This window comes from Flavobacterium calami, from assembly GCF_038290035.1.
Lineage (GTDB): Bacteria > Bacteroidota > Bacteroidia > Flavobacteriales > Flavobacteriaceae > Flavobacterium > Flavobacterium calami.
In genome coordinates, this window is the sequence record NZ_JBBYHS010000026.1 from 1 (window position 1) to 50,565 (window position 50,565).

Here is a 50,565-nt window from a genome sequence, read left to right on the forward strand (position 1 = left end):
TACCTTAATCATTTTGATGAATTTTCAACTCTAACACTCCTTTTATTTCCTTTATTCACGTTCCGAATACAGATCACAATACAACAATACAAACCAAAATCCTTTTCAAAACATAATTTAACCCCCTAAAGATTCTACAGAACACCTAAAAGCTTTCCTTTTTAACTAAACTCAAATACTCTTCAATACAATATTGGCGTCTCCAAAAAAACAAAGCCCAACAGTTTAAAAAAAACTGTCGGGCTTTACCTTTATTATTTACACCTAATAAAGCAGTAATATTTTACCAAATACCAAGATTACTCAATAATAAGTTTCTCCGTAGCTTTTTTACCATCTTGTTCTACATTTAATATATAAACTCCAGATGGCAAACTTGATAAATTTAATTCTTTATCATGTGTATTTACAGAAAATACTTTTTTACCTGACATATCTGACATCTTAATCTTCTTAATAACACCAGATGCTGATTCTACATACACTTTACCATTTGTTACTGGATTTGGATAAATAGCAAAGCCTGAAATTGCATTAGTTGGAGCTCCTAAACTACAAGCTGTAGTAGAAACATTAACCGTACGCGTTACCGATGCTTCATTACCCATAGCATCTTTTACTGTATAGGTCAAAATATAAACACCAGAAGTATTAACATCTACAAGACCTGTTACTACTACATCATTCGTTATATTAGCATTTAAGTTGTCTTTAGCCTCAACTCCAGCTTCTGTATACGCACAACCTTTATCTAATAAAACGATTGCATCACCTAATAATGTTATGACTGGTTTGGCATATTCTATTGTTACTGTCCAATTTTCTATTGTTCCGTCTTGTGCTATTACATTGTAAATTACCGGTACAGTATAATTTAATACAGACACACCACTATTCTGAAGATAAGTACCAATTCGTAAAGCAGCGAAATCTGACAATTGAAAAGTTGGCGTAAACTCACCAAAATTGGCATTGTTACTAACATAAACAGTCACTGTTTTAGTTAACGGATTAATTATACTCGGAGCAACCTGACCTTGTACCGTGTAACCAATAATATTAGCTTCGGAATTTTTTGCATTGATAGTTACGTTATAATTAGTCGTAGAAAGTTTATTCTCTGAAATTACAGTTACTAAAAAGCTATTTGTATAATCTGCAGCGATAGTTTTTGAATTTACCTGCAATACACCGTCAATATAAAGCTCTGCTCCGGGTGAAACCACAAAATCTGCAATTAGGCTTCTAACATCAACACCAAACGACACTGTCTTTGTTACATTATTTCCTATAATGTCTGTATTAATTTCCTGAGTCAAAGCCGAATTTGAAGCGACCTTGAAATCATAAGAAAGCAATTTACTTTCACTACTTAAACCTGTAATAATTTTGATTGTATAGGTCTCTACAAGTCCTGCATTAAAACCTGTTCCCAGCACTGTAAATATAACCGGATTAGTATAATCATTTCCCGAAACACCACTTATTTGCTGACTACCATTGATGGTAGCAATGCTGTTCATTCCTAAAGAGAAATTTGCAACTGCATTAGTAACATCTGCCCCATCATTTAACACTACTGTATATGTCCTGGTTGCCGCATCATAAGATGACGACAATTGATTTACAAAATTGATACTTTGCATCAAAACCGGAACATTCCAGAATTTACCTTCTCCTAAGCCATCTGTTTCTGCATTTGCTACTACAGCAGTGTTATCACTAATTGTACGATCGAAAACAAATTGCTTGTTTCCCTCTGAAAAAGGATAATACGCTAATAATCCTGGTTCGTTTCCAACATATTTTGTTGTAGCATTTGCAATAAGTGCTGCCTGACTACGAACACCCGCCCAGATACGAACTTCATCTATGTTTCCGTTCAGACCACGTGCTAAACCGGCATTATTACCAATATAGATTGCTGATGCGCTATTACTACTCGCTGCACCTGCCGTACCTGTACTTGTAAAAGGAACTTCTACACCGTCTATATAAACTTTATAAACATTGGCCGCACTTACAGAATATGCAATATGATGCCAGGTTTTTTGTTTGATAGAATTTGCAGCTGTATTAATTACATAAGAACCGGCCGCAGTAGTTATTGAAACTACTAAACTGTTTTCTTTGTAGATAGATAAGTTACTGTTGTTATGAATAAACACTAACGCTGTACTTTTATCTAAAAGTCTTCCATATATAGTTGGAGCTTTTTGGTTTACCCAAGCTTCAAAAGTATAATTATTAGTAAGATTTAAAGCTGGCGAGGTATCTGTTTTAATAAAATCATTAATACCATCAAAAGTTCCTGCCAAATTTGTCGCATAATCAGCAACATGAGAAATATTGAGAGTTTTAGCATCATTAGTCGGATCTGTATCTCCTGCCAATTTCGTATACACTTCTAAGGTATAATCTGCTGGAACACTTAAATTCGCTTTTGCTGCAAATGTATAATTAGCTAAAGCTCCTGCAGCAATTGTTGCAGTAACAGTTTCTACAATTTCGACACCTCCATTTACTTTGTATGCAACAGGAAAGTTAGAAATTGCCGTATTTGATAAATTACGAATAGCTGCCGTAACATTAACCGGAGCTTTTCCTGGTTTAATCGGCTGTGCAATTCTTTCTACACTTGCATTTGCTGGTGTATATGGCAATATATTGATTGTATATTCTTCTACCTCAAAATCTTCTCTTGAACTAGTCAAACCATCAAATGTTGGACCTAAAACCACATTGTAATATTCCTGAGGAGAGCGAAACATGTGTATTACTCGCATTTGTTTTTCTCCCGATGTTGTACCTGCCGGAATTGTTAAACCTCCTGTAAGTGTAAAATTATTTCTAAAATAATGTGTACTTGTTGTTGAAGGAAGTGCTGGCGATGCAGATGTTTGTAATGTATTTACCCAAAAAGTACCTGCATAAAACTCATCTGTTAAATTTCCGTCGCCATTTAAATCAATAACAATCATAGTAAATACTCCAACATTAGCCACCTGATCTCTACTGATTGGCGCTTCAGGTTTCGTTATTGTCACTTCTGGCTGATATGTAAATCCTGCATAAACCGGAATTTTTATTGATTTAAAATCAGAATACGCTGTTGTACCAGAAGAATTTACAACATCATTCCATTTAAATTTAGAAATAGCATATCCATTTGTATTAGTATGAGTTGGTAAATCGTTTTTATTGTAAACGATTTTTTCACGGATATCATTAGTTACATTATCATCTGCAATATCAACTCCACTTTTGATTGTGTAAGTAGCATCAGTAATTGATAAATCTGCTTTAGCTGTAAACGTGTAATTTACTGTAGCATAAGCCCCAATTGTCGGAACAAGTTCTGTTACTTTTACCCCATCATTTACCTGATAAAAAACAGGATAATTGTTTAAAACATTAGGCCCTAAATTTGTAACCCTTATTGTAACATCATGAGCATTAGATTTTTTCCCTAAAACTTCTGGAGCTGTTATAGAAGCAATACTTACATCATTGATAGTTAATTTTGGAGCACAAGTAATTGTAGCAATCCATCCTGGAGTATTTTCGATTTGATCTGAAACAAATCTAAAAGTTAATTCTCCATTTACCGCTGAAGACGTTAATGAAGCGGGTAACGTATTTCCCGTAAATGTACCTAATAAAGGAGAAGAAGTATTCGGCCCGTTATAAACATATAAGAAGTCATAATCTACTTCTAAATCAAACGCACTGAATTCAACTTTTATACTACTGCCGGGAGTTGCCGGCAAAAAAGTAATTGTCTGAGTAAGCTGATCAGCATAATTACCGTAACGGGAACCGCTATCTGTAAATTCTGCCGAACATGTTACCAAACTTGCTCTTGAACCCATTAACACATCTGAACCAATATTAAAAACTTGCTTGCTTAATGAATTATTACCGCTTACTGCATCTGTAGCATAATTCACATTTGCCGTTACAGCATAAACACCTCCCATTGAAAAATCTGCTTTTTGAACAAAATCATAAGACACTTCACTTAAAGGAGCAATAGGTCCAGCTATCGTTTCTATCACTTCAGCACCATTATTAATTTTATACGAAACCGGTACGTTGCTTACAGCAATCGGAGAATGATTGTAAACTTTAATCTTTACTGTTTCAGCCGCAGTAAATGCAACATTTGTTGTTAATGCTGATAATTCAATATCGTTTACCGTAGCTTCAAATATGTTTACATTATCAATATAAACTGCACTATAAACATTTTCATTACTAACTACCACAAAATCATTATCTATAACAGATTCAAAAGCTATACTAAATATAGTTCCTGCATAAGCTGACAAGTCATACAATAATTCTGTATTACCAGACAAAGCTGCGCCTCCATAAACACTAACGTTTTGAGTACTTGCTACAGGAGTTCCGTTAATTACAAGTCTAAAGAAATTTTTATTTGCAGGTCCTACACTGTTCCAAACCAAATTAAACTTCAAGCGAAGTGCTTTCCCGGCAAGCGTTGTGGCATCTATATCACAAAAAGATACTTTTTTAATATAATCCGGATTGTTTCCAAAAGCATTTGTTGTCGTACTTGCTACCCAAGGAGAAGCTGATGGGGTTCCTGATCCGGCCATTTTTGCTCCATCTAATAAATCAGCACTAATATATTCATATTTTACAAGTCCTGTAGATCCTTTAGAAAACACATAATTAGTTGCTTTTCTTGAATTAAAATCTTCTACAAATGGTAAATTTATTGAACTTAAAACAGGCTGAGAAACAGGTTCTACATTTACCGCTCTTACTCTTTCAGAAACGATTCCAGTAGCTATATCAACAGCACGGACAGAAAACCAATTGTCGTCTCCAACCGTAATATTTGCAAAAGTGTAAGTTGGACTTGTAACTGTTGCTACAACATCAAACTTATATCCGTTCATTTTTAATACTTCATACTTCGAACCCGGAATTGCATCCCAATTCAACTCATAAGATGATGTCCCACATGCCGAAGGAGCTATAACTAAATTTTCCGGTTCTTTGATGATATTAAAAACCTCCTTCGAAACGTCAACTTTTGAACCTGCAATAACTCTGATTTTTGCATTTGCAATTATATCTGCCGGAACTTTCCATGCAAAATTTCTTGCTGATGACGGAATATCGTTTGCTATTAATTGATATGTTATCCCACCATCAAGCGAATATTCAAGAGTAAAAGGTTTTGCATCTCCTTCATAATCCCAACGAATATATTCTGTTGTTTCGGTGTTAAATTTTTCACCTCCTACAGGATATGTTAAAATTAATTCCGGAGCTACATAATCGTATACTACAGAGAATTGCTGCGTATTAAGAGGGACTCTTGTTCCTGCAACAATAATTTTATATGTCCCAGGAGCCGGATTATCTAATGTTACTTGTTCTATATTATTTACATTATCAATTCCTCGCACAGCATTCGCATTCGCAGCTGTTGGATTTAAGACCCATGGCAAAGTTGTTACGCCATCTTTTACAATTTTGATGTCTAAATCATTTACCTGAACAGAAGTTGCGCCCGGTGTACCACCAATATCTGTGTATGCAAGAAGCACTTTTAATGTCACTAATCCTGCCGGAACAACAATATCTTTTTCATAAGTAGCTCCATTAGCTACTGATGCTGTATAAAACATTTTTTTATCTAAAACTTTAACCGCACGCAATCCGTTTAAATTTCCAAAACCATATTTATAGTCCGGACCCGGATTCCCTGCGTCTTTAGCTGTGTTGGCTACCAAAGCTTTCATCAAAGAAGCCAAAGGTTTTTCTCCATAGCTATTTTTATATCTTTCATACAATAATGCCAGCGTCCCTGTCACTCCTGGGGTTGCCATTGAGGTTCCACTCATTACCTGATAAGAATTACTATAATCTAACGAATAAACATCTGTCCCTACGGCTGCAATCTGAGGTACTAAACGCCCATCAATTGTTGGTCCGAAACTACTATAACTACTAATTAAATCATTAGGATTATTAGCAGCGACATGTAATGAGTTTTTTGAGTTTTTAGTTGAAGTATTAAAACCTCCAGGGTATGCCGTCTGAGCATTTCCATTTGAATACACATTTAATAAATAAGGATAATTCAATGTAACGTTATCATCACCACGATCACCTGTATTGTATCTGCCTGTATTAAATCCGGAAGTAAGATTTACTCCATAAGAATTTGAAGTTAACTCAATTCCATCATTTACTGCAGCAATTACTCTTTCTTGCTGAACAGACAAACCATTTGACTGTGTGTTAAAATTCCATCCAAACATCTGTACTTCAGGCGCCATTCCTTTAGCTTTTGGATCTAATAATCCGGCACCACCTATGGTTCCAGAAACGTGATCACCATGAGAAGAATTTGATTCATACTCTCTATTAACAACCCTTCCTGTATGGTCTTTATGCGGTTCAAGATTTCCATCCCAAACACCTACTTTAACCCCTTTTCCAGTTAAACCATAACCTAATCCCGGAATTGTTGAACCAAGAATATTTACTTTATGTGATGTAATACCAGGCTTATTATCGCTTTCCATAGGAGGCGGTATTAATTCGATATTTTGTACCCAGTTAAATTTTGCTATCTCTTCAAGTTTTTCTTTACTTGCCTCCAGATAAATTTCGCAAAAATTAGCGTCATTTTTAACGCTTTTTACAAATAATCCCGCTAAATCATCCCCAATAATCTTGCTATCAACTCCTTTAAAGTAGCTAACAACAACTCTTACCCCATTTCCTTCTTTAGCATAATCCGGAATAATATTATCTACAATAAGTGGATCTAATTTATATTTAGGATCAACAGTAATCGTAGTTCTGATATTAGTAAATGCAGTATTATTATTGTAAAATTCTGAAGAAATTTTAGCATAATAAGCATTATTAGACAAATAACTCAGTAAAGTTATTCCTGCTGATTTCATTTTTTGCTGCTCATCAACCGAAGGTATTTTGGTAAACTGCAATAAAGTATACTCCTCTTTAGGAATTTGCCTGCCTGTTTTTTTCTCTTTAAACTGTTGTTTAAAATTTGATGTTGTTATTATTTTATTTCCGTTTACTGAAATTACAAAATCTGCATCAGAAATATTTTGTGACCATAGAGGAATAGTCATCAATAACATAAATAAACTAAGTAATTTTATTCTCATAATAATCCTATTTAATAAAATGTTACAAAGTGTAAACTTACAAAATCATCTTTAATAAATGTTATATTTGTAAATAATTTATTAAATAAACGTTATTTTCAAACAAAAAATCAATGTTTATCTGATTTTACAACAAAAACCAAACTTAAAACTTACAATTTCATAAATAGATAAAATCCTTAAAATAACAACAAAAATCAAAATAATTTAATTACAGCTAACAAGTTGTATGTATTTTAGTAATAAGTTATATTTGCATTCACAAAATTACAAACAATGATCAAGATTACTTTACCCGATGGGTCAATTAGAGAGTTCGCTCAAGGCGTAACTCCAATGGAGGTCGCTAAAAACATTAGCGAAGGTTTTGCTAGAAACGTCATTTCTGCATCTTTTAATGGTACAACTATTGAAACCGAAACTCCATTAACGACCGACGGTAATCTTATTTTATATACCTGGAATGACACTGAAGGTAAAAAAGCTTTCTGGCATTCGACTTCACACGTAATGGCTCAGGCTCTTGAGGAATTGTATCCTGGAATTAAGTTAACTCTTGGACCTGCAATTGCTAATGGTTTCTATTATGATGTAGATTTTGAAGATCAGAAAATTTCTGAAGCAGATTTCAAAAAGATTGAAGATCGTATTCTTGAAATTGCAAGAGGAAAATTCGATTTCAAAATGCGTCCGGTAACTAAAGCTGAAGCTTTAGAAATGTACAAAGACAATGTTTACAAAACAGAACTGATTTCAAATCTGGAAGACGGAACTATTACATTCTGCGACCACTCTACTTTTACTGATTTATGCCGTGGTGGACATATTCCGAATACTGGAATCATCAAGGCTGTAAAAATTATGAGCGTTGCTGGTGCATACTGGAGAGGTGATGAAAAAAACAAACAGTTAACTCGTGTTTACGGAACATCTTTTCCTAAACAAAAAGATTTAACTGAATATCTTGAACTTCTTGAAGAAGCAAAACGTCGTGATCACCGTAAATTAGGAAAAGAATTAGAGTTATTCGCTTTCTCTCAAAAAGTGGGACAAGGTTTGCCTTTATGGTTACCTAAAGGTGCTGCTTTAAGAGAACGTTTAGAGCAATTTTTAAAAAGAGCACAAAAGAAAGCTGGATACGAACAAGTTGTGAGTCCGCACATTGGTCAAAAAGAACTTTATGTAACTTCTGGTCACTATGCTAAATATGGAGCTGACAGTTTCCAACCAATACATACACCAGCTGAAGGTGAAGAGTTTTTATTAAAACCTATGAACTGTCCCCATCACTGTGAGATTTACAATGTAAGACCTTGGTCATATAAGGATTTACCAAAGCGTTATGCCGAATTTGGTACTGTTTACAGATATGAGCAATCTGGTGAATTACATGGTTTAACTCGTGTAAGAGGGTTTACTCAGGATGATGCACATATTTTCTGTACTCCTGAGCAATTAGATGAGGAGTTTAAAAAAGTAATTGACCTTGTGTTATATGTATTTGGTTCTTTAGGTTTTGAAAACTTTACAGCACAGATTTCGTTAAGAGATCAGGAAAACAGAGAGAAATATATTGGTACTGATGAAAACTGGGAAAAAGCTGAAAACGCAATTATCAATGCAGCAAAAGATAAAGGTCTAAATACTGTTGTAGAATATGGCGAAGCTGCTTTTTACGGTCCAAAGCTTGATTTTATGGTTAAGGATGCTTTGGGAAGACAATGGCAGTTAGGAACAATTCAGGTAGATTACAACTTACCTGAACGCTTTGATTTAACTTATAAAGGCGCTGACAATGAATTACATCGCCCTGTAATGATTCACAGAGCTCCTTTTGGATCCATGGAGCGTTTTATAGCAATTTTACTAGAGCACACAGCAGGAAACTTCCCTCTTTGGCTTATGCCTGAGCAAGCTATTATCTTGTCTTTGAGCGAGAAATACGAAAATTATGCTAAAAAAGTTTTAGATTTGATAGAAAATCACGAAATTCGCGCCCTAATTGATAACCGAAACGAAACGATTGGTAAGAAAATTAGAGATGCAGAAATGCAAAAAATTCCGTTTATGCTTATCGTTGGTGAAGAGGAAGAGAAAAACAATACCATTTCTATTCGTCGTCACGGCCAGGAAGGAAAAGGAAATATCACAGTTTCAATTGATGAATTTGTTTCGATTGTAGACGAAGAAATAAAAAAGACATTAAAAGTATTTACAGTTTAACTTAAATTAGAAAGTCATAGCAATAAAAAGTAACAGAGGTTCCCAGCAACCTCGAGTAGAAAAAAAAGATGCACACAGAATAAATAATTTTATTCGTGTTCCTGAAGTACGTCTTGTCGGTGAAAATATTGAACCTGGGGTTTTTAAAATCGCTGATGCATTACGTTTAGCTGACCAGCTGGAGTTGGATTTGGTTGAAATATCGCCAAATGCAGAACCTCCGGTTTGTAAAATTATGGACTACAAGAAGTTTGTTTACGAACAAAAGAAAAGAGATAAGGCTTTAAAAGCTAAATCTTCTCAAGTTGTTGTAAAGGAAATTCGATTTGGTCCTCAAACTGACGAGCATGATTATGAATTTAAAAGAAAGAACGCTGAAAAATTCTTAAAAGAAGGATCCAAATTAAAAGCATTCGTTTTTTTTAAAGGGCGTTCTATCATCTATAAAGATCAGGGACAAATTTTATTGTTACGTCTTGCTCAGGATTTAGAAGAACACGGTAAAGTTGAGGCTATGCCTGTTTTGGAAGGAAAGAGAATGATTATGTTCATTGCTCCGAAGAAGAAAAAGTAAAAAAGTTTGCAGTCGCAGTTTTCAGTTTTCGCACTGTAAACTGAAAACCGAGACTGACAACTAAAAAAATAAGTAAGTAAGAAATAAATTAAAACACTAGGAAAAATGCCTAAAATGAAAACAAAATCTAGCGCTAAGAAACGTTTTAAAGTTACTGGCTCTGGAAAAATTAAAAGAAAGCATGCTTTTAAAAGTCACATCTTGACTAAAAAATCTAAAAAACGTAAATTAGCTTTGACTCACTCAGCGCTAGTTCACTCAACAGACATGAAAAGCATCAAACAACAATTAAGAATTATCTAATAAGTCTAAAAGTTGTAAGTCATAAAGTTTAAAAGTCAGTTGCTGACTTTAGACATTTGACTTAAGACATTAGACTAGAGATTTCTTTAGGTTAAAAAATTATTTATATAACCTTGGAGCATGGCTTTAAGTTCCTTTGATTCAATTCAGGACGCCTGCTACAAAAACACATTAAAATTATGCCAAGATCGGTAAATTCAGTTGCTAAAAGAGCAAGAAGAAAAAAAATAATGAAGCAAGCCAAAGGTTTCTTTGGAAGACGTAAAAACGTTTGGACAGTTGCTAAGAATGCAGTAGAGAAAGCGATGAGCTATGCTTACCGCGATAGAAAACAAAACAAAAGAAATTTCCGTTCATTATGGATTCAACGTATCAACGCTGGAGCTAGATTAGAAGGAATGTCTTATTCTCAATTCATGGGAAAAGTTAAAGCTAACGGAATCGAATTGAACCGTAAAGTTCTTGCAGATTTAGCTATGAACCACCCAGAAGCTTTCAAAGCTATTCTTAATAAAGTAAAATAAAACGTTTTATAAACTCAATTTAAGATTACTTACTTATCATAGAAAACCCAATCATTCGATTGGGTTTTTGCTTTTATAATAAATCTGATTTATCTTTAGACTAAATACTCAGAAATCATTTATATGTTTACATCTCTTTTAGATCACATACAAAAATTTATAACATTAGATTTTGAAGAAATTGATATTTTAGAATCAAAACTTAGTCTTTCAAAAATCAAAAAGAAAGAACATTTATTGAAAGAAGGTCAAGTCTGTAACACTATGTATTTTATAACAAATGGCTGTGCAAGACAATACATAATTAACCCAAGAGGAACCGAACAAACACTGCAATTTGCAATTGAAAACTGGTGGATAACTGATTATTTGAGTTATCATAATAATACTCCTTCCCATTTTTATATACAAACTGTCGAAAACTGCGAAATTATAGCATTAGAAAAAAATACTTTAGAATCTATTTTAATACAAATTCCTAAACTGGAAAGATACTTTAGAATTGTTTCCCAAAAATCATTTGGAGCTACTCAAATGCGTATTAAATTTTTATTTACGATGTCGGCCGAAGAAAGATACAACCATTTCAAAAACCAACAACCAGATTTCGTACAGCGTGTTCCTCAATACATGCTTGCCTCCTATTTAGATTTTTCTGCTGAATTTATGAGTAAAATAAGAGCTGGCAAAGTCTGATCTGAATTTCTTGAAGCAGTTCAAGTTTTTTAAAGTACGCATCACTGACCTTTGTAATGAACTTTAAAAACATACAAAATGAATTCAAGAATAGTTATCCCACAAGTTGCCCCAGAAGCCTACCAAGCTTTAATGAATTTAGAAAAATATATTTCTACAACTTCATTAACTTCAACTCATAAAGAATTAATTAAAATTCGTGCTTCACAAGTAAACGGATGTGCTTTTTGCATCAATATGCATACAGCTGATGCGAGAAAATCAGGAGAAACAGAACAGCGCATTTATTTAACCAGTGCGTGGCGGGAAGCGGATGTTTTTACAGAAGAAGAAAAAGCAATTTTAGCTTTAACAGAACAAGTAACATTAATCAGTAATCATGTTTCTGATGAAGTTTATCAAAATGCAGCCCGTCTATTTGATGAAAAATATCTGGCTGAAATCATTCTTACGATCATCACGATAAACTCATGGAACAGATTAGCAATCACAACAGGATTAAGAGCAGTCTAATTGTCAATTAAAACCAACAAAAAGGCTTCTTCAAATTATGAAAAAGCCTTTTTTGTTTCTACATTTAATTTAAAGAGGCAAAATAATTACGTTTTTAATTTTTTCTTTTTTGCAGCAGGAAATAAAACATTATTTAAAATCAGTCTGTATCCCGGAGAATTTGGATGTAAATCTAAAACTGTAGGCGGATCACCAACCTGATGCTGAAAATCCTCAGGGTCATGTCCTCCAAAAAAAGTAAACATACCTTTGCCTTTTTCTCCATGAATATAACGGGCTTCTCCATTTACTTCACAAGTACCCATAATTAACACATTCGATTTAATTAATGCAGCATCAAAAGATGTAGTTTGCCCCATAAAACCTTTTACCAACTGTGTATGATTTTGGCATAGCATACTCGGAATCGGATCCCATTTGGCTGAATATTCCATTAACGTAAAATAATCTTTTTCAGGCGTAATTCTGCGTTTGATAGTCATATCAATATCTGAAAATTCATATTGTTCCGGCCTTCTTTCCAGCGTAAAATCTTTAAAAGCAAACGAATTGCTATAATTTAGTTTTGATTGATAATTTGATTCACTTGGATCACCATCGAACATAGCTTCGCAAATATCTACACCATCAGCCGTCAAGGAAATATCAAAACTATCTGTAGCAGAACACATAGCAAACATAAACCCACCTCCAATGACGAAATCCCGGATTTTTTTTGCAACACTCCCCTTTTCCTGCGAAACTTTTGCATAACCTAATTTTGCAGCTAAAGCCTCGGCATCTTTTTTTTGTTCAATATACCATGGTGTATTTTTGTAAGCCGCATAAAATTTACCATATTGACCTGTAAAATCTTCATGATGTAAATGCAGCCAATCATAAAGCAACAGTTGATCTGTTAAAACTTCTTCATCATAAATAGGTGTAAAAGGAATTTCTGCATACGTAAGTACTAATGTAACAGCATCATCCCAAGGCTGTTTCCCTTTTGGAGTATAAACCGCAATTTTAGGAGCCTTTTCAAGAACTACAGATTCCATATTCTGAGAAGGACTTGAGATTTCCTCTAAAATTGAAGCTCCTTCGCTATCAGACAAAATTTCGAAGCTTACTCCACGAATCTTGCATTCTTTACGAATTTCATCTGCATCAGGCAATAAAAATGATCCTCCGCGATAATTCAGCAGCCAGCTTGCTTTGTAATCCCTGCTTAAACACCAATACGTTATTCCATAAGCTTTAAGATGATTTTGCTGTGTTGTTTCATCCATCGGAAGAAGAATAAAAGAAGCTTTTACCGATAATGTGAATAAAAAAAATATTGTATATACTAAAGTTTGTTTCATTTCAGAAGCTATTTACCGTAAAGATATAAAAGGAAACATTGAAAACCTCGCCTCAAAAGTTTGATTTCATTATACTGCGAAAATTAATTGTATTTTTTACTTATCGAATTAAAAACAGGTATAAATACTTACAAACAATAAAATACTTGTCATTAAATTTGAATTACAGTAAAGCACAGAAAAAAATAATGATTTGAAAATTAAAAAAATGAAAGTTAGCGACAATAATAAAGAAATAAAACGACTAAATATTTTAAAAAAAATCGCTCTTTGCCTATTGGTAATTACGATTATATCTTATTATGTATTATCTATACAATTTTTAACCAGTTAAGAAAGTTAAAGGGTTAAAACCGCAATTTCGTTTTGAATAGCATACACAACCAATCCTGCAATATTTCTGGATTCTGTTTTAAGCAATAAATTATTCCTGTGTCCTTCTACAGTTCTTGGACTTAAAAACAATTCTTCGGCAATTTCTGCAGTTGTTTTTTGATTACAAATCAGTTGAAGCACTTCAATTTCTCGTGGTGATAAAAATCCAGATTCTAAGTTAACTTTAGCGTTTTTGGATGACGGAATGGAGTCTTGTATTGTCTTTAAGATATTTTCATTATAGAAAAAGCCTTTTTTGGCAACTTCATTAATTGTATTAATCAAATCTTTAGGAGTAGTATTTTTAATTAAATAAGCTACTGCGCCAACCTGAATCATATTTGTTATGAATGATTTTGTTTCATAACTTGTTAAAGCAATGATTTTAATTTCAGGGAAAATTTTTCGAATAATTTTGGTTGCTTCAACACCGTTTAAAATAGGCATTTTCAAATCCATTATAATAATATCTGGCTTAGTTTGATTTGAATTTAAATTTGAAATCAATTCATCTCCATTTGATGCCTCAAAAAGAATTTCAATATTTTCCTCCCTTTGAAGTAAAAATGTAAGCCCTTTACGAAATAAAACTTCGTCATCAACCAAAGCTATTTTTATTACCGAATCATCCATCTTTATTTAGACTTTAAATCTTTACTATAAACAACAAAAATATATCAAGTAGAATAAAATTAACATATACTTTCAAAAATAATATATCTTAAAACAAGTATTTTTGTTAAAAAGCAAATAAAACCTCAATTCCTTTACCAGGGCATGAACTTATATTGATAGTCCCGTTTAAAAAAGATATTCTACTATCAATGTTTTTCATTCCAAGTCCCTTCTGATTTTCAGAATTTTCACAATCAAAACCAATTCCGTTATCCTTATAAAAACAAGTATTCATTCCATCCACAACTTCAAAACGAATAGAAATTTCAGATGCTTTTCCGTGCCTAAGAGAATTATTCATTAACTCCTGCAAGATCCTGAATACATGCAAATGTCTATCATTATCTTTTTCATCAAAAATAATTTCATTTAGATAAGAAACCTTAACTGATTTGCTGCTTTCAAATTCTTCACATAATTCTTCAACACCAGCATGAAGTCCGAATTTATCAAAAACCGGCGGTAATAAATTATGAGCTATTTTTCTCGAATTATCTAATGCTTTGGCGGTAATATTAATAATATTAGAAGTGATCTCCTTTGTTTCGCTTGTTGTTAAATTAGCAGACGTGAGCAAATAGCTGTTTAAAGACACTACATTTAATTTAGAACTAATATCATCATGCAGATCCTGTGCAATACGTTTACGTTCCTCTTCCTGTGCCAGAATAACAGCGCATAACTGATCTCTTTGATGCGCTAAGATTAAATCTTTTTTTTCTATTTCTTTTTGAATAATTTTTTTTCTGGAAAAATAAAAAAACACAATCAAAGCAACCGCCACAATCATAAAAAAAAGGGATATATACAAGATAATGGCAACTATCTCTTTTTCAGGAACTGAATTTAAATTCATATAAACTTGTGGTATTTTTGTTACAATCGAATAAAATCTGGCTTCAAAGATATTGTATTTCCTATTACATGAGTCAAATAATTAAAAAATCCCGTCAAAAAACAAAGGTTCATAAAGATTTATTTAATCCATCTTTATTCCAATTCTGAAAAAGTATTAACTTGAGTTTTTATGATCTTCTTCTTTTTTAAGCTCATTTTCCATTCTAACAGGATAATAAGATAATATACTACTACCAAAAAAGCATTTAATGTCCAACTTAGATATTTGATTTCATTACTTAAATTTTGCGACAAATTCCCTATCAGAAACAAAACAGTTGCCCCCAGCATATAAATAATTATACCTATCGTTACAAAATAATATTCTTTTTGTTCTGTAAGCATATTATAAAAATGCATAAGCGCAAATCCAACAATTAATAAAGAAGTAATCGTTATTTCAAACAAATTGAATTTAGTCAATTGAGAAGGATCAAAATAAAACTGTAAAACAAAAATCATCAAAGTGATTAAAATACTAATCGTCACAATTTTTTTTTGAGTATTATTTTTAAATAAAGATCTATAAAACAATCCCAACAAAATCATTTGCCCAATAAAAAAAAAGTTAACTAATAATAAATTATTCTTTTTTAAATGATACAGCACTTCCATACCAAACTGAACAAAGAATGCAAAAACCAGATAACCAACAAAAAAAACATTAGCTTTTTCTGAACGGAAAAAGCTAATGGTATATAGTACAAGGTTAACAAAAAGTATAAAGTAACCCGAATAAATTAAGAAATCGATCATTGCTCTAAAGGACTGGCTGGATCACCAAAAGGAGGAACCGGTCTGCTCGTATCATAAACAACAGACTCACCATCAGTACTTCTAGCTTCATTATTTACGCCACTACTAAAAACATCTCTGTAAATTCCCGTTTCAGGATCAAATTTTGTTCCAACAAATAGTAATGTTTCTTCCCCAGCATTATTAATTCCTTTATAGGCACGAACAGCATCAATATCCTGATTTAAAACTAATTTCAAGGCATCAAGCGGAATCAGATATCCAGTAATCTTCTTTGCTTCTTCAGATACTTCTTTTGACTCGCGGTATTTTTTTGTCCATTCTACACCTTCTGACAGAGGGATCTCAACATTTCCAAAGTTTAATTTTTCTGACATAATTTTAAATGTGATTTTAGTTAAAGTTAATATTGATTTTTTAAAACATTTATATGCTAAACTAATAAAATAATTTAAAAATTTAAGATTTAAAACAAAAAAATAATATTGTTAAATCAATAAAAAAAGAAACAAAACCATTGAAAAACAACATGTTATATAAAAAACAGGTATAAATACGTGTAAATGTTTTTTTACAATCATTTAATTTTAGTTTATAAATCTTTGATATAAAAAGCAATTATACCAACTATACTATCACATTCAATATGCAAAATTGATTTAGCTTTTAATTTTTACAAAGGCAGAACCGAAATTATCATTGCTAAATTTCAGAGACTATGATTAATTAATTCTTATAGACGAATGAATTATGATAACAAATATTGTACACAAATTTTCCACTCTCATACCGTAAAAAAAGCTCTTGATGACATTTATTATCAAAAAAAATATTCATGCTTTTTAGTTTTGATATTGTGAAGGAAACAAACTTATACAATCAATACATTTTCAAATCTATACAAATAAAAAAGAATAATTATGGATGAAATAATGGGAACTGTGAAAATCTTTGCCTTTAATTTTGCTCCAAGACAATGGGCTACTTGTGATGGTCAGCTTATGTCTATAGCGCAAAATCAGGCATTATTTGCACTTTTAGGAACCTTCTATGGAGGTAATGGTACAACTACTTTTGGCCTGCCTGATTTAAGAGGACGCTCAATGATAGGTGCCGGAGAGGGCAGTATGCCTATTGTTATGGGGCAAAAGGCAGGTGTTGAGTCAAATACTTTGACTATTAATACTATGCCAGCACACGCACATCCTATTGTGAATGGTGTGGCAACTGTTACAACTGTTATGCATACTATAGAAGGAGGTAACCTAACTAATGAGACAGATGGCGGAAACAATTCTTTTGCAAGCGGCGGAAGTGTTCCTACTATTTATTCTGAGCCGGTTACAACACCTGGAAGTGGTACTGCTGGTGTCGCCACTACAATTAGCGGATCAAGTGCCGGTACAGGTAATGGCTTTCCTTTCTCTTTAAGAAATCCTTATCTGGCAATGTATCATTGTATATTATTGTACGGCATTTTCCCTTCAAGAAATTAATAAAAAAACATTTTGCCTGCCCTTAGCAATATAATACTTGCTTTTAAAGGGTACTAATTAACAACACTAAAACAAAAATATCATGGATGAATTTATAGGAACAGTAAAAGCTTTCGCATTTAGTTTCCCGCCAAGAGGCTGGATGTTTTGCGATGGAACAATATTATCAATAGCACAAAATACAGCTCTTTTTTCATTAATAGGTACAACTTATGGAGGAAACGGACAAAACACATTTGCATTGCCTGATTTAAGAGGACGCACTGTAGTACATCCTGGTACAGGACCGGGTTTATCTACTATAAACTATGGTGAAATAGGTGGTGTTGAGAACATGACGCTTACACAAAATAATTTACCTATGCATACACACTCTCTTGTGGCTGGGCAGGTAAATGTTGCTACTGTTGTAAATGCATTATCTGGTGGTAACTTAACCAATGAGTCTGATAATGGAAATAACTCTTTTGCAACCGGAGGAAGTGTTCCGGCTATATACAGTGAGCCGGGAGGTACAGCTAATGCTGTAGGCGGTGTAACTTCTACTATTAGCGGCACAACATCTATAACAGGAGGAAGCCAGCCTTTTTCTTTAAGAAATCCTTATTTAGGTATCTATATGAGCATTTGTCTTGAAGGTGTTTTTCCTTCAAGAAATTAATAAAATAGCCACAGGCAGTCCATTGCCTGTGGCTTTTATACATTTATTTACATCTCAATTTCATGAATGGCGATATTAAAATAGGAATATTAATTCCGCAGTCACGGCAATATGCCACGCTGGACAAAGATTTTATGAGAGGCGTTAAGCTTAACGGCCTTAATGTAAAGTTTTTTGTTGAAAGTATAGGTATTGGTGCAGATGAGCAGATGATAATAGATAAGATGCAGAAACTGAATTTTCAGGAAGAAATCTCTCTAATTATTGGCTTTTTTGGACATCACAATATGACCCAGATTTATGAATATGCTTCAAAAAATGATATTGTATTAATCGCTTCAGATCTGGGAGCAACAATACCTTATAATACTTCGGGTTATAAAGGGGTATATTTCAATTCTTTTGGATTAATAGAATCCTGCTACAGTCTGGGAGATTACCTGTTGACTAATAATTATCAGAAGATTGTTAGCGCAACTTCTTATTATGATTCAGGATATGGCATGCTATCGGCTTTAGAAGGATCTTTTAAGGAAGGTATAAGTTTTTCGGGTCATTATATAACGCCCTTTATGCCTCGAGAGGATGAAGCAGTACTTATGGATCAGCTTATTACAGCTCAGGAGCCTGATGCTGTTTTTGCATTTTATAGTGGCTTATATGCCGAAGAAAATGCTGCGTTTTTAAAACAAAACAAGCTTACACAAAAATACCCGTTTTATGTAACTCCATTTTTTATCAATGACAATATAATGGAGCAGTATAAAAACGCTCCCCATGATTTGTATGTCGTAGGATCATGGATGCAAAATAACGAAGATGCCCACAGCTTTAATGAAGAGTACAGGAATACATATTCAGAGAGCCCGTCTGTTTTCTCCTTATTAGGATATGAAAGCGGACTCATAATCAAAAACATCCTTAATAATTCAGATAATGATTTAAGGGCAAATGTTTTAATAGAAAAGCTAAATAAGTTAAATATTGCCGGTCCCCGTGGTACAATCCAGTTTGAAAAGGACATAAACAGGACAATATTTAATCATCATATATATAAATTAAATACGGACCCACTCAGTAACGCACGTTTTGATAAAATGGAAACATTAGTAAATGACGGACAGTTTATCAAGGCAGTTACTTTATATAAACAGCCTGCCAAGTTTGGCGGCTGGCAAAATGCTTATTTATGTCATTAAAATTAAACACCTTTTTTATGAAACAAAAATTACTCTTATTTATGGTGTTTTGTTGTACCATGTTTGTACAGCAAAGCACGAACGCGCAAACGACACTCGCGCCGGGAGACATAGCTTTTATAGGCTATCAGACTAATGTGGGAACTGCTCCAAATAACCAGGATGGTTTCTCTTTTATTACCCTGAAAGATATTACCGCAACCACACTCGTGTATTTTACCGAGAAAGGATGGGATGGTGATGAGTGGGTAACCGGAGCTCCTAATGAGACACACCTGTTATGGAATGTGCCGGCATTTACCCCGGCAGGAACAATAGTTTCTATAGTTGAAACAGGCTCTGCTACAGATGCATTTACTGTTTCAGGAACAACTACAGCTTCAGTCACAATCGCATTGGGATCTGGTTTTAACCTTTCCGGAGGTGACCAAATGCTGGCTTATCAATCTACAACAGGTACTGAACCTGCTTCACCTACATTTATAACAGGTATACATGGAGATTATAATTCAACTGATTATGATGCTGTAACTACATGGAATATTGTATGGAACGGCACAAATGGTGCAAATGGCGGTAATGAAAGTGCATTGCCATCAGGTTTAACTAATGGAGTTAACTGTGTTTCATTATTCCCTGCTCCAGGCCCGGAAATTGCTAATAGTAAATATATTGGTACACTTACAGGTACTTCAGCTGCTTTATCAGCTGCTATCAATAACCCGGCAAACTGGAGCCACCATGCAACTAATGATTTAGGTATAACGCCATCAAGTTTCCCTACACCTTCAGTTACTTCTTTGGTTTTAGCCACAGTAACTACAACTGCAGCGATAAGCATTGGAGGAACTTCTGCTGTTTTAGCAGGTATCGTTACCAATAATGGTGGAGGTACAGTTACAGAACGTGGTATAGTATGGTCTACAACAGTTAACCCAACTACTGGCGATAATAAAGTAACTAATGGCTCCGGAACAGGAGTATTTAGCGGAACTGTAGGTAGTTTACCATCTTCTACGCTAATCCATTTTAGGGCTTATGCTATTAATGGCGCAGGAACAAGTTATGGAGCAGATCTTACTTTCACTACAGCTGCTGCTTTAAACACATCAATGACATCACAAACTAACATAGCATGTAATGGTGGAAACACTGGTGCTACTGCAGTAACAGCAACAGGAGGTGCCGGCGGATATACTTATTCATGGGCACCATCAGGAGGTACAGCAGCTACAGCTACTGGTCTTGTAGCAGGTTCTTATACAGTAACTATTACAGACGCTGTTGGTGCACAAATAACAAGAAACTTTACGCTTACACAACCAACTGCATTTACAGTTGGGACATCTCAAATGAATGTTTCTTGTAACGGAGGAACTAATGGTAGTGCTACTGTATCAGTATCAGGAGGAACAGGTCCTTATATTTATTCATGGTCTCCGTCAGGAGGAACAGCAGCTACAGCTTCAGGCTTAGCAGCAGGTAATTATACAGTAACTATTACAGATGCTAATGCCTGTACAATCACAAGAAACTTTACAATTACCCAGCCACCGGTGCTTAATGCTACTGCTGCAGCACAAACAAACATTGCGTGTAATGGTGGTGCTACAGGTAGCGCTACAGTTGCTGTAACAGGTGGTACACCAGGGTATACTTACTTATGGGCTCCAACTGGAGGTACTGCAGCAACAGCTTCAGGTTTAGTGGCAGGCACTTATACCGTAACTGTTACCGATGCTAATGGTTGTACCGATACTCAAAGCTTTACTATTACTCAACCTTCGGCTCTTACAGCTACATCATCTCAAACTAATACCTCTTGTAACGGAGGAGCTAATGGTGTTGCTTCAGTAACTGTATCTGGCGGTCAACCAAGTTATACCTACTCATGGTCTCCGTCTGGAGGTACAGCGGCTACGGCTACTGGTCTTGCAGCAGGTAATTATACAGTAACTATTACAGATGCTAATGCTTGTACAATCACAAGAAACTTTACAATTACCCAGCCACCGGTGCTTAATGCTACTGCTGCAGCACAAACAAACATTGCGTGTAATGGTGGTGCTACAGGTAGCGCTACAGTTGCAGTAACAGGCGGTACACCAGGATATACTTACTTATGGGCTCCAACTGGAGGTACTGCAGCAACAGCTTCGGGTTTAGTAGCAGGCACTTATACCGTAACTGTTACCGATGCTAATAGTTGTACCGATACTCAAAGCTTTACTATTACTCAACCTTCGGCTCTTACAGCTACATCATCTCAAACTAATACCTCTTGTAACGGAGGAGCTAATGGTGTTGCTTCAGTAACTGTATCTGGCGGTCAACCAGGTTATACCTACTCATGGTCTCCGTCAGGAGGTACAGCGGCTACGGCTACTGGTCTTGCAGCAGGTAATTATACAGTAACTATTACAGATGCTAATGCTTGTACAATCACAAGAAACTTTACAATTACCCAGCCACCGGTGCTTAATGCTACTGCTGCAGCACAAACAAACATTGCGTGTAATGGTGGTGCTACAGGTAGTGCTACAGTTGCTGTAACAGGCGGTACACCAGGGTATACTTACTTATGGGCTCCAACTGGAGGTACTGCAGCAACAGCTTCGGGTTTAGTAGCAGGCACTTATACCGTAACTGTTACCGATGCTAATGCTTGTACCGATACTCAAAGCTTTACTATTACACAACCTTCGGCTCTTACAGCTACATCATCACAAACTAATTTATCTTGTAACGGAGGAGCTAATGGTGTTGCTTCAGTAACTGTATCTGGTGGTCAACCAGGTTATACCTACTCATGGTCTCCATCTGGAGGTACAGCAGCTATGGCTACTGGTCTTACAGCAGGTAATTATACAGTAACTATTACAGATGCTAATGGTTGTACAATCACAAGAAACTTTACAATTACACAACCAGCTCCATTTACAATTGGCACTTCTCAAACTAACGTTTCTTGTAACGGAGGAGCTAATGGTAGTGCAGGAGTAACAGTTTCAGGAGCGACAGGTCCCTATACATATTCATGGGCTCCGTCTGGAGGTACAAATGCTACGGCTACAGGCCTGGTAGCAGGTAATTATACAGTAACTATTACTGATGCTAATGCTTGTACAATCACAAGAAACTTTACAATTACCCAGCCATCGGTGCTTAATGCAACTGCTTCGGCACAAACAAACATTGGGTGTAATGGTGGTGCTACAGGTAGTGCTACAGTTGCAGTAACAGGCGGTACACCAGGGTATACTTACTCTTGGGCTCCAACTGGAGGTACTGCAGCAACAGCTTCGGGTTTAGTGGCAGGCACTTATACCGTAACTATTACAGATGCTAATGGTTGTACCGATACTCAAAGCTTTACTATTACTCAACCAGCTATTATAAACACAAATGTATTATTAACTGGCAATACATTAACAGCTAATCAGACAGGAGCAAGCTACCAATGGATTAAATGTCCTGCCACTATCTTAATTGGTGAAAACGGACAATCATTCACTCCAACGGCTACTGGTTCTTATGCCGTTGTGGTAACAGTAGGAAGCTGCAGTATTATCTCACAATGTGTACTTGTAAGTAGTTTAGCGGATCCTGACATAGAAGAAAAATCTAAATTTGTAATATATCCTAATCCAAATAAGGGTATTGTAAACATTGAATCCGACCATGATGCTGATTTAAATATTACAAATCAATTGGGGCAAACTATCAAAACAACAAAAGTGACTTCTGATATAGTTAATACAATTAATCTTGAAAGTTATTCTGATGGAGTTTATTTTATTACAGAAAAGAAAGGCAGTAAGCTAATTACTCACAAAGTAATTCTGAAAAAATAATCAAAAAAGGTTTTATAATTCTTTTAAACTAAGAAAGGGGAAGATCAAATGATCCTCCCCTTTCTCTTTATTTCTAAATTTTAAAATTCATCAAATCTTAAAATGGAACATCACTGTCATCGTCGTCATCATTCAGATTACTTCCGAAAGCTTCATTCGCTGAAGGCAAATTTTTAGTTATAAACGGATTATCATCCAGATTCATTTTTGATGGTAAATCATCATAGCCTCCTGTAAATTCTTCCAAATTATCAAATTTACCTAAATGACCTAAGAATTTTAAACGAATATTCTCCAGACCACCGTTACGGTGCTTGGCTATAATAAACTCTGCCTGACCCGCTGTAGACGATTGTTCATCATCATCCCATTCTTCAATTTTATAATATTCAGGACGATAAATAAAAGATACAATATCGGCATCCTGCTCAATCGCTCCGGATTCACGAAGATCCGACAGTAAAGGACGTTTACTTGATCCACGGGTTTCAACGGCACGTGATAACTGAGAAAGTGCAATAACAGGCACATTTAACTCTTTTGCCAAGGCCTTTAGGTTTCGGGAAATAGTCGAGATTTCCTGCTCACGATTCCCACCTCCTTTACCACTTCCTCCTGCGGTCATTAACTGAAGGTAATCAATAATAATTAATTTAATTCCGTGCTGCGATGCCAAACGACGACATTTTGCACGTAAATCGAAGATTGAAAGTGAAGGTGTATCATCAATAAATAAAGGAGCTTTTTCTAAGTTTTTCACTTTAGTACTCAACTGCTCCCATTCGTGTTTTTCTAATTTACCTGTTCTCAATTTTTCAGAAGACAATCCTGTTTCAGAAGAAATAAGCCTTGTGATCAACTGAACCGAAGCCATCTCCAGAGAGAAAATCGCAACAGCATGACCAAACTGAATACTAACATTTCTAGCCATCGAAAGTACGAAAGCCGTTTTACCCATACCCGGACGGGCAGCGATAATAATTAAATCCGAAGGCTGCCATCCAGACGTTACCTCATCTAATTTTTCAAAACCTGTTGCAATACCGCTCAATCCTTCTTTACCAGCAATTTCTTCAATACGCTTTTTGGCCTGAAGCACCAAACTTTGTGCGGTTTCAGAACTACGTTTGATATTACCCTGTGTTACTTCATATAATTTAGATTCGGCTTTATCCAATAAATCAAATACGTCTGTGGTTTCATCATAAGATTCTTCGATAATTTCAGATGAAATTCGAATAAGACTTCTTTGAATGAATTTTTGAAGAATAATACGTGAGTGAAATTCAATGTGGGCAGAAGAAGCAATTTTTTGCGTAAGCTGAATCAGATAAAAATCACCTCCGGCTAATTCCAGCTTTCCGTTTTTCTTTAACTGTGTAGAAACTGTCAGCAAATCGATTGGCTGAGTTTCTGTAAAAAGCTGCAAAATCGCTTCAAAAATATGTTTGTGTGCGTCTTTATAAAAAGCGTCTGGCTGTAAAATATCAATTACATCATCTACCCCTTTTTTATCAATCATCATCGCACCAAGCACAGCTTCCTCCAAATCAATTACTTGTGGAGGGAGCTTGCCTTTTTCGAGATTGATTATTGTGGTTTTATCTACTTTAACAGGGTTTACATTTTTGAAATTTTCCATATAGCGAAAATAACAAAATTTAAAAAAATTTTGTTAGTGAGTTATAACTAATACGATGTTTATAAATAAGTTTTTTTGTTGATAACCAAAAAAAAATCCGAAACCACAGGGCTTCGGATTTTTAATCATACCTTATGAATTTACTCTTTAAACTCGCCCATATTACTGTATTTGTCCATTCTCTGGGCAATTAAGTCGGCTGTTGATAAGTCTTTCAATTCATTATATCCTTTGGTAATATATTCTGCAACTGTTTTAAAGGTAGTTTCTCTGTCATAATGTGCTCCACCTAGTGGTTCCGGAATTACATCATCAACTAATTTTTGTTTTTTCATGTCAGAAGAAGTCAGTTTCAAAGCTTCTGCTGCACGTTCTTTGTACTCCCAGCTTTTCCATAAAATAGAAGAGCATGATTCTGGAGAGATTACAGAATACCAGGTGTTTTCAAGCATATAAACTCTATCTCCAACACCAATTCCTAAAGCTCCTCCTGAAGCACCTTCACCGACAATAATTGTGATAATTGGCACCTGAAGACGAACCATTTCGAAAATGTTTCTGGCAATAGCTTCTCCCTGCCCTCTTTCTTCAGCCTCTAGTCCTGGATATGCACCTGGAGTATCTACCAAAGTCAAAACCGGAATCCCGAATTTCTCAGCCATCTTCATCAAACGCAAAGCTTTACGGTATCCTTCAGGGTTTGCCATACCAAAATTACGGTACTGACGTGTTTTTGTATTAAAACCTTTTTGCTGACCGATAATCATAAACGATTGCCCGTTTATTTTACCAAGTCCTCCAACCATTGCTTTGTCATCTTTAAATCCACGATCTCCATGAAGTTCTAAAAATGTTTCTCCACAAATGGCTCTGATATAATCTAAAGTATAAGGCCTGTTTGGATGTCTTGACAATTGTACACGCTGCCAGGCAGTAAGGTTTTTATATATTTCTTTTTTAGTCTCTACTAATTTTTTGTTGATTTCCTTGCACGTTGGCGTTACGTCAACGTCAGATTCTTTTCCAATAATAACACACTTTTCCAGCTGTTCTTCAAGTTCTTTAATTGGAAGCTCAAAATCTAAATATTCCATGGATTTTTGAATTTTGTTTTTAAATCGAACCGCAAATATAAAAATATTATATCATTGGCGAAGTTAATTGTTTATTTAAAGTATAAAATGCAACTTAAAAATAAGTAAAATATTACAGGTCTTGTTTCTTCTTCTGATAATGCTTGAAAACCCCGTTTAGAATCACTGTTATTATAATTATAACAGCGCCTATATAGAACTCAATACTCATTTTTTCTTTTCCTCCTAAGATAAAATAAGCCAGAACAATTCCGTAAACAGGCTCTAAATTAGTAGTCAACATTACTGTATAAGGTGTCAACCTCTGCATAACCTTTACGGAAGCTGTAAATGCATAAGCCGTACAAATCGAAGCTAAAATCAATAATAAAATCCAGTTATTCAAAGACAGTTTGAAGAAATCTACTGTAAATTTTCCCTGAAACAAAAAATAAATCGTAATAAAGAAAACTCCTGCACCAAACTCATAAAAAGTAATTACAGAAGGCTCATGATCCGAAATCAGTTTTCCGTTCATCAATGTAAATAAAACCCCAAGTATAATTGAAGCCAGAGCGAAATAAACTCCCGTAAGGTATTTGATTTCTACCTGAAGAATCAAGGCTAAACCTGCAATTATAACAAGACCGAAGAAAACTTCATACCATAATATCTTCCTTCCATAAAAAAGCGGCTCTAGTAATGAAGCAAAAAAAGCACCCAATGAAAATATTGAAAGCGTTATCGAAACATTTGAAATATGAATGGCTTTAAAAAAGAATATCCAATGCAGGGCAATCAGGAGCCCTACAAAAATGAGTTTAAAAAATTCTTTGACAGGAACCTGAAAAGATTGTTTTTTATAAATAATAAATCCTCCTAAAAAAATTAAGGCAAAAAGCATTCTGTACCAAACCAGATTTTCGGCATCAATAGTAATCAAAGCGCCCAGGATAGCTGTAAAACCCCATATAAAAACTATAAAATGAAGATTTAAATAGCTTTTTAGATTATCGTTTCGCATTGCGTAATAGGTAAATTGCCAAAGCTCCGAAAACAATGTTCGGGAACCAAACAGCTAAAAAAGGTGAGAAAGTAGATTTTTCGGCCAGAGTCCCGAAAATTTTATCAAAAAATACAAATGAAAAAGCAATTGCAATTCCTATAGCCAGATTGACCCCCATTCCGCCACGGCGCTTCATAGACGAAACCGCTACAGCAATAATCGTCAGAATAAAAGCAGAAACCGGAACACTGTATTTTTTATAAAGTACCACCAAATAAGTATTAATATTTCCGGAACCTCTTTTGCGCTCTTTATCAATAAAATCAATTAAATCGCCCAGAGAAAGTGTTTCTGCAATATAAACCACCGGAGTAAGATCGGCCAGTTCAAATTTAAACTTCATCTCTTTTTCAGGATTTTTCTCAATCACGTCATTCAGTTCTCCCAGTGTTCTTTTAGTAAAATCATACAAAATGTACTTTTTCTTTTTAGGATCCCATGTAATTCTGCTTGCTGTAATTTTGTATGTTAGTTTGTCTTTTTCGAAATGCTCCAGCGAAAAATTAAAGGCTGTTTTAGTTTCTTCATTAAAGCTATTTACAAAAATAAAATCATTATCATTAACCTGCCTGTAGACATTGGTGTTTTCACCACGCATAAGCTGTTTACCATTTCCTTTTAAATAGGTATATCTAAAATTATTAAATCCTTCGCTGGCAGCAGGAACAATAAAAAACCCCATTAAAAGCACAAAAACCGAAACGATAGAAGCTCCAATAATATAAGGTCTTAAAAAACGCGTAAACGAAATCCCGGAACTCAGAATTGCAATAATCTCCGTATTATTAGCCAGTTTGGAAGTAAACCAGATTACTGATAAAAACAAGAATATAGGAAAGAGTGAATTCGCAAAATAAACTGTAAAATTATAGTAATAAATAGCTATCTGCGTAAAAGGAATTTTGTTTTCCAGCATCTTATTCACCTTTTCAGAAACGTCAATTACAATTCCGATCGGAATAAATAAAAGAATCATCACTGAAAAAGTGACTAAATATCTTCTTAAGATGTATTTATCTATTATTGAAAGCATATAGTTTTATTGTTTCAAGTTTTTTTAGTTTCAGGTTTCAAGTTGTTGGATTTCGTCCTCTAAAGAACCTGAAACCTGAAACTTGAAACTTTAAATTCTTAAAGACGCTGACTCATATTTTTAACCATCATTTCTTTCCATGGTCTGAAATCTCCTGCTAAGATATGTTTTCTGGCTTCACGAACCAACCACATATAAAATCCAAGATTATGAATGGTAGCGATTTGCTTTCCTAAATATTCGTTGGCCGCAAACAAATGTCTCAAATATGCTTTGGTATATTCCGTATCCACAAAAGTATGTCCCATTTCGTCAATTGGAGAAAAATCAGCTTCCCATTTTTTATTCTTGATATTGATTGTACCGTTTGCTGTAAACAACATTCCGTTTCTGGCATTACGAGTTGGCATTACACAGTCAAACATATCAATTCCTAAAGCAATATTTTCCAATATATTTATAGGAGTTCCAACCCCCATTAAATAACGAGGTTTATCTTCCGGAAGAATTTCACAAACCACTTCTGTCATGGCATACATTTCCTCTGCAGGCTCTCCTACTGAAAGTCCGCCAATAGCATTTCCCTGCTGACCGGAATTCGCAATATATTCAGCCGACTGACGACGTAAATCTTTATAAGTGCTTCCCTGAACAATCGGAAAAAAGGTTTGTTCGTAACCATATTTATAAGGAACTTTCTCCAAATGATTAATACAGCGATCCAGCCATCTATGCGTCATGTGCATAGAACGCTGTGCGTATCTGTAATCGCAAGGATATGGCGTACATTCGTCAAAAGCCATAATAATATCGGCTCCAATAGTACGCTGAATTTCCATTACATTTTCAGGCGTAAAAAAATGGTAAGATCCATCGATGTGAGATTTGAATTTCACCCCTTCTTCCTTAATCTTTCTGTTAGAAGAAAGCGAATACACCTGATATCCGCCAGAGTCTGTCAAAATATTACGATCCCAATTCATGAATTTATGCAATCCTCCGGCCTTTTCAAGAATTTCTGTCTGCGGACGCAAATACAAATGATAGGTATTTCCGAGAATAATATCCGGATTAATATCGTCTTTCAATTCACGCTGATGCACCCCTTTTACAGAAGCCACCGTTCCAACAGGCATAAAAATAGGCGTTTCAATCACACCGTGATCTGTAGTAATACTTCCTGCTCTCGCTTTCGATTGCGGATCTTTTTGTAATAAATCAAACTTCATCTGTTTCTTTTTTCAGGGTGCAAAGATAGGTTAATTTGGAGAATTAGATAATTTGGCAATTAGAAAATTAGATAATGATTAACAACCTGAAGCCTCAGCCTAAAAAATTTGGAATTTGGAGTTTTGCATTTGGAGTTTTAAAATTGTTTTGGGCGTTCCCCAAGGGTCGGGCTATCCGCTATATTCCCGATTAACAAAAACTACGGCTAAAAAGCCTTGTTTTTCTAAATCGCGAGATGCCGCTTCTATCCCTAACGCAAGACCAGGATTTCCTATTATCAATAAAAATTAATGTAAAATTTACAACAATCACAATAGCAAAGTATAACGACACAAACAGTACCATTTTATAATTTTATAAGCCACATACAATTATTATCAACTAAACATTAGAAATCATGACAAATTCAGAAGATAAATTAGATCAAATAAAAGATGCTCAAATCGAAGAAAACATCGAAAGAAATCTGGACAACTTAGACTATCCTGCAGCCGAAGACATTTACAACCAGCAGGAAAACCTCGAAGAAATTGATCCCGAAGGCATCTCAGGAGAGAGAGTTATCATAAGTCAGCATGACCATGAGTGGAAACAAAACAGTGACAAACTAGGCAATGACTTAGACATTCCGGGCTCAGAACTTGATGACCAGCAGGAAGAAATCGGCTCTGAAGACGAAGAGAATAACTTTTACAGCGAAGGAGATACCGAATAAAACCTCCACACACATCAAAATTACAAAGTCCCTTTTGGGACTTTTTCGTTTTAATTTCGCTAAAAACAACAAAATAGAAATATCTTCTTTCGAAAATTTAAATCATTTCGGTTATTTTTTTAAGATTAATAAAAAAAGCACCAGAATTTCACAATTGCATCAAACTAAAGCAGAAAATCATTTGTCAGCCCGCAAAATAAAAATTACTTTTGCACCAGTTTAACTTTTACATATAAAATGAAGCCTAACACACAACAATTAAGCGATTTAACGATCCAGGTAAGAAGAGATATTCTTAGAATGGTACATGCTGTCAACTCAGGTCACCCAGGTGGTTCATTAGGTTGTACTGAATTTTTGGTAGCACTATACCAAAATATTATGGAACGTAAAGAAGGTTTTGATATGGACGGAATCGGAGAAGATCTTTTCTTCCTTTCAAATGGTCATATTTCACCTGTATTTTATAGCGTTTTGGCAAGAAGTGGTTATTTCCCTATTTCTGAGCTTGCTACTTTCAGATTATTAAATTCTCGTTTACAAGGACACCCAACAACTCACGAAGGATTACCAGGAGTTCGTATGGCTTCGGGATCATTAGGACAAGGTTTGTCTGTCGCTCTTGGTGCTGCACAGGCTAAAAAATTAAATGGTGACAATCATTTGGTTTATACTTTACACGGAGACGGCGAATTACAGGAAGGTCAAAACTGGGAAGCTATCATGTATGCTTCTGCAAAAAAAGTAGACAACCTTATTGCAACTGTTGACCTTAACGGAAAACAAATCGACGGAACTACTGACGAAGTTTTAGCAATGGGAAGCCTGCGTGCTAAATTTGAAGCATTCGACTGGGAAGTTATTGAAATTACCAAAGGAAACGACATCGAGTCTATCATTGGCGGAATGAACGAAGCAAAAGCAAGAACAGGAAAAGGAAAACCGGTTTGTGTATTACTTCATACCGAAATGGGTAACGGTGTAGATTATATGATGTACAGTCATGCATGGCATGGTAAAGCACCAAATGACGCACAGCTTGCAACTGCTTTGGAACAAAATTATAACACTGGAGGCAATTCAGATTATTAAATAAAGCTTTATGCCTTAAGCGGTGAGTCTAATTTATCGCCTAATGCCTATTGCGCACAGCAAAAAAATAAAAATGAAAAAATATACAAATACAGGAAGCAAAGATACCCGTTCAGGTTTTGGAGCGGGAATGACTGAATTAGGTCAGAAAAACGAAAAAGTTGTAGCATTATGTGCTGATTTGATTGGATCATTAAAATTTGATGAATTCAAAAAAAATCACCCGGAGCGTTTTTTCCAAATTGGAATTGCTGAAGCTAACATGATTGGAATAGCTGCAGGTTTAACAATTGGAGGAAAAATTCCGTTTACAGGAACTTTCGCCAACTTCTCTACAGGAAGAGTTTATGACCAGATTCGTCAATCTGTTGCTTACTCTGATAAAAATGTAAAAATATGTGCTTCTCACGCTGGTTTAACCTTAGGAGAAGACGGAGCTACTCACCAAATCCTTGAAGATATCGGATTAATGAAAATGTTGCCGGGAATGACTGTAATCAACACTTGCGATTACAACCAGACAAAAGCAGCAACTTTAGCATTAGCAGATCATCACGGTCCGGCATATTTACGTTTTGGACGTCCGGTTGTACCTAACTTTACTCCTGCTGACGAACCATTCGTAATTGGAAAAGCAATTATGCTGAATGAAGGAACAGATGTTACAATCGTTGCAACAGGTCACTTGGTTTGGGAAGCAATTGTAGCTGCCGAGGCTCTTGAAGCAAAAGGAATTTCTGCAGAAGTAATCAACATACATACTATCAAACCTTTGGACAAAGATGCTATTTTAAAATCTGTAGCTAAAACCAAATGTATTGTTACCGCCGAAGAACACAATTACCTTGGTGGTCTTGGAGAAAGCATTGCAGGCGTATTAGCCTTAAACAATCCTACTCCACAAGAATTTGTAGCAGTAAATGATAGTTTTGGTGAGTCTGGAACTCCTGAGCAATTAATGGAGAAATACAAACTAAACAATCAGGCGATTGTTGAAGCTGTAGAAAGAGTAATCAAAAGAAAATAATTTTAGATTTTCATATTCATAAAAAAACCTCGAAATTCACATTTCGAGGTTTTTTATTTTATTCCGATGTTTTTTATTTTTTCGCTGTTACAGTAGTAACTTTAGTCGTATTATGATCCTTATCAAGATGAATCTTTTTTCTTCCTGGCGTTTCATAATCATACACATTTTTAACCACACCATTAACTGTTTCAGTTCTCACAAAGGAAGGAATCCCTTTTGGTTCACTATTTAACGTTTCATCTATATTTGGCGTTGCCGGATCATCTAAAACTGTAAAAGGCTCAAACGGATAATAGCTACTTGGTCCAAAAGTACCTCCAACCTCAGTAGTTGGCTTTGTAATTTCTAAAAATGTTGTATACCCATCACCATCATCGTCTATATCCCAAAAATCTGCAACACCATCACCATCTGTATCATCAATTAAACTTGCCGGTGGATCTGCATATAACGTCTTATTGCGAAAATCATACACATAACCATCACCATTAATATCTTCATTAAAATCCAAAATACCATCTCCATCATGATCTAATCTTTGAATCGCATACAATTTAACACTAAAAACTAAAGGAGAATAAGCAGGAATACCTGTAGGACCTGATGAATAATAAGCCAATCCTGAAGGTAAAAACATAACCCCAGCTCCAAAATCACTATATGTTATTGTTCCATCAGCATTTACTGGATTTGCTTTACCTGCTTTAAACTTCGGAAAAATTTCCTTCCATCCATCTATAAGATTAACACCTGCATCTAAACTAAAAACTCTTCCTAAATTATCAGATGTATCAAAAACCGTCCCGTCTAGCAAATTCCCAACATAGGAAGCATTAATTCTGTCAAAATTACAAGGCGCTTCTCCGACTCCTTCATTTAATACCAAATAATACACTTTGTATGTAATATTATCATTATAAACATCTCTTGACTGTAAAGGATAAACTTTCTGATCCCAAATAGATGTTTGGGTACCGCCAGCCGGAATCTTGCTTATTTTTATATCAAAATTAGCGGTAACTTCTTCAATGTAATTTTCCTTTAGATATTTTTCAATCGCTTCGTTATCTGCCTTGGCTTGCTCTGAATAATCTCTTAACGGAACAGTTACCACATCATCATCATCGTCATTTTTATTACAGGAAACTATAGCTGCTACGGCAATTAGTAAAATAAAAAAATATTTAAATTTATTCATTATTGTGAATTTTTTAGGTGCGCAAGATACAATATTGATTTATTTTTGTAAAGAATTTAACTCCGAATTTAGAAAAATTATGAGAATAGACAAATACCTCTGGTGTGTAAGATATTACAAGACCCGAAATATGGTTACGGAGGCATGCAAAAAAAATCAGGTAACTGTAAACGGGCAAGTTGCTAAACCCTCGAAAGAAGTTTTTCCTACAGACCGTATTACATTCAGAAAAGATCAGATAACCCAGATCATAACCGTTCTTGACATTCCGGAAAGTCGTGTTGGAGCAAAATTGGTTGACATTTACCGTAAAAATGAAACTCCTCAGGAAGCGTACGCACACTTAAAGTTATTAAAACTCTCTAAAGAACACTACCGTAAAAGCGGTACGGGTCGACCAACCAAAAAAGACAGAAGAGACATCGATGAGTATGGAAATGAAATTTATGAAGAAGAAGATGAGGACGGAATTAATTGAGAAATTCCAAATTCCAAATTCTAAATTCTAAAACTAACAAAATAATTTAAGTCTCAATTTAAAATTAAACTCAATATTGGAATTTGGAATTTAAGTATTGAAATTTTTAATTTTAGTTATATTAGCAAAAAAAAATAAATCATGAGCAAAAACATCATCTTGACCAATCAGGAAATTGAACACAAAATAAAGCGAATCGCTTATCAGATTTACGAAACTTTTGTTGACGAAGAAGAGGTTGTAATTGCCGGTATAGCCACCAACGGATATGTTTTTGCCGAAAAAATTGCACAATCTTTAAATACTATTTCAACTTTAAAAATCACTTTATGTGAAGTTATCGTTGACAAGCAAAATCCTGAAACCCCTATCCATACTTCATTACCTGCCTCTGAATACTCAAATAAAGGTCTGGTACTTGTTGATGATGTACTGAACTCAGGAACTACATTAATATACGCTGTACGTCATTTTCTGGACGTTCCCTTAAAGAAATTCAAAACCGCAGTCCTTGTTGACAGAAATCACAAAAAATACCCTGTAAAAGCCGATTTCAAAGGAATTTCACTTTCTACATCCTTATTAGAGCATGTACAGGTTATTTTTGATGAAAATGGAGGCAATTACGCTTCCTTAAGCTAAAATATCCAAAATACCCTGAACCGTTTCTTCTATTGATTTATCATCAACAGAAACCTTATACTGGGCGTGGTTATAATAATAGCTTCTGTCAAATAAATGTTTTGCAATAAATTCTTTCATTTCTTCCTCGTTCATATTGGCAATTAATGGACGTTTGCTTTTATTATGCACTAATCTGTTGTACAAAGTATCTATTGATGCCTTTAAATAAACAGAAATAATATTATCTCCTTTTAATAATTCATGATTATTGGCATAACATGGTGTTCCACCACCTAAACCAATTATACTATTTTCTGAAGACTGAAGTAATTCTACAAACATTTCGTGTTCTAATTTTCGAAAATAAACCTCCCCATGCTTTTCAAAAATTTCATTTATGGATAAATTTGCTCTTTTTTCGATGCATTTATCCAAATCTAAAAATGGAATATTGGTAATTTTTGACAAATTTTGGGCAATTGTAGACTTTCCGCAACCCATATAACCTAATAAGACGATTTTTTTCATTGTAATAAAACCCTATAAACTAAGGCGTTGTAAAATTTGATTAAAAAAAGACAAATTTATAATAAATTTGCTTGCAATTAATAAAATAAACTCCTTATATTTGCACCCGCATTCAAGGAATTAAATGACTCGATAGCTCAGTCGGTAGAGCACATCACTTTTAATGATGGGGTCCTGGGTTCGAGCCCCAGTCGGGTCACAAATTTTGTGATAAACAAATTAAATTTCTTGAAAGCAATGACTCGATAGCTCAGTCGGTAGAGCACATCACTTTTAATGATGGGGTCCTGGGTTCGAGCCCCAGTCGGGTCACAAAAGGTCGAGTAATTTAGATTACTTGACCTTTTTTATTTTAGGCCATGTGGAGAAACGGTAGACTCGCCATCTTGAGGGGGTGGTGCTCGCAAGGGCGTGAGGGTTCAAATCCCTCCATGGTCACTAAAGTAAAAAGCGCAATCTTTAATTTTTAAAGAATTGCGCTTTTTACTTTTTTATATTCTGACATTTATTTCTCAGAGAAAATCTTTTCTTGTTCGATTAAATGATCTTCCCACTTTTCTTTTGGCAGTTCAGAGAATAACTCGATCAAATTATGCTCAGGATCTCTAAAATGTACCACTCTAATTCCCCATGCTGTCATATCTTTTGGGGAGGTTAAAAATTTCACCCCTTTATTCTGAAGTGAATTGTAAGTTTCGTCAACGCTCTCTACTTCTATAATGATTGCCATTTTGTCTTGTAAGGTTTCACTTTTATTCTCTTTTACATTGTTAATAGCAACATTCATTAATTCTGCTTTAAACAATGCAAGTCCTGATGAGATACCAATATTAAAACTGGCAAAATTATCTCCCGGATTTCCCCAGGTACACTCTAAGCCAAGAATTTCATTGTAAAAAGTAAAGCTTTTATCAAAGTCATTTACCAAAAGTCTAATGTTGTTCAATTTCATTTTGCTGTTTTTTTATCGATTTATAAATGCAAAACTACTTTTCGATTATCGTTGCCAATTGTAAAAATCGGTCGTTTTTATTTTCGAACAATTCGGTTGGGTTGTTTCCTGTTACTTTTTTCAGATCTTTTATAAAATGTGACTGATCAAAATAATTATGCTCGGGATAAAGCTGTCCTTCTTTGATGTGCTTAAAAGAAGCGTAACACTTTAAAATCTTGCAATATGATTTTAGAGAAACACCAAATCTCCCTTTAAAATAACGATTAATTTGCCGGCTTGTCCAGAAAACCTGTTTTGAATAATCTTCAACCGTCAATTCACCATTAGTTTGATACAATAAGGAGAAAAGCTTTTGTTTTCTACTGTCAGCTTCTTTTTGGTTATTCAAAATCGAAACCATTCTTTTATTCAGTTCATTTGTTACACTTTCTAAATCTTCAAATGAAGTTGTATCTAATCCCCAAAAACTGCTTTCTTTTATTTGTTCGCTATCACAAAATGACGAAATACTTTGTTGTACAATATAATCGGCAGCCAATAGTTTAAAACGAATTCCGAAAAGCTGAATATTGGGATCAATGGATATTTCTACTTGTTTGGTCCACAAGCCTGTTAATGAAATTTCTTCCTGCTGATGGTCATTAAATGAAACAATCAAATCAAAACAGCCGTCGGGCAGAATTGTAAAGTCTAGTTTCTGATCTGATGAATTATCGAACCACCAATAGTTCTTAACAAAATCACTTAGCGCTGCATCCGGCTGAAATTCTTTATAAATCATTTATTTTTTGCTTTTTTAGTTTGCAAGATCTGTCTTTGACGTATTTATCAATAATGTATTGGGTGACGGGTCTTAATGGTTTTTTATTTTCGGGATGTCTTCCGTGTGTATTAAAAAACTCTACGCTGTCGTTTACTTTCGTATACCAGATAACTGCTTCTCCGTTTTTAAAAAAAGTAGTGGTATCACAGACCTGAATTTTTCTAAGGTTAATTATTCTTTCATCCAAAGGCTCTGCAACATTGTAGGTTCCTATTTCCTGTATTTCTAAATCGCAGCTTACTTCTTCATAATGATCACCTGACCATTGCATGCATTCGTTTTTTTGTGCAAAGTAATAATAAACCAAAAGACCTAGAAAAGAAAGCATTCCTATTCCGACCCATTTATTCCATTTTATATAACCGTTCCTTTCTTTTGACTCATCTTTAAAACCTAAAAATAATTCTACTGGCTTAAGAACTTGTGTTGTATCAAGTTCTTTTGAAATATTTTCTTCTTTTGAAATTTCATGATCTATGATTAGGCTTTCTTCTTCATTGAATAGCGCTGTTTTGTCTAAATTTTCTTTCTGCCATGAATTTCTCTCATCATTTAATTTTTCTATTTGAATCGAATCTTCATTTTTAACTTCTTCACTTTCAATTTCAGACTCTTGAACTGTTTCTATTTCATCCCTCAGATCATTTTCCTCTTCTGCATTTTTCTGATTATTGGTATAATGCTTTTTAAACTTCCCAAAAGGTCTAAATTCAAAATCAACTAAAACTGCGGCAAAATTTATGGTATCAATTTTTGCTGGTTTGGTTTCTCTTCTAAAAAATCTTCCAAGTTTTTTAAAACTATTGGTATAACTGGGAGAAGTATTTTCATTTTCCCCATCAAACTCAAATTTAAAAAAATCATTATATACTGCTAAATCATCTTCTGATGCATTACCAGATTTAAAAATTTTCCAACATAAATCCCTCAGATTTGCTTGTGAAGGAGTACCTAAATAATTAGAATAAATACCGTCCTTTTCTTTCTCATATTTATTTCTAACTGCTTCTTTATAATCATCTTCATTTAAAGTATTGTTAAGCATAGGCATCTCTTTTATATTATTTTTTTTTCAGGTCAACTTAGGATTTCTCTGGACTTCTCAGGTCTTTATTGGATTTAAAAAGACTTTTTAGGACGTCCGGGAATTCCGTATCAATTCAGGTTTGCAATGGTTGTTACTTTGCCTCAGAATCAAGTTAACACTTTGATCTGCAGGTCTAAAACAAAAGTACAAAACTAGTTCAATTAAAAGTGCGGAAAACCGTAAGACGGACTTTATCCGGGAAGTATAAATAAAATTTTACTGTTCTACGCACTTCACTTCCCAACCAAAATTTGGTATTGAAACAAGATCCGGAAAAGTTCCGGACAGCAATACCCATGTCATTTTTTTAAATCCAAAAACATGAAAAATTTATTTTTATTGGGAGCGTTTGCGCTATTGTCAACTACTCTTTTTTCCTGTACAGCCGACGAAAATGAAATTCAGGCGAAAAAAGAAATTAAACCTAATCCTGTAACACCGGCATATGCAGACGGACCTGGTGACGATCCGTTATTTCCGCCGCCACCGCCACCGCCAAAAATTTAATCATTTAATCTTTCAATTTACAATTAATTAGTACATTCGGGGAAAGTCTGTTTTTATGCTGCGATCCCCGTTTTTTTGTTTGCTTGGTTTTGTGATGTTTTTTTTCTGTAAAGAAAAAACACAAACAAACATTGCTACAAACAAGACAACAATAAAAAAGGCAATTAGCTTTAGAGATAAAGGATTATTAAACTTTGAAAAGAAAAATTTCAACGTTGCTTTCTATAATTTCAATAAAGCTAAAATTATATCTGAAACTTTAAAAGACAGTGCCAATATCGTTTACAACCTTATCAGGATGGCTTCAATCCAGCAAATTACCGGAGATTATTACGGAAGTAAGCAAACATTAACGGAAGCATTGCCTTACATAAAGAAAAAAGATATAGTCAGCGCATCTGTTAATAATTTTTTTGGTATCGCAGATAAAGAACTTTCACTTTATGACGATGCAATTTACTATTATAATGAAGCTATAAAAGCCTGCACAGATTCTATATCAAAACAATCTCCTTTAAACAATATTGCTACTGTTTATATAGAGCAAAAGAAGTACGAAAAAGCCATCACTATTTTAGAATCTATTTTAAACTCAAAATTTTTAGACGCCACTACTCTCAAGATTAGCAAGTCCAGAGTCCAGGATAATTTGGGTTATGCCTATTTTAAAAAGGGAATAAATGATAAAGGGCTTTTATTAATGAATGAAAGTTTAAAAACAAGAAGTCTGCAAAATGATTCTTATGGAATTATTGAAAGCCATTTGCATCTGTCTGAATTTTACGTTAAAACCGACTCCAAAAAATCAAACGAACATGCTTTACAAGCTTACAAGTCAGCGACAAAACTTAATAGTATTGATGAGCGATTAAGGGCACTCCAATTTTTAATTTTAAATGATTTTAGCGAAAAGAACATTGAATATGCAAAAAAATACATTACACTAAATGACAGCATAATTAAGATTAGAAACAACTACAAAAATAAATTCGCCAAAATTAAATACGATTCAAAAAAAGAGAAGGATGAAAACCAGAAACTTCGATTAGAAAAAGCCGAAAACTCACTGGCACTTCAGAAAGCTAAATATCAAAGAATCTTTTTTATAATTGGGATTGCTTCCCTGTTCTTTTTGCTCTTTTATCTGAAAAAACGTTATGAAAACCGAAATAGAATTGAAAAAATAAAAATGGCATATGATACCGAAACCAGAATTGCCAAAGATATTCATGACGAACTGGCGAATGATGTTTTTTACGCTATCACTTATACACAAACCCAATCTTTAGCTTCCGAAAATAGTAAAGAAATGCTATTACAAAACCTCGACAACATTTATTCAAGGGTTCGCGGAATTTCCAGAGAGAATAATGATATTGATACCGGAGCAAATTATTCAGCTAATTTAAAAGAAATGTTTTCTGCCTATAATAGCAATAGTACAAATGTTATCATTACAAACATTGAAAAAGTAAATTGGGATTTGATTGAAGATTTAAAAAAGATTGCAATACAACGCGTATTGCATGAATTAATGGTTAACATGAAAAAACACAGTAATGCTTCTATTATCGTTGTAAAATTTGAAAGTGACTCACACAATTTATTTATTGATTACTCAGACAACGGAAAAGGCTGTGATAAATCAAAAATCATAAAAAATGGTCTTCAAAATATGGAAAACCGTATTATGGCCACAAAAGGAACGATTACTTTTGATACTGAACCCGATAAAGGTTTCAAAGTAAAAATAACAATGCCTAAATAAAAGCCTATGTTTAAAAAAGTAATAATTGCGGAGGATTTTGAAGAATTCAATCTAGCAGTCAAGCAAACTTTAAATGATTTCAACATTGTCAATTTTCAACATGCAAAATATTGCGATGATGCTTTACTAAAAATAAGAAAAGCTATTCAGGATAATGAACCATATGATTTATTAATTAGCGATCTTTCATTTAAAAAAGATCATCGTGAAGTAAAAATAATCAGTGGAGATGAACTAATTCAGAAAGTTCGTGAGATACAGCCCGATATAAAAATCATCGTCTACTCAATCGAAGACAAAGGAATTCGTATCAAATCACTTTTTGAAAATGCTGAAATTGATGCCTTTGTATTAAAAGGACGAAACAGTATCGAAGAACTAAAAAAAGCAATCAATATTATTTCGACTTCAGACCAAAAATTCATTTCTCCTGAAGTTGCTTCTGCGCTTCAGGAAAAAAACAACTACGAAATAGACGATGTAGATATTCAAATTCTAAAACATTTGTCTTCGGGTACTTCACAGGATGAAATCATAGAAATTTTTAAAAATTCAGACATTAAACCCAGTAGTAAAAGCGCTGTCGAAAAAAGACTTTCAAAACTCAAAGATTTTTTTAAAGCAAATAATACCGTTCATCTGGTTTCGATAACAAAAGATATGGGGATAATTTAGATTTCTCTTTACTTCATTTTTAAAGCTCCTTAGGGAGCTTTTTTTATGGCTTAAATTTAAAATTTTTCTGATTATGGTTTCCCGTAAAATACTGATTTAAAATGGTTTTAAGTTTGAATTATCAAAATAAATAACTAATTAAAACTTTTTAAATCATGAAAAATTATTATGTAAATCAAAATGCCCAACCAAATGGCGACCATGAAGTTCACACCGAAGATTGTATCTATTTACCATCAAAAAGAAAATATTTAGGTGCTTTTTCAGATTGTAAATCTGCTGTTGCCGAGGCTAAAAAAACTTACTCAAAATCAAATGGCTGCAAAACTTGTTGTAATGTATGTCATACCAGCTAATCTGTCATGGGCTTTCGATTTCAAAAAAGAATTAAGCTCGGAGGAGGACTCGGACTTAATATTAGTAAATCTGGAATTTCTCCAAGCTTAAGAACAAAAATGGGAACATTTAGCAGTAAAAAATATTCTGTTAAAACCGGAGTACCCGGAGTACAATATCAAAGCAGTGGTTGCATGCTAATTTTTGCTTTTGCAGGAATCATTACATTTTTAATCTATACACTTAAATTTTAAACAATTATGGGATATCGAAAAGGATATTACAGAAAAGACGGAACGTATGTTCAGGGACATTTTGCCAATAACAGATCAAAATCTTTTTCAAAGAAAAATAACGGATGTATGTTACTAATTTTATTTTTTATTGCCTTTACTTCAATTATTTCTTGTTCAGAATCATCTGAGTCAACAAATAGTACTACAAACTCAGTTACTGGGTCCAATTCAAATTCAAATTGTCCTACTAAAACTTGTAAAGATTTTGCAACACAGGCACAAGCACAGGCAGCTTATGACAGTAACAAAAAATGCTACAAAAACCTGGATGGAGACGGCAACGGAAAAGCCTGTGAATCTTTAAAATAATAACTACAAAATTATGATAACACTAGAACTTAAAAGTCATTTTTTGAGATTATATCAAATGGCATTATCTGACGATCAATTTAATGTATTAGAACTTCAAATGCTGTATCATTTTGCAGATGAAAGAGGAATTCCAAAAGAAGAACTTGATAAGCTTTTTTTAAATCCTGTCAATACCGATTTTATAGTTCCGCAAGCTTTAACTACAAAAATCGAATATCTATATGACCTGGCAAGAATTATCTGGGCTGATGAAAAAGTCACTGATGACGAATTGAATATGCTTAGAAAATATTGCAGAAAATTTGATTTTGTTGAAGAAAACATCAATGACTTGTCTGACTATCTGATTGATTGTGTCCAGAAAAACATTGGTAAAGAAGAAATTATTAGTCAACTAAACGCTTAAGTTATGAAACCACTTTCACAATTATTTAGTTTAAAAAAATCTACAGATTCTTCTTCTAAACTTTTCGAAGAAAATGAAGAAGACAGAGAACAAATCAGAATTACTTATTATCAGAGCGGTTTCGCTGCTTCAATAAAAGCAACTGGCAAACCAATTGTTCTAAAAGCCTGTTTACAGAACTTATACATGAGTTTTGAAGACCAATGCCGAAAACAAAAATTAGAGCAGGACAGGTTAAAACAGCCTTACCGAGAAGAGCAGGAAAAGAATCGTACAGAACTTAAAAAGTGTGAAGCTGCAATTGGAATTTACGAAAAGAAAGAGCAGGATACTAACGAGGCTGCAGATCTGATAAAAAATGAAATTATAGAAGTAAAACGCAATCCTGACAAGTTCGGAATTGAAGATGGAAAGGGATTAAAAGCACAGTTTTATATCGGTTTGTTTTTACTGCTTCCTATCACTCTTTATGTTTTGGTTTTTTATGTTTCTGCATCTTATTCTGCATTTTTCAAAGAATTCTCAAATGATAGTTTAACAGCTGCCATTTTCGATGCCGATGCATTAACAAATTCTTTTAAAGCAAGCTGGCTTGAAGGAGTTTTGGTAGTAACAATCCCTTTTGTATTCATGGGATTAGGCTATGTAATTCACATGGTACAAAAGGGAAAAGGAATTAAAAATATTTTTAGAATGATTGCTCTTTTTGTAACCACCTTTTTATTTGATGCCTTATTGGCCTATCAAATCGAAAAAAAGATTTACGAATTTAATAAAACCACAGATTCTGCTCCTTACAACTTAAATATCGCTTTGGGCGAAGCTGAATTTTGGATGATCATATTTGCTGGTTTTGTTGTCTATATTATCTGGGGACTTGTTTTTGATTTTGTAATGAAAGAATTTGAAAACATAGACAAAGTAAGAGCTTTTATAAGAGGCAAAAAAGAAAATCTGATTGATTTAGAAAAATTAAAAGCCGAATATATCAATAAGATAAATGATTTCAAACAGCAGATTGTAACGGCAAACGGAAGGATTTCTGAACTCCAGTCTAAAATTGATGGTTTTGTATTTCCGGTAAAAGAATACCTTCATTATCATCATCAATACAAAGAAGGATGGTTTCAGGCCATAAATACCGAAATTGCTTTGGCTCATAAAGAAAAAACAGAACTTTTGGAAAGCTGTGAACTCCACTCTGAAGAACATCTTAGCAAATTAAACTTAGTCGATCCTGATTTTCAGCATTTGGTATATTCTAAAAACTAATCCTATGAACACTATTCTAAAAATATTTACCATATCATCATTACTCGTTTTGACATTTTCATGCAAGCAGGAACCTGATAAAGGCAAAGAAGAAATTAGCTCTAAAAATGCTAAATCCGAAAATTATAATATTAGTATACTTCTCGATTTATCAGACAGAATTAGTACTGAGAAAAATCCTAACCCAACAATGGAATATTACCAAAGGGATTTAGGATATATAAAATCAGTTTCTGAAGCTTTTACAGCACATTTAAAATCAAAAAGAATACGCCAGATTGATGACAAAATGCAATTATTTTTTAATCCGGAACCTAAAGATTCTGATATTAATTCGATTTCGCAGAAGTTAAAAATTGTTATTGATAAAAATAATGCTTCAAAGGATTTACTGAATTCTATCAATGCAAATTACGCTTCACAAACCTCAAAAATATACGAATCTGCGATAAAAGACAACAATTTTATCGGCTCTGATATCTGGAGTTTTTTTGACACTAAAGTAAAAGACCAGTGCATAGAAAACGATGACCGAAATATTCTTGTTATACTAACAGATGGGTACATGTTTTATGACAATACCCTAATGAAAGAAGGAAACCGTACATCTTACATTACTCCGGAATTAATTCGAAAGAATGGTTTAAATACCAAAGACTGGGAAAAAAATTTTCAGGGCAAGGATTTTGGTTTTATTAAAGCCGGTGATGATTTATCTAATCTGGAAGTTTTAGTTTTAGGTATTAATCCGAATCCAAATAATCCTTATGAAGAAAAAGTAATAAAAGCCTATTGGACAAAATGGTTTACCGAAATGAAAATCAAACATTTTGAAATCAAAAATACTGATCTGCCATCAAATATGGAGAAAATCATTAAGGACTTTATACTAGAAAAGAAATCCTGAATCGATTTTATTTAGAAAATAATAAATCCGCCTTTACGGATTTCCATAAAATACTGATTTTAATTGACGCTACATTTGAATAATTAATTTAAACCAACAAACCAATGGAAATCAATATTCAGCTAAAGTCATTAGCCGATAAAATCAATCAGCTAAAAAACAAAATTGACACAGAAGAATCTACCAAACACGCTTTTGTTCTGCCCTTTATACACGTTCTCGGATACGATGCTTTCAATCCGCTTGAAGTGGTACCAGAGTTTACCGCTGATCTTGGCTTAAAAAAAGGAGAAAAAGTAGATTATGCTATTTTTCAGAACGGAGAACCAATCATCATAGTAGAATGCAAAAGCTGGAAAGAAAAACTAACGATTCATAATTCACAGTTATTTCGCTACTTTCATGTCACCAAAACCAGATTCGCTCTCTTAACAAACGGAATTAATTACCAGTTTTTTACCGACCTGGATGCTCCGAATAAAATGGATGAAAAACCGTTTCTGGAATTTGATATCACGAATCTTAAAGAAAATACGATTAATGAAATTACCAAATTTCACAAGTCTAATTTCGATGTAGATAATATTGTCAGTAATGCCAGTTCTTTAAAATACATCAAAGAAATCAAAAAGCAAATCAATGCAGAACTTGAAAATCCATCGAATGATTTCACTAAACTTTTTGCAAATAAAGTATATGCCGGAAGACTGACTGAAAAAGTGGTAGACGAATTTAAAGATTTGGTTCAGAAATCAGTCAGTCAATATATAAACGAAAGGATTAATGACCGATTGAATGCTGCACTTACGAAAGAGACAATTAAACAGCAGGATGAAGAAATAGTAACCACTGAAGAAGAAGGCAAAATCATTACCACCGAAGAAGAAATGGAAGCATACAGGATTGTTGTGGCGATTTTGAGGAGAAAAATTCCAATCAAAAGAATCGTTCATCGCGACACACAATCGTATTTCGGAATTCTTTTAGACGATAATAACCGAAAACCGCTTTGCAGGTTACATCTTAATGGAGGAAAAAAATACATCAGCCTTTTTAACAACAACAAAACAGAGTCAAAAACCGCAATTTTATCTATCGATGATATTTACCATTTTGAAAAAGAATTACTGGATACACTGGAAATTTATGATGGTCAGGTTCAAGTGTAAAACATTTATTTTATGAAATTTAAATCAATATTAATCTAATAAATCAAAAAAATGGAATATAAAGTAGTACCGTTTGTCGCCTCAATTGACCCAAAAAAAGGAACCACAAATCATGTAGCTGAACAATTGGAAAGTTTAATAAAAAACTTCACTGACAAGGGCTGGGAATATGTACGTTTAGAAAGTGTATCAACATTTGTACATCCAGAATCAGGGTGTTTTGGAATTGGAGCTCAGTCAGGTTTCACAACCAATAATCAAATGGTTGTTTTTCAGAAAAAATGAAATATCTAATACTGTCTGTAATTCAAATATATTGGAAAGTCATACCTGCTTCTAAAAGAAAAAAATGCATTTTTAAAAAGTCATGTTCAAATTATGTTTTTGAAATAACTCAAAAAGAAGGTTTTGTAAATGGTTTAAAAGCATTCAGGTTTCGATATCAAAATTGCAGAGCTGGCTGTCAAGTTTTTAAAGATCCAGTAAATGGCAAAGTCCAAATAATTCTTCCCTCTCGAATTATAGTTGAAAGGGAAGAAATGTCCGAAAGATTAACTCTTTAAATTTCAAAAATAAAAAGAAATATAAAATCAGGTATAAGTACTCATTTTAAACGGCAAGATTGTATTTAGATTTATCACAAAATTGACTAAAAACAAAATCTAAAGTGCTGATTTTATACACCTTTACTTTAAAACCACGCCGCCTATGCTAAAGAACTACTCGATCCTGTCTCTACTTTTTTTTACGTTTTCCTGTAAAAAAGCTGATGCTCCCCCACCGCAGATCAATTCTTTTTACAAAAAAGTAATTACAGCAGATGACCGCAAAACAATTACGCCCGAAGAAGCCAAAACGTATCATGTTGATAAAACGTATCAATACGAATACAGAACCGGATATTCGGGACATTATGAGTATAATTATGATGTAAAGGGAATTAATAGTAAAGGTGATTCGGTTTTCGGGAATATAAATGTTGAAGGAAAATACGGTGCCGGAATTTTAATAAACGACAGTTTGGGAGATATTGAAATCAACACAGAATGGATTTCTTTCGGAAAGCTAAAAGCTTTTGATAAAGCAAGAAATGAATATTATTTAATGGTCAAATAAAAACGTCTCAGATGAAATATAGCCTATTATTAATCCTGCTTTCTTTTCAGCCTGTGGAGAACAATGTATTTATATGCGGACCAACCGGCGCAAAAAAATATCATTATAAAGAAAATTGCCGGGGCTTAACAGCTTGTCGCCATCAATTAACAAAAGTCTCACTTTCGCAGGCGCAAGGCTACGGACTAACGCTTTGTGGTTGGGAAGATTGAAATTTAAAACCTCTCAAAATTTAATCTGAGAGGTTTCATCATTATTGTAGTTATTCTAAGCCGGTTCCCATAATTCAATTTTGTTGCCCTCCGCATCCATGATATGTACAAATTTACCGTAATCATAAGTTGCGATATCATCCAGTATTGTTACTCCGTTTTTCCTGAGTTGAGTTACTAATCCTTCTATATTCTGAACTCGGTAATTAATCATAAAATCTTTTTGCGACGGAGAAAAATAGTCATCTCCCTTTTTGAAAGGGCTCCACTGAAGCGAGTTTATTTGCTCTGGTTTGTTGAGATCCCTGGATTCAAAACTGGAAGTACCCCAGTCACTGATTTCAAAACCTAAGTTTTTGACATACCAGTCTTTGGTTTCCTGCGGATTATCCGAAAAGAAAAAAATCCCTCCAATTCCTATGACCTTTGGTATTAAACTATCTGCAATATTTTTTTTATCTTCCATAAATTACGGTTGTGAGTTGTTAAATCATTAACTAATATAATCAAATCAATTGTATACTTACTTTACTTCAAACGAATTTCATTATAATTTGACGAATTAAATTCAGTTTTTATGTATAAAAAAACGGAAATAACTTCTAACAGTTACTTCCGTTTTAATTCCAATTCAAATAAAACAATTCTTTGACTTAAAGTATTATTTATCTTTTATATACAGTAATAACACCAGTCGTTTTGTCTTTTAATTTCAGCTCTTTATTAGTAAGGTTCATGATATCACTAACAGAACTAATATTCCCAATAGTAATGGTTAAATCATTATGAGATCTTACGTAAGTTCCCGTTGTTTCAGTTTTGTTACACTCTGTACCGCTATAATCCCCTATAACTGCAACATTGCTCAGTTTTAATTCTAAATAATCTTTGGAACATCCACTTTGATTCGCTGGTGCATCAATTAATGTTTCATTTCCGTTAGAATCTGCTGTTCCTACCTGGCTTAGCTCATATTTTCCCTGAAGCGGTACAATTGTTTCCCCTTCATTATCATCGTTACTGCAAGACGTTGCGAATAATCCAAAACTTAGGGCTAATACGTATAAAAAATTTCTCGTTTTCATGTTTTTTGTTTTTAAAAATTATGTTGATTTTATATTTACGAATTTACATTCGATGTAATTCAAACCTGTTTCATAATTTTAGAAATATCTTACATAATTGATATTTCCCTAATAAAAACACATATTTAAGGCGTTTATTTAAAGAATAAAATAGAAAACCTTCTGAAAACGAATTCTCAGAAGGTTTGATTATTCAACAGTTTTAATCTGTTTTTATACAGACTCGTGACAAAGAATAGTGGCCTGAAACAACTTTTTGCGCTACTCTGTTTGCCTTTGTTGTAAATTAAAAACCGTTCCTGCCGGATCCTGAATCCAATGCATGTTTTTTGGAAGTTCTTCAATTTCGTCGCAGGTTTCCACTCCGTTCGATTCAAGATAATTTGTCGCTTCTTCTACGTTTGGAACTGTAAGCTGCAGCCATGTTTCTGAATGAGTGTAATTATCTACACAGTCTAACCATATAATATTATGACCAAATTTCACTTCGAATGTTCTGGAAACGGTTGGGTTACTTATTGGTTTTTCTTCAACTTCCAGTTTTAAAATATCTCTGTAAAAAGCAACCGTTTTCTCGAATTTACTTTTTGGAATTTTCATTGCAATGTTAATTCCTGCTTCAAATTTTGGATTCATGGGATTTATTTTTTAGAATGTATTTCTCTAAAATCTGGTGCTCGTTTGCAACGAGTGCCTACTTACTTTAATCACTATCCGGAGCGTTTGCAACGCGGCTCATTTACCACAATGTTTCAACAGCTACATTACAAAAAACAGTATTATCTTCTTCGTAATTTCTATAACTGCTGTTTACATAATCACGTTCATTAAAAACAATTTGAGCCTCTACAGGATTATAATGTATATACCTTATTCTCTGCTCTATTTTTTCTAATGTGTCCAATATAACCGGATGAAAACCATCCTGCCAAAGCTTGTAGTTTTTTGCTCTTCCTGTTGTTATTGCTTCAAAACTAAATTTTCGTAAAAGCCATTCTCGTCTGCTCTCAGGATGTTCTTTTATTGCTTCGATTAATTTTTTTGAGGTAAACTTTTTTAAATCACGGACAATATTTTGCAATTCTCCATCGGGTGTAGTGACAATTAAATGAATATGACTGCTCATATACACATAAGCGTGAACACTGAGTCCTTTTTCTTTGATACAATAATTTAATGATTCGTCTAAAATATCACAATAAACAGGTCTTATAAATAGATCTACCCAGTCTACTACTGTTATCGTTATAAAAGTGGGAACTGTACTGTCTATTACTTTGTACTTTTCTGACATTGTTTATTGTTTCAGATATTTTCGTTTGTTATTATTGTTTGTTTTGGTTAGCCGCGTTGCAAACGCTACCACTATTCTTTTAATTTAAGTAGGTACTCGTTGCAAACGAGCACCAGAATGGAGTTTTTGAATATCCAATTTCTATTCTTGTCATAGGTATATTTTAGATTTATGATGAGTATTGTCTTAGTTAGCCGCATTGCAAACGCTACTTTTTTCCTCTTAATTTATGTAGATACTCATTGCAAACGAGCACCGGATTGAGTTTATTTCATCATTTATCTAAACCATCTTAAATTGAACTTATTTTATTGGATTACCAGTTTTGATATCAAATTTAAGCCTAGGAACAGTTCCCATAAGTTCTAAAATCATTTTTTTAGAACTCTCTTGATTATTTACTTCTTGTAAAATTTCATACCATTTTCTCACTAAATCATTATAATTTAACTTACTTAGATCAATCGTTTCAAATATTTCTTTAATTTTTTCAGTATTTGAATTTTTATTATAAACTCTTACTAGCATAATCTTTCTATTCAACTTCTTTTCTACTTTTTCAATTTGAGTAAACATTATTTGGGCAGCATTAATTTGATGAAGCATTATAGATTCCATTAAAGCATCTTGAGTTAAATTTCGTTCAACAATATCATCAATATCTTGGCTTTTAATATAAAACAAATTTACTTTTTGGGATGCAAGATAAATTTCTTTATCAAATTGCTGAAGTGAAATTAAAATTTCAGAACATTCTTCACTATAATAATCATCTATTTTTAAGCCTCTAAAAATAAAATCTAGTTGGTGTTTAATATTTTCTGTTGGCAAAACTCCTAAAATTAATTCTCGACGTAATTCAATTAAATTATTTAGTATACGCGAAGGAGATTTTATAGAAGCACTTAACAGAAGTAAAATAGCAATTGCACTAAATAATAGAGAAATTTTAAATTCATAAAGAGAGAACAATTGATTACTATAAATATAATCTATCCAAAAAAATACATTAATTACATCTAATGATATTAATAATAGTGTAATCACTGAAACGAAGCGAGAGTTTTTTTTATTAGAAAATGAATTCTGACTTATATCATGTGGAACAACGAAAGAACCTCCTATTATGGATAAAACTAGACCTAAAAACAAAAAGGAGATAAAAATAATTATTGATGTACAGCTTATATATCTTGCCCAATTTTCAATTTCATAATTTGTTTGATTAATTAATGTATCACTAGTGTCCACTTAAAATAAGTTAAAAACCAGCTGGTTAGTATTATGTTCATTGATATTATTGTAATCTGATTTCATAAGTAGTTCATTTATAAATGTTTTATCGAGTAATGATGCGGAT

The 50,565-nt window shown here is 33.8% G+C and carries 50 protein-coding genes and 3 tRNA genes; 32 read left to right on the top strand and 21 right to left on the bottom strand.

The genetic code is table 11. From position 1 onward, the window contains the following. Nucleotides 1-299: 299 nt before the first annotated feature. Nucleotides 300-7,184, bottom strand: a complete 6,885-nt coding sequence (locus AAEO57_RS19270; protein WP_341694667.1) for a S8 family serine peptidase — start codon at nucleotides 7,182-7,184, stop codon at nucleotides 300-302. Between the two features lie 276 nt (nucleotides 7,185-7,460). Between AAEO57_RS19270 and thrS the strand changes: the two genes are divergently transcribed. From thrS to AAEO57_RS19300, 6 genes are all read left to right on the top strand, one after another. Beyond that, the gene (gene thrS / locus AAEO57_RS19275) at nucleotides 7,461-9,407 is read left to right on the top strand and encodes a threonine--tRNA ligase (RefSeq protein WP_341694668.1); all 1,947 of its coding nucleotides are present in this window, start codon (nucleotides 7,461-7,463) and stop codon (nucleotides 9,405-9,407) included. Nucleotides 9,408-9,429: 22 nt separating this feature from the next. After that, nucleotides 9,430-9,981, top strand: a complete 552-nt coding sequence (gene infC / locus AAEO57_RS19280) for a translation initiation factor IF-3 (protein ID WP_163408044.1) — start codon at nucleotides 9,430-9,432, stop codon at nucleotides 9,979-9,981. Nucleotides 9,982-10,086: 105 nt separating this feature from the next. After that, nucleotides 10,087-10,284 carry a 50S ribosomal protein L35 gene (gene rpmI, locus AAEO57_RS19285; protein ID WP_007810722.1) on the top strand — a complete coding sequence of 66 codons (198 nt, stop codon included), beginning with the start codon at nucleotides 10,087-10,089 and terminating at the stop codon, nucleotides 10,282-10,284. 179 nt (nucleotides 10,285-10,463) lie between these two features. Next, entirely contained in the window at nucleotides 10,464-10,808 is a 345-nt protein-coding gene (gene rplT, locus AAEO57_RS19290) for a 50S ribosomal protein L20 (RefSeq protein WP_008464948.1), read from the top strand. A gap of 123 nt (nucleotides 10,809-10,931) precedes the next feature. Beyond that, nucleotides 10,932-11,504 carry a Crp/Fnr family transcriptional regulator gene (locus AAEO57_RS19295; RefSeq protein WP_341694669.1) on the top strand — a complete coding sequence of 191 codons (573 nt, stop codon included), beginning with the start codon at nucleotides 10,932-10,934 and terminating at the stop codon, nucleotides 11,502-11,504. A gap of 78 nt (nucleotides 11,505-11,582) precedes the next feature. After that, nucleotides 11,583-12,017, top strand: a complete 435-nt coding sequence (locus AAEO57_RS19300; protein WP_341694670.1) for a carboxymuconolactone decarboxylase family protein — start codon at nucleotides 11,583-11,585, stop codon at nucleotides 12,015-12,017. Nucleotides 12,018-12,103: 86 nt separating this feature from the next. Here the strand turns inward: AAEO57_RS19300 and AAEO57_RS19305 are convergent, their stop codons facing one another. The 5 genes from AAEO57_RS19305 to AAEO57_RS19325 form a co-directional block, all read right to left on the bottom strand. Then, complete coding sequence (locus AAEO57_RS19305; RefSeq protein WP_341694671.1) at nucleotides 12,104-13,363, bottom strand: asparagine synthetase B; 1,260 nt, start codon at nucleotides 13,361-13,363, stop codon at nucleotides 12,104-12,106. A gap of 339 nt (nucleotides 13,364-13,702) precedes the next feature. Next, nucleotides 13,703-14,371: a response regulator transcription factor gene (locus AAEO57_RS19310; protein WP_341694672.1), complete on the bottom strand. Its 669-nt coding sequence runs from the start codon at nucleotides 14,369-14,371 to the stop codon at nucleotides 13,703-13,705. A 106-nt stretch (nucleotides 14,372-14,477) separates the two neighbouring features. Next, nucleotides 14,478-15,269: a sensor histidine kinase gene (locus AAEO57_RS19315; RefSeq protein WP_341694673.1), complete on the bottom strand. Its 792-nt coding sequence runs from the start codon at nucleotides 15,267-15,269 to the stop codon at nucleotides 14,478-14,480. A 134-nt stretch (nucleotides 15,270-15,403) separates the two neighbouring features. Further along, nucleotides 15,404-16,066: a hypothetical protein gene (locus AAEO57_RS19320; RefSeq protein ID WP_341694674.1), complete on the bottom strand. Its 663-nt coding sequence runs from the start codon at nucleotides 16,064-16,066 to the stop codon at nucleotides 15,404-15,406. Continuing rightward, nucleotides 16,063-16,443: a hypothetical protein gene (locus AAEO57_RS19325; RefSeq protein ID WP_341694675.1), complete on the bottom strand. Its 381-nt coding sequence runs from the start codon at nucleotides 16,441-16,443 to the stop codon at nucleotides 16,063-16,065. The genes AAEO57_RS19320 and AAEO57_RS19325 overlap by 4 nt, the downstream gene beginning before the upstream one ends. A 543-nt stretch (nucleotides 16,444-16,986) precedes the next feature. Here AAEO57_RS19325 and AAEO57_RS19330 point away from each other — a divergent pair. From AAEO57_RS19330 to AAEO57_RS19345, 4 genes are all read left to right on the top strand, one after another. Continuing rightward, nucleotides 16,987-17,562 (top strand): phage tail protein, encoded by a 576-nt coding sequence (locus tag AAEO57_RS19330; protein WP_341694676.1) that lies wholly within the window; start codon nucleotides 16,987-16,989, stop codon nucleotides 17,560-17,562. Nucleotides 17,563-17,644: 82 nt separating this feature from the next. Beyond that, nucleotides 17,645-18,223, top strand: a complete 579-nt coding sequence (locus AAEO57_RS19335) for a phage tail protein (protein ID WP_341694677.1) — start codon at nucleotides 17,645-17,647, stop codon at nucleotides 18,221-18,223. 62 nt (nucleotides 18,224-18,285) lie between these two features. Then, nucleotides 18,286-19,422 carry an ABC transporter substrate-binding protein gene (locus AAEO57_RS19340; RefSeq protein ID WP_341694678.1) on the top strand — a complete coding sequence of 379 codons (1,137 nt, stop codon included), beginning with the start codon at nucleotides 18,286-18,288 and terminating at the stop codon, nucleotides 19,420-19,422. Between the two features lie 17 nt (nucleotides 19,423-19,439). Then, complete coding sequence (locus tag AAEO57_RS19345) at nucleotides 19,440-23,276, top strand: T9SS type A sorting domain-containing protein (protein ID WP_341694679.1); 3,837 nt, start codon at nucleotides 19,440-19,442, stop codon at nucleotides 23,274-23,276. 97 nt (nucleotides 23,277-23,373) lie between these two features. Here AAEO57_RS19345 and dnaB read toward each other — a convergent pair whose 3' ends face one another. The 5 genes from dnaB to tgt all read right to left on the bottom strand — a co-directional run bounded on the left by dnaB (nucleotide 23,374) and on the right by tgt (nucleotide 29,319). Continuing rightward, a complete protein-coding gene (gene dnaB / locus AAEO57_RS19350; RefSeq protein ID WP_341694680.1) occupies nucleotides 23,374-24,918 on the bottom strand; it encodes a replicative DNA helicase in 1,545 nt (514 codons plus the stop codon). Between the two features lie 140 nt (nucleotides 24,919-25,058). Continuing rightward, on the bottom strand, nucleotides 25,059-26,012 hold the full coding sequence (locus AAEO57_RS19355) for an acetyl-CoA carboxylase carboxyltransferase subunit alpha (protein WP_308070782.1): 954 nt from the start codon (nucleotides 26,010-26,012) through the stop codon (nucleotides 25,059-25,061). A 112-nt stretch (nucleotides 26,013-26,124) separates the two neighbouring features. Further along, entirely contained in the window at nucleotides 26,125-27,015 is an 891-nt protein-coding gene (locus AAEO57_RS19360) for a DMT family transporter (RefSeq protein ID WP_341694681.1), read from the bottom strand. Beyond that, on the bottom strand, nucleotides 27,002-28,090 hold the full coding sequence (locus AAEO57_RS19365; RefSeq protein WP_341694682.1) for an LptF/LptG family permease: 1,089 nt from the start codon (nucleotides 28,088-28,090) through the stop codon (nucleotides 27,002-27,004). The genes AAEO57_RS19360 and AAEO57_RS19365 overlap by 14 nt, the downstream gene beginning before the upstream one ends. Nucleotides 28,091-28,188: 98 nt before the next feature. Further along, nucleotides 28,189-29,319 (bottom strand): tRNA guanosine(34) transglycosylase Tgt, encoded by a 1,131-nt coding sequence (gene tgt, locus AAEO57_RS19370; RefSeq protein ID WP_035649585.1) that lies wholly within the window; start codon nucleotides 29,317-29,319, stop codon nucleotides 28,189-28,191. A 398-nt stretch (nucleotides 29,320-29,717) separates the two neighbouring features. On the opposite strand from tgt, the gene AAEO57_RS19375 reads away from it, so the two are divergent. The 3 genes from AAEO57_RS19375 (at nucleotide 29,718) to AAEO57_RS19385 (ending at nucleotide 32,154) form a co-directional block, all read left to right on the top strand. Continuing rightward, on the top strand, nucleotides 29,718-30,035 hold the full coding sequence (locus tag AAEO57_RS19375; RefSeq protein ID WP_341694683.1) for a hypothetical protein: 318 nt from the start codon (nucleotides 29,718-29,720) through the stop codon (nucleotides 30,033-30,035). 237 nt (nucleotides 30,036-30,272) lie between these two features. Next, entirely contained in the window at nucleotides 30,273-31,127 is an 855-nt protein-coding gene (locus AAEO57_RS19380; protein WP_341694684.1) for a transketolase, read from the top strand. Between the two features lie 73 nt (nucleotides 31,128-31,200). Then, nucleotides 31,201-32,154, top strand: coding sequence for a transketolase family protein (locus AAEO57_RS19385; RefSeq protein WP_341694685.1), 954 nt, complete (start codon nucleotides 31,201-31,203; stop codon nucleotides 32,152-32,154). A gap of 73 nt (nucleotides 32,155-32,227) precedes the next feature. On the opposite strand, the gene bamM is transcribed toward AAEO57_RS19385, so the two are convergent. Further along, nucleotides 32,228-33,355, bottom strand: a complete 1,128-nt coding sequence (gene bamM / locus AAEO57_RS19390) for a BamM family beta-barrel-assembly machinery protein (protein ID WP_341694686.1) — start codon at nucleotides 33,353-33,355, stop codon at nucleotides 32,228-32,230. A gap of 79 nt (nucleotides 33,356-33,434) precedes the next feature. On the opposite strand from bamM, the gene AAEO57_RS19395 reads away from it, so the two are divergent. Next, complete coding sequence (locus AAEO57_RS19395) at nucleotides 33,435-33,833, top strand: RNA-binding S4 domain-containing protein (protein WP_341694687.1); 399 nt, start codon at nucleotides 33,435-33,437, stop codon at nucleotides 33,831-33,833. A gap of 141 nt (nucleotides 33,834-33,974) precedes the next feature. After that, nucleotides 33,975-34,475, top strand: a complete 501-nt coding sequence (locus AAEO57_RS19400) for a phosphoribosyltransferase domain-containing protein (RefSeq protein ID WP_341694688.1) — start codon at nucleotides 33,975-33,977, stop codon at nucleotides 34,473-34,475. On the opposite strand, the gene AAEO57_RS19405 is transcribed toward AAEO57_RS19400, so the two are convergent. Continuing rightward, a complete protein-coding gene (locus AAEO57_RS19405) occupies nucleotides 34,467-34,985 on the bottom strand; it encodes a shikimate kinase (protein ID WP_341694689.1) in 519 nt (172 codons plus the stop codon). The two genes, AAEO57_RS19400 and AAEO57_RS19405, sit on opposite strands and share 9 nt — an antisense overlap. Before the next feature lie 126 nt (nucleotides 34,986-35,111). Here AAEO57_RS19405 and AAEO57_RS19410 point away from each other — a divergent pair. The 3 genes from AAEO57_RS19410 (at nucleotide 35,112) to AAEO57_RS19420 (ending at nucleotide 35,423) form a co-directional block, all read left to right on the top strand. Further along, nucleotides 35,112-35,184, top strand: a tRNA-Lys gene (locus AAEO57_RS19410). 40 nt (nucleotides 35,185-35,224) lie between these two features. Next, nucleotides 35,225-35,297, top strand: a tRNA-Lys gene (locus AAEO57_RS19415). A 43-nt stretch (nucleotides 35,298-35,340) separates the two neighbouring features. Next, nucleotides 35,341-35,423, top strand: a tRNA-Leu gene (locus AAEO57_RS19420). 67 nt (nucleotides 35,424-35,490) lie between these two features. Here the strand turns inward: AAEO57_RS19420 and AAEO57_RS19425 are convergent. From AAEO57_RS19425 to AAEO57_RS19435, 3 genes are read right to left on the bottom strand one after another with little or no spacing between them, the layout of a single operon-like run. Further along, nucleotides 35,491-35,937 (bottom strand): VOC family protein, encoded by a 447-nt coding sequence (locus AAEO57_RS19425; protein WP_341694690.1) that lies wholly within the window; start codon nucleotides 35,935-35,937, stop codon nucleotides 35,491-35,493. 34 nt (nucleotides 35,938-35,971) lie between these two features. Next, nucleotides 35,972-36,721 carry a DUF6597 domain-containing transcriptional factor gene (locus AAEO57_RS19430; protein ID WP_341694691.1) on the bottom strand — a complete coding sequence of 250 codons (750 nt, stop codon included), beginning with the start codon at nucleotides 36,719-36,721 and terminating at the stop codon, nucleotides 35,972-35,974. Further along, entirely contained in the window at nucleotides 36,711-37,808 is a 1,098-nt protein-coding gene (locus AAEO57_RS19435; protein ID WP_341694692.1) for a hypothetical protein, read from the bottom strand. The genes AAEO57_RS19430 and AAEO57_RS19435 overlap by 11 nt, the downstream gene beginning before the upstream one ends. A gap of 363 nt (nucleotides 37,809-38,171) precedes the next feature. Between AAEO57_RS19435 and AAEO57_RS19440 the strand changes: the two genes are divergently transcribed. The 14 genes from AAEO57_RS19440 (at nucleotide 38,172) to AAEO57_RS19500 (ending at nucleotide 46,826) form a co-directional block, all read left to right on the top strand. Then, the gene (locus AAEO57_RS19440) at nucleotides 38,172-38,357 is read left to right on the top strand and encodes a hypothetical protein (protein WP_341694693.1); all 186 of its coding nucleotides are present in this window, start codon (nucleotides 38,172-38,174) and stop codon (nucleotides 38,355-38,357) included. A gap of 94 nt (nucleotides 38,358-38,451) precedes the next feature. Continuing rightward, a complete protein-coding gene (locus AAEO57_RS19445) occupies nucleotides 38,452-40,125 on the top strand; it encodes a tetratricopeptide repeat-containing sensor histidine kinase (protein WP_341694694.1) in 1,674 nt (557 codons plus the stop codon). Between the two features lie 6 nt (nucleotides 40,126-40,131). Next, nucleotides 40,132-40,800: a response regulator gene (locus AAEO57_RS19450; RefSeq protein WP_341694695.1), complete on the top strand. Its 669-nt coding sequence runs from the start codon at nucleotides 40,132-40,134 to the stop codon at nucleotides 40,798-40,800. A gap of 155 nt (nucleotides 40,801-40,955) precedes the next feature. Further along, nucleotides 40,956-41,156: a hypothetical protein gene (locus AAEO57_RS19455; protein WP_341694696.1), complete on the top strand. Its 201-nt coding sequence runs from the start codon at nucleotides 40,956-40,958 to the stop codon at nucleotides 41,154-41,156. Nucleotides 41,157-41,162: 6 nt separating this feature from the next. Next, the gene (locus AAEO57_RS20910) at nucleotides 41,163-41,390 is read left to right on the top strand and encodes a DUF4236 domain-containing protein (protein ID WP_423972155.1); all 228 of its coding nucleotides are present in this window, start codon (nucleotides 41,163-41,165) and stop codon (nucleotides 41,388-41,390) included. A 6-nt stretch (nucleotides 41,391-41,396) separates the two neighbouring features. Then, nucleotides 41,397-41,741, top strand: a complete 345-nt coding sequence (locus AAEO57_RS19460) for an excalibur calcium-binding domain-containing protein (RefSeq protein WP_341694697.1) — start codon at nucleotides 41,397-41,399, stop codon at nucleotides 41,739-41,741. 13 nt (nucleotides 41,742-41,754) lie between these two features. Beyond that, complete coding sequence (locus tag AAEO57_RS19465) at nucleotides 41,755-42,150, top strand: hypothetical protein (RefSeq protein WP_341694698.1); 396 nt, start codon at nucleotides 41,755-41,757, stop codon at nucleotides 42,148-42,150. A gap of 3 nt (nucleotides 42,151-42,153) precedes the next feature. After that, nucleotides 42,154-43,422 carry an ABC transporter permease gene (locus AAEO57_RS19470; protein WP_341694699.1) on the top strand — a complete coding sequence of 423 codons (1,269 nt, stop codon included), beginning with the start codon at nucleotides 42,154-42,156 and terminating at the stop codon, nucleotides 43,420-43,422. 4 nt (nucleotides 43,423-43,426) lie between these two features. Beyond that, entirely contained in the window at nucleotides 43,427-44,329 is a 903-nt protein-coding gene (locus AAEO57_RS19475; protein WP_341694700.1) for a hypothetical protein, read from the top strand. Between the two features lie 104 nt (nucleotides 44,330-44,433). Next, nucleotides 44,434-45,498, top strand: coding sequence for a type I restriction endonuclease (locus AAEO57_RS19480; RefSeq protein WP_341694701.1), 1,065 nt, complete (start codon nucleotides 44,434-44,436; stop codon nucleotides 45,496-45,498). 51 nt (nucleotides 45,499-45,549) lie between these two features. After that, nucleotides 45,550-45,783 (top strand): hypothetical protein, encoded by a 234-nt coding sequence (locus AAEO57_RS19485; RefSeq protein ID WP_341694702.1) that lies wholly within the window; start codon nucleotides 45,550-45,552, stop codon nucleotides 45,781-45,783. After that, on the top strand, nucleotides 45,780-46,061 hold the full coding sequence (yidD, locus tag AAEO57_RS19490; RefSeq protein ID WP_341694703.1) for a membrane protein insertion efficiency factor YidD: 282 nt from the start codon (nucleotides 45,780-45,782) through the stop codon (nucleotides 46,059-46,061). Before AAEO57_RS19485 ends, yidD begins: the two co-directional genes overlap by 4 nt. A 145-nt stretch (nucleotides 46,062-46,206) precedes the next feature. Then, a complete protein-coding gene (locus AAEO57_RS19495; RefSeq protein ID WP_341694704.1) occupies nucleotides 46,207-46,614 on the top strand; it encodes a hypothetical protein in 408 nt (135 codons plus the stop codon). A gap of 11 nt (nucleotides 46,615-46,625) precedes the next feature. Next, nucleotides 46,626-46,826 (top strand): hypothetical protein, encoded by a 201-nt coding sequence (locus AAEO57_RS19500; protein WP_341694705.1) that lies wholly within the window; start codon nucleotides 46,626-46,628, stop codon nucleotides 46,824-46,826. A 55-nt stretch (nucleotides 46,827-46,881) separates the two neighbouring features. Here the strand turns inward: AAEO57_RS19500 and AAEO57_RS19505 are convergent, their stop codons facing one another. The 5 genes from AAEO57_RS19505 to AAEO57_RS19525 all read right to left on the bottom strand — a co-directional run bounded on the left by AAEO57_RS19505 (nucleotide 46,882) and on the right by AAEO57_RS19525 (nucleotide 50,456). Beyond that, nucleotides 46,882-47,292, bottom strand: coding sequence for a VOC family protein (locus tag AAEO57_RS19505; protein WP_341694706.1), 411 nt, complete (start codon nucleotides 47,290-47,292; stop codon nucleotides 46,882-46,884). Nucleotides 47,293-47,491: 199 nt separating this feature from the next. After that, on the bottom strand, nucleotides 47,492-47,911 hold the full coding sequence (locus tag AAEO57_RS19510) for a lipocalin family protein (RefSeq protein ID WP_341694707.1): 420 nt from the start codon (nucleotides 47,909-47,911) through the stop codon (nucleotides 47,492-47,494). A gap of 261 nt (nucleotides 47,912-48,172) precedes the next feature. Beyond that, nucleotides 48,173-48,547 (bottom strand): VOC family protein, encoded by a 375-nt coding sequence (locus tag AAEO57_RS19515; RefSeq protein WP_341694708.1) that lies wholly within the window; start codon nucleotides 48,545-48,547, stop codon nucleotides 48,173-48,175. A 103-nt stretch (nucleotides 48,548-48,650) separates the two neighbouring features. Then, entirely contained in the window at nucleotides 48,651-49,205 is a 555-nt protein-coding gene (locus tag AAEO57_RS19520) for an REP-associated tyrosine transposase (RefSeq protein WP_341694709.1), read from the bottom strand. 303 nt (nucleotides 49,206-49,508) lie between these two features. Then, nucleotides 49,509-50,456, bottom strand: coding sequence for a hypothetical protein (locus AAEO57_RS19525; protein WP_341694710.1), 948 nt, complete (start codon nucleotides 50,454-50,456; stop codon nucleotides 49,509-49,511). Nucleotides 50,457-50,565: the final 109 nt, after the last annotated feature.

Coding starts and splice junctions, on each gene's coding strand:
- AAEO57_RS19270 (WP_341694667.1), bottom strand. CDS start 7,184: ATGAGAATAAAATTACTTAGTTTATTTATGTTATTGATGACTATTCCT.
- thrS (WP_341694668.1), top strand. CDS start 7,461: ATGATCAAGATTACTTTACCCGATGGGTCAATTAGAGAGTTCGCTCAA.
- rpmI (WP_007810722.1), top strand. CDS start 10,087: ATGCCTAAAATGAAAACAAAATCTAGCGCTAAGAAACGTTTTAAAGTT.
- rplT (WP_008464948.1), top strand. CDS start 10,464: ATGCCAAGATCGGTAAATTCAGTTGCTAAAAGAGCAAGAAGAAAAAAA.
- AAEO57_RS19295 (WP_341694669.1), top strand. CDS start 10,932: ATGTTTACATCTCTTTTAGATCACATACAAAAATTTATAACATTAGAT.
- AAEO57_RS19300 (WP_341694670.1), top strand. CDS start 11,583: ATGAATTCAAGAATAGTTATCCCACAAGTTGCCCCAGAAGCCTACCAA.
- AAEO57_RS19305 (WP_341694671.1), bottom strand. CDS start 13,363: ATGAAACAAACTTTAGTATATACAATATTTTTTTTATTCACATTATCG.
- AAEO57_RS19310 (WP_341694672.1), bottom strand. CDS start 14,371: ATGGATGATTCGGTAATAAAAATAGCTTTGGTTGATGACGAAGTTTTA.
- AAEO57_RS19315 (WP_341694673.1), bottom strand. CDS start 15,269: ATGAATTTAAATTCAGTTCCTGAAAAAGAGATAGTTGCCATTATCTTG.
- AAEO57_RS19320 (WP_341694674.1), bottom strand. CDS start 16,066: ATGATCGATTTCTTAATTTATTCGGGTTACTTTATACTTTTTGTTAAC.
- AAEO57_RS19325 (WP_341694675.1), bottom strand. CDS start 16,443: ATGTCAGAAAAATTAAACTTTGGAAATGTTGAGATCCCTCTGTCAGAA.
- AAEO57_RS19330 (WP_341694676.1), top strand. CDS start 16,987: ATGGATGAAATAATGGGAACTGTGAAAATCTTTGCCTTTAATTTTGCT.
- AAEO57_RS19335 (WP_341694677.1), top strand. CDS start 17,645: ATGGATGAATTTATAGGAACAGTAAAAGCTTTCGCATTTAGTTTCCCG.
- AAEO57_RS19340 (WP_341694678.1), top strand. CDS start 18,286: ATGAATGGCGATATTAAAATAGGAATATTAATTCCGCAGTCACGGCAA.
- AAEO57_RS19345 (WP_341694679.1), top strand. CDS start 19,440: ATGAAACAAAAATTACTCTTATTTATGGTGTTTTGTTGTACCATGTTT.
- dnaB (WP_341694680.1), bottom strand. CDS start 24,918: ATGGAAAATTTCAAAAATGTAAACCCTGTTAAAGTAGATAAAACCACA.
- AAEO57_RS19355 (WP_308070782.1), bottom strand. CDS start 26,012: ATGGAATATTTAGATTTTGAGCTTCCAATTAAAGAACTTGAAGAACAG.
- AAEO57_RS19360 (WP_341694681.1), bottom strand. CDS start 27,015: ATGCGAAACGATAATCTAAAAAGCTATTTAAATCTTCATTTTATAGTT.
- AAEO57_RS19365 (WP_341694682.1), bottom strand. CDS start 28,090: ATGCTTTCAATAATAGATAAATACATCTTAAGAAGATATTTAGTCACT.
- tgt (WP_035649585.1), bottom strand. CDS start 29,319: ATGAAGTTTGATTTATTACAAAAAGATCCGCAATCGAAAGCGAGAGCA.
- AAEO57_RS19375 (WP_341694683.1), top strand. CDS start 29,718: ATGACAAATTCAGAAGATAAATTAGATCAAATAAAAGATGCTCAAATC.
- AAEO57_RS19380 (WP_341694684.1), top strand. CDS start 30,273: ATGAAGCCTAACACACAACAATTAAGCGATTTAACGATCCAGGTAAGA.
- AAEO57_RS19385 (WP_341694685.1), top strand. CDS start 31,201: ATGAAAAAATATACAAATACAGGAAGCAAAGATACCCGTTCAGGTTTT.
- bamM (WP_341694686.1), bottom strand. CDS start 33,355: ATGAATAAATTTAAATATTTTTTTATTTTACTAATTGCCGTAGCAGCT.
- AAEO57_RS19395 (WP_341694687.1), top strand. CDS start 33,435: ATGAGAATAGACAAATACCTCTGGTGTGTAAGATATTACAAGACCCGA.
- AAEO57_RS19400 (WP_341694688.1), top strand. CDS start 33,975: ATGAGCAAAAACATCATCTTGACCAATCAGGAAATTGAACACAAAATA.
- AAEO57_RS19405 (WP_341694689.1), bottom strand. CDS start 34,985: ATGAAAAAAATCGTCTTATTAGGTTATATGGGTTGCGGAAAGTCTACA.
- AAEO57_RS19425 (WP_341694690.1), bottom strand. CDS start 35,937: ATGAAATTGAACAACATTAGACTTTTGGTAAATGACTTTGATAAAAGC.
- AAEO57_RS19430 (WP_341694691.1), bottom strand. CDS start 36,721: ATGATTTATAAAGAATTTCAGCCGGATGCAGCGCTAAGTGATTTTGTT.
- AAEO57_RS19435 (WP_341694692.1), bottom strand. CDS start 37,808: ATGCTTAACAATACTTTAAATGAAGATGATTATAAAGAAGCAGTTAGA.
- AAEO57_RS19440 (WP_341694693.1), top strand. CDS start 38,172: ATGAAAAATTTATTTTTATTGGGAGCGTTTGCGCTATTGTCAACTACT.
- AAEO57_RS19445 (WP_341694694.1), top strand. CDS start 38,452: ATGTTTTTTTTCTGTAAAGAAAAAACACAAACAAACATTGCTACAAAC.
- AAEO57_RS19450 (WP_341694695.1), top strand. CDS start 40,132: ATGTTTAAAAAAGTAATAATTGCGGAGGATTTTGAAGAATTCAATCTA.
- AAEO57_RS19455 (WP_341694696.1), top strand. CDS start 40,956: ATGAAAAATTATTATGTAAATCAAAATGCCCAACCAAATGGCGACCAT.
- AAEO57_RS20910 (WP_423972155.1), top strand. CDS start 41,163: ATGGGCTTTCGATTTCAAAAAAGAATTAAGCTCGGAGGAGGACTCGGA.
- AAEO57_RS19460 (WP_341694697.1), top strand. CDS start 41,397: ATGGGATATCGAAAAGGATATTACAGAAAAGACGGAACGTATGTTCAG.
- AAEO57_RS19465 (WP_341694698.1), top strand. CDS start 41,755: ATGATAACACTAGAACTTAAAAGTCATTTTTTGAGATTATATCAAATG.
- AAEO57_RS19470 (WP_341694699.1), top strand. CDS start 42,154: ATGAAACCACTTTCACAATTATTTAGTTTAAAAAAATCTACAGATTCT.
- AAEO57_RS19475 (WP_341694700.1), top strand. CDS start 43,427: ATGAACACTATTCTAAAAATATTTACCATATCATCATTACTCGTTTTG.
- AAEO57_RS19480 (WP_341694701.1), top strand. CDS start 44,434: ATGGAAATCAATATTCAGCTAAAGTCATTAGCCGATAAAATCAATCAG.
- AAEO57_RS19485 (WP_341694702.1), top strand. CDS start 45,550: ATGGAATATAAAGTAGTACCGTTTGTCGCCTCAATTGACCCAAAAAAA.
- yidD (WP_341694703.1), top strand. CDS start 45,780: ATGAAATATCTAATACTGTCTGTAATTCAAATATATTGGAAAGTCATA.
- AAEO57_RS19495 (WP_341694704.1), top strand. CDS start 46,207: ATGCTAAAGAACTACTCGATCCTGTCTCTACTTTTTTTTACGTTTTCC.
- AAEO57_RS19500 (WP_341694705.1), top strand. CDS start 46,626: ATGAAATATAGCCTATTATTAATCCTGCTTTCTTTTCAGCCTGTGGAG.
- AAEO57_RS19505 (WP_341694706.1), bottom strand. CDS start 47,292: ATGGAAGATAAAAAAAATATTGCAGATAGTTTAATACCAAAGGTCATA.
- AAEO57_RS19510 (WP_341694707.1), bottom strand. CDS start 47,911: ATGAAAACGAGAAATTTTTTATACGTATTAGCCCTAAGTTTTGGATTA.
- AAEO57_RS19515 (WP_341694708.1), bottom strand. CDS start 48,547: ATGAATCCAAAATTTGAAGCAGGAATTAACATTGCAATGAAAATTCCA.
- AAEO57_RS19520 (WP_341694709.1), bottom strand. CDS start 49,205: ATGTCAGAAAAGTACAAAGTAATAGACAGTACAGTTCCCACTTTTATA.